Here is a 44,033-nt window from a genome sequence, read left to right on the forward strand (position 1 = left end):
GCGGCGGACCCGCCCCGGCCGGCGGGCCCTCCGACACGCGCCGCCCCTCGGGCGCGGGCCGCCCCGGCGGCGCGGCACCGGCGGTCGAGGACCCGGCGGACGCGGGGGAGAGCGAGCCCCCGGCCGAGACCCTCGCCGACCTGCTCGCCGAGCTCGACGAACTCGTAGGCCTGGAAGGCGTGAAGCGGGACGTCGGCGGCATGGCCAAGCTGATGCAGACCGTCCGGATGCGGCAGGACGCCGGACTGCCGGCCCCGCCGCTCAGCCGCCACCTCGTCTTCGCCGGCAACCCCGGCACCGGCAAGACGACCGTCGCGCGGCTCTACGGCCGCCTGCTCAAGGCCCTCGGGCTGCTGGAGCGCGGCCACCTCGTGGAGGTCGACCGCAGCGCGCTCGTCGGCGAGTACGTCGGCCACACCGGGCCCAAGACGACGGAGGCGTTCCGCCGGGCCCACGGCGGAGTCCTCTTCATCGACGAGGCGTACGCCCTGGTGCCCAGCGGCGTCGCCAGCGACTTCGGCCAGGAGGCCGTCGCCACGCTGGTGAAGCTGATGGAGGACCACCGCGACGAGGTTGTTGTCATCGCCGCGGGCTACCCCGAGGACATGGGGCGGTTCGTCGCCTCCAACCCCGGCCTCTCGTCCCGGTTCACCCGCACGCTCCACTTCGCCGACTACTCCACCCCGGAGGTCGTCAGCATCGTCGAGCACCACGCGCAGCAGCACCAGTACGAGCTGAGCCCGGCCGCCCGGCACGCGCTCGCCGCGCACGTCGCGGCCATCCCGCGCGACGCCGCGTTCGGCAACGGCCGTACCGCCCGCCAGATCTTCCAGGCGATGACGGAACGCCAGGCCGTCCGGATGTCCGAACTCGTCACTCCGCAGGCCGACCAACTCATGACACTTGACGCCCAGGACGTTCCCGTCGGACCCTGACCACCTGTACCCGCCACGCGAATCGTCGCCCCGCCCCGAAAGGACGCCGGTGGACACCACCCCGCCCGCCCCCGAGCACCGGGACCAGAAGTCGGGCTCCGGCGGCAGCTTCTCCGAGACGTTCGCGGGACGGCCCGCCCGCCCCCGCCGCGGCCTCGCACCGGCCCGACGGGTGTACAGCGCCCTCGCCTCCGCCGTGGCGGTCTCGGCGTGCGCCGCCGCCGCGTTCACCCTCGTCGGCCACATCCCCGGACTGGGCGACTCGCCCGCCGAGGCCGCCGCCCCCTCCACCGCCCCGGTCGGCGCCACCGGCGACAACCGCGACCCCGCCCCCGGCACCGCCGCCGAACCGCCGGAGGACGAGGCCGAGGAGGAGGACGAGGAGGAAGAGGACACCGAGGAGGAGGACGAGGAGGAGACCGAGGAGGAGGCCGCGCCGCCCCCGGTCGAGGAGGTCGCCGCCGACGACGCGGGCAGCAAGACCGAGGAAGAAGCCGCGGCGCCGCCGGAAGAGGACAAGGAACCCCCGCAGAAGGGCCCGGCACCGCCCCCGCCGGTCCAGGAACCCCCGGTCTCCGAAGAGCCGGCGCGGGAACGTTTCCCCACCGTCAAGGCACGGCTCGTCGGCCTCAACGGCACCTGCGCCCAGCCCCGCGACGGCGGCGTCGGCAGCGGCGTCATGATCACCGGCTGCAACGGCAGCGGCGCCCAGCAGTGGACCTTCCACAGCGACGGCACGCTCCGCAACGGCGGACGCTGCCTCTCCCTCTCCGGCGGCTCCACGGCCGACGGGACATCCGTCGTCATGGACACCTGCCAGGGCACCTCCGACCGGTTGCAGTGGCGCTACTCGCCCTCCTGGGACGTCGTCAACATCGCCTCCAACCAGTGCCTCGACGTCGCCAACGGCGACGCCTCCCACGGCACCCACCTCCAGATCGCCTGGTGCTCCGGCAACCCCGCCCAGAAATGGGACCGCAGCTGAGACCGACCTGCCGAACACCCCCGCCGGACGACCGCCCGGCGGGTAGCCTGAACCCGGATTTCAGCGACACGCCGAGGCTTCCGACACAACCGGAGGTCCGCTGAAAACCCCGCCCGCCCCACCCACCCCCGGCGCGCCCTGACCTGGCCCTTCACACTGGGGTCCTCATCGCCCCTACGAGGGGTAGCAACACGCGTTTGCCGCCAGCGCCGGGTCGGGGTGGGTGAGTCCTCATCGCCCCTACGAGGGGTAGCAACACTGCCCCGCGTCCAGCGCGGCCTGCCGGAGCTGGCCGTCCTCATCGCCCCTACGAGGGGTAGCAACGCGACCTCCGGGCGGCGGGCCTCCACCTCCTTCAGCTGTCCTCATCGCCCCTACGAGGGGTAGCAACGGGCCAGATCGGTCATCGGTTCCTCCTCGGTGGGGGGTCCTCATCGCCCCTACGAGGGGTAGCAACGTGCCGCCGTCCGAGAGCCGGACGGCAACCCACCGCAGTCCTCATCGCCCCTACGAGGGGCAGCAATTGGCTAGCAGGCCGTGGAAGGAAGCGGCGGAATGGTCTCGTCGCCTCTTCGTGGGAAACCCTCCCACTCGGGCCTTGGGTGGTGTCCACGCTTGCCGCCCGCGCTACGGCTACAGGTGGAGCGAAGGTCACCGCAGTTCGGCTTCGCCCGTACGATCGGCCCATGCCAGCCGATCCCGTGACGCGGTCCATGTGTCGTGTTCAGCCGATGTCGGAGCTTCCCCGGCGGATCTGGTCGGAGGAGGACTGGGGTCGCATTCAGCGCGGCTACCAGTCGCGGGACATGGACGAGAGGTGGGACGTCTTCACGGAGGGCGAGGTCGTCTTCCTTCACCGGAGTTGGACCGGGTTCGGTGTGTACGCGGCGACTTTCGCGCCGGTGGAGAACGGCGGACGGCGAATTGTCAGCGCGCTGGTGGAGCGTGATGGTGATCGCTACAAAGGGACGGACGACGGCTACGACTGCCTCATGTTGGAGCTTGTCATCACCGCCATCGTGCTCGGTGAACCGGCGTCGGAGCTCAGGTCGAGGCTGGTGGAGTTGACCCGCCGGGACTCGGGGTCCGCTGATGTGCCGGCCGGCCTGGTGCAGCACAGCGTGCTGGGTCTGCGCACCGACGGAGGCTGACCCGTCCAGGAGGAGATGTCCTGGGGCGACGCTCGCGCCGGTCCGCGGGGCCGGGGCTTCACGACCGGTCGAGCACGCGCCGGGTTGCCCGTGAGGCGGCCTCCCGTCGGGTCAGGGCCGGTCGCGGCGGAGGGAGGCGTCGAGGAGGCTCATGAGCCGGCCCGTGCGACTTCTGCCGGTGGGGGCGAGCGGGTAGCGGTTGAGGACGCCGATCACGGTAGGCGTCGCGCGCTGGCGGGCTTCCTCGATCAGAGCCAGGCCGACGGCCGGGTCGTCGCCCGCCCGCAGTTCGGCCACCCGCGCCGCGCTCGCGGTGGCGCGCAGGATGTGGCCGACCTGGGTGGCCTTGGCGATCGGATGGAGGTAGGCGGCGGAGGCGGCGTCGCCCGCCGCGCGTGCGGCCAGCCGAGCGGGCTCGGAGTCCGCCTCGCGGGCGGCGCGGTGCGCGTCGAGTGAGGTGACCCGCTGGAGCTTGGTCCGGCGCTCGCCGTCGACGAAGGCGCGGGCGGCTTCGACGGCCGCCCGTGGCCGGGCGTCGTCCACGTGCACTGCTTCGAAGACCGGCAGCACCTCCTCGGCGCTCTGCAGGGCGAAGCGCGCGACCGCACGCAGCTCGTCCATGGTCAGCTCGAAATCCCCGGAGACCGTCGTCACGCCTCGATTCTCACACTGACCTGACCTGACCTGACCTGACCTGACCAGGCTCGACCCGGCCCGCTCCGGTGTCACGGCGGCGGGCGCTGCTCGGGGCGCTGGATGGGGCGGGCCGAGAGGGAGTAGAGGACCTCGACGTCGGAAGCGCCGCAGATGCGGTCCATGCCGCGGGCGTTGGCGCTGACGCGGCGCCCGGCCGCGAGGGCCGCGCACTGCACCTCCCGGAAGGCGGCATCCCGGGTCCACTCGCGGAAGACGGTGGCGACCGGCGCGGCGTACTCGGCCTCGGCGCCGGCGGCCGGCTCCTCGACCGATTCGAGGACCGTGGCGAGGCGTTCTGCTTCGCGGTGCAGCCAGGCGACGGCCTCCTCCGGGGTGTCGGCCCAGGTGCCCGAGAGGTACCACTCACCTCCCGCGTCCGGCGACCGCACCACGGCCTCCGCCCAGTAGCCGTCCACGCCGTCCGCCCGGCCCGAGCCGGGCGCGCGCTTCACGATGGGGCCACGGTGGGGAGGACCGGCCACCGGGAACGCCCGGGCGTCACAGCTGACGGGCCGAGGTCACCCGGGCAAGCGTGGTCGAATCCGGGCCCGGCCGACGCGCGGGGAGTGCGGGCCTCACCGGTGTGCACCGGTGGAGTGCACCGTGCGACAGAACGGTGGCTGCTCATTGCCTGCCCAGCTCCTCGAAGTGGGTGTCGATGCTGCGCCGCAGGTCAACGGCCATGCGGCGCAGTGCTTTCAGCGTGGTGAGTGCTTCGGAGGCGGGCGAGCCGCAATCCTGGTCCGCCGGGTCGCCCGGTTCATCGGCCTGCTCGCTGCCGCTATGGTCGCGTTCGAGGCACACGCCCGCTCCTTTCGTGAAAGTGCAGCGGTCCGTTGTGCGAGATTCGCCTATCGCCGAGACGTCTTCAACGTTGCGGAACCGGAGGGCACGTTGGTAAATCGCAAGGAGCTGAATCCGGAGGCCGGTCCCGAGGCGGCATATGGGGCGCGGTTACGGCGCGTGCGGGAACTGCGGGGATGGAAGCAGGACGCCTTGGCTGCCGAGATTGGGTATTCGGGGCGGCACATCTCCGCGGTGGAAACTGCGCGGAAGCCGCCGACCCGTCAGTTCTCCACGGCAGTCGACGTCGCGCTGAAGCTCGACGGGACGACGGAGTCGTTCGTGCGGGAATGGGGGGAGATCCGGCACGGGGTCCTCCTCGAAGGCTTTCCGGAGTACCTGCACCAGGAGGCGCGGGCCACCGAGGTGCGGCTGTTCGAGGTCGGCGTGATTCCGGGAGTCCTCCAGACCAGGGAGTACGCCACCGCCATCGAGGCGAACAGCGTCCGATGCGGCTCGATCACGGCCGACCAGGCCGCCGACCGGGTCCAGTCGCTCGCGGAACGCCAGGCAGCGCTGGAGCGCCACAATCCGCCGGTCGTCATCGCCGTGCTGGACGAGAGTTGCATCCGACGGCCGATCGGCGGGGCGGCGGTGATGGAGGCCCAACTGGACCACCTGATCGCGTTCGCGGAACTGCCGCACACCGTCGTGCAGATCGCGCCGTACGCGATGGGGGAGCGACGTCCCTTCAATCGGCTGGTCAATCTGCTGACCTTGCCGGACCGGGCGGTCGTCTCCTACGTCGAGTCCGAGACGCAGGGCCACTTGGACCGGGAATTGGCTTCCGTGGTGCCCCTGGTGAGGGCATACCATCGGCTGCAAGCCGAAGCGCTGTCGCAGGCAGCGTCGGTGGAGATGATCCACCAAGCTCGAAAGGGAGCCCCATGACGACCGGTTCTGTCACCCCCAACTGGGTCACGTCCTCCTACAGCGGCAACGGCGGTTCCTGCGTGGAGTGGGCCCCGAACACCGCACGCGCCACCGGCAGTGTCCCGGTACGGGACTCCAAGAACACCTCCGGGCCGGTGATAGTGGTCCCGGCCGCCGCCTTCACCGCCTTCATCACCGGGCTCAAGAGCCACGAACTCAACCGCTGACGCATCAACTCCTGCTCGCTTACGTCCCGTGGCCCGTATGTGACGGTGCCACGGGACGTGCGGGTGAGCGTTCGGGCGCCCGGGGGCTGACGCTCTGAAACCGGGACGGCGTCGGGCGGAGAGCCGCGGGCCGACCGGGTGCGCGTCGCCGCGGCCCCTCGCGCGTCGGCGCCTCAGTGCCTGCGGGGCCGTGGCGGCATCACCGAGGGCGGTGCGACGAGGACTCGTCGGGCGGCCCCCCGTGAGACCAGGCGGCTTCCTGCTCGCGGGCGGCCGCTGCATCGGCCTGTGCGCGCAGCAGGTTGTAGCGGAACTCGTAGCTGTGCGTGTGACCGCTCGCGACCTGGCGATTGTAGAACTCGACGAACCCTCCCTCCTGCCCGAAGAGGTCGGCGGGGGTGCCCGACAGGCCGGCAGACGCCATGGCGGCCTTGTGCGTCATGCCGTTCTCCCACTCGATGCGTTCCACCTCCATGGCGAAGAACTTCTCGGGGTGGTCCCATCCCTTTGCTCGCGCGCGGGCAGCGACACCGCCGCCGGCGACCTCCGCCTCCAGAGCGGCGATTCTGTGCCTGGACGAAGCGTTGAGGATCTCGAAGACCGCCGTACCGGTGAGGTGGTCGGCGGAGGCAAGCCGCTGATCCAGCACGATGGTGCGGCTGTCCTGCCGCCACTCGCCCGGCGTGCCACCGCGAGTCCTGCCGAGCTGCACGGAGACCGAACCGGCGGCCGCGAGCTGCTGACCCATGTGCGGTGCCACCCGCCTGACGAGGGCGTGTACGCGTCTCATCAACGGTCCGTTGGTCTTGCTCGTGAACTGAACGCCGCCCACCACGCCGGTGAAGGATGTCTCCTGTTCCGGGGGCGGCGTCCCGTGGTCCGACCCGTAGGCCAGGCCGGAATCGTCGCTGTCGTCGTGCCGGCTCGCGCCCGCCCGCTGCACCGTCAGCGCCTGGGCCGTGGCCGCGTTGCCGGCTGACCGCTGGAGCGCGAGGACGTCGGCCATGTGCGGCGGAACGCCGGAGCGCTGGTCGCTGACACGCCCTGCCGACGGGCTCGCTGCCCGCCCCCGCTCGGTCTTGTGCGCGCCGCCGGTGCGTCCGAACTGTGATCGCATGTGGAGTCTCCCCTGACTCGGCCCTGGGCGGCGGATCACGGGCTCTCCGGCTCCACCGTGCCGCCCGGGGGCTGCGCCCCACCCTGCCGTACGTTCGCCCCAGGCACGCCAGGGGCGGCCTGCTTCCGGACGATTCGAGGGGCGATCACGCACGACGCCGCCGAGTCGCTGACCCGCTCCGGGGCCGGGGAGCGCGGCACTTGCCGAGCGCCGCGCTCCCCGGCCTGCCGAGGCTCAGCCGGCGGCGGCCGGCTGGACGTCCCCGCCGTACAGGGTCGCGGACGGCGGCACGCCGTAGGTGCCGCGGTAGAGGGCGGCGAAGCGGCCCGGGTGGGGGAACCCCCATTCGGCCGCGACGGAGGTGACGCTGGTGGCGCCCGGGCCGCCGGACCGCAGCGCGGCGTGGGCGCCGGCGAGGCGCACCTGCCGCAGGTACGCCAGCGGGGTGGTCCCCGCGTGCCGGCTGAAGGCGTACTGCGCCGCGCGGGGGGTGACGAAGGAGGCCGCCGCGATGTCCGCGAGGCCGATGTCGCGGTGCGCGTTCTCGTCGATGAAGGCCATCGCCCGCCGCAGCGTCTCACTGTTGGCGTCGCGGCTGTCGAGCCGGTGCGGCGTCTCGTCCGACAGGGTGGTGGGCAGCGACGCGAGCGTGACGGCGGCGAGGTGCCGCGCTGCTGTGGCGACCACCAGGCTGTCGTCCTCGGCGGTCGCGAGCACGTTGTCGCGCAGGTAGGCGAGGCCGGCGCCGAGCCGGCGGTTCGCCTCCGGGCTCACCGCCCGGTTCCCCGTGATGCGGACCGGGCCGCGCGAGCCGGCGCCGATGTCCGCGACCTGGGTCAGCAGAGCGGGGTCGAACATCGCGACGGTGTACCGGGCCGCCCGGACCTCGCCGGTGTAGGGCTCGTCGGGCTGGGTGATGAGGAAGGTCTCGCCGGGGCCGTACACCTCGTCACGGCCGCCGGTGGTGTCGACGACGCTGCCGGAGTGGATCGTCAGCAGCGTGACCCGGTTCAGCACACCCGCGTCGTACGCCATGGTGTAGCCCAGGGACAGCTCGTCGATGCTCATGCCGCCCGCTGCCGAGCGGACGACGGAGGCCCGGGTGTCGTGTGGGCTGCCCCCGATGCGCATGGGCGTGTACGCCCGCGACATGAACGCCTCGGTCGCCTCCAGGTCGTCGCTGTCGAAGCGCAGGGTCTCCACCACGATGTTCCTCCGTCTCTTCCTCGCACAGCGCGCCTGCCCGGAAGCGTGTGTCGTACGCGCGTCCGGCGACACTGGGCGGCCTCACGAACATACGCCCTGTTCGATCGCTGGGAATGGCGCAAAGCGCGCCGAAAATGGCGGAACGGGCGTGGAGGAACAGGGTGGATGCGGAGATTTCGAGCACTGCCCCAGCCTGCCGGGACCGGTGCCGTAGGTCCGGTCGTCGCCCAGGTGTGCGGCCGAGGCGCCGGTACGGCAGCCGCTCTCCGGCGGCACGAAAAGACCCCGCTCCGGCGCCTGCTGTGGGCGCGGGAGCGGGGTGCGGAGCGGTGCGTCGCCCGGTCAGGCGGCGTCCGTGGACCCGGTCTCGTCGATCTCGAACATCGGGAGGGTCCCGGTCAGTTCGAGCAGGCGGAAGAGCTGCTCCGGCAAGGGGCCGCGCAGCGTGAGAGGGCCGTCCTGTCGTAGTTGGAGGAGCAGGTTGACAGCGGTGGAATCAGCGAACGTGATGTGCCGCACATCAAGGACGAGGCAGGTCGCGCCGTTCGCCCTCAGCTCGGCGGCCCGCGCGCTGACGCCCGGAACGCTGTCCATGTCCAGTTCGCCGCTGAACGGCAGCCGGCCGACGTCAGTCGTCGATCCGGCGGATGCTGGTAGTGACACAGTGCCTCCTGTAATGCAAGACCAGTGGGCACGGGGCTCGCGACCCCCTGCACAGCGCCCGGTCCTGAGTCGAGGACCCGGCGCCCCGGTGTCCCGGCCGCTGAGGAGCGGCGGCAGGGCGGAAATGCCGGTGCGGCCTTGACCACCCAGCATCACCCGCTTCCGGCTGACTCGGCAGCACCTCAGACGAACAGGGGCGGGCCCCCGCTGTCCGGTAACCGAAACCGGCCCTTTCCCCCACGGCCTTCCTGCCGGGCCGTCGACCCGTGGCGCGTGGCGTAACGTCCCGGGCATGATCCGGTCCCTGCGCGCACGTCTCCGCCTGCGCCACGCGCTGCTCGCCCCCGCGGTCGCGTTGGTGCTCCTGCTGCTGTTCCTGGAGGCGGCGAACCCCCCGGCGTGGGCGGTGCGCGTCGGCTACCTGGCCGCCGGGGTCACGGTGCTCGCCGCGCTCCTCGTACCCCGGTACCGGTTCGCGCGCGCGGCCACCGCCGCGGTGCTCGTCTCCGGCGCGGTGACCCTGGTGGCGGGCGGGTTGCAGGACCGGGCGGAGAACACCTTCGGTGCGACGGAACTGCTCCTGCTGCTGTGCCTCGGGGTCCGCGTGGTGCGGCAGCTGCGCCCGGGCCGTGCGACCGCGCTGATGGCCGCGGTGGCCGCGACGGTCGTGCTCATGCCGCTGCGGCTCCAGGACTGGGGCGACGGCAGGATCGAGATCCTGCTGCTGGCCCTGGTCCTCCTCATGCCGCTGGTCGTGGTCCTCGGGCTGTGCCTGCGCCTCTACGACGCGCTCCGCGCCCGGCAGCGGGAAGCGGTCCTCCAGGCCCAGCGGATCGAGTACGCCCGGGATCTGCACGACTTCGTCGCCCACCACGTCACCGCGATCGTCGCGCGCACCCGCGCCGCGCGGTACACCGCGGAGTCGCAGTCGCCCGAGGCCATCGACCGGATGCTCGCCGAGATCGAGGAGGCCGGCTCCCAGGCGCTGGGGTCGATGCGTGCGATGGTCTCGCACCTGCGCGACTCCGCCACCCCGGCCGGGCCCGGCCCCGGTGAGCTGTCGGCGCTGCGGGAGCTGACGGACGAGTTCTCCGCCGGCGGGGTGCCGGCCACCCTGCACATCGGCGCCGGGCTCGGCCCCCGGGAGGTGTCGGCGGAAACGGCGGGCGTCGCGCACCGGGTCGTCCGCGAGGCGTTGACCAACGCCCGGAAGTACGCGACGGGGGCCCGGCACGTCGGGGTGGCGGTGGACCGCGCCGCCGACTCCCGGGACTGGCTGGTGGTGGAGGTCACGGACGACGGCGTCGCCGGGGACGCGCCGTCCGCCGGCAGCGGCGGCTTCGGGCTCATGGGGCTGACCGAACGGGTGGCAGGGGCCGGCGGCACGCTGACCTCCGGGCCGCGCGAGCGCGGCGGCTGGCGCGTCCGTGCGGAGCTGCCGCTCCGGTCCCGCGAGCGCTGAGCCCCGGCCCGTCGACACCCCGCGGGCGGCCGCGTCCCGACGCGGCCCCCCGCGGGGGAGGGGCCTCAGTCGTCGCCCGCCCGGCAGGCCGGTGCCGGGGACTCCGCGGCGGCCAGCAGCCGCAGCAGTTCCGCACGGGCCCGCGCCACTCGGGAGCGCACGGTTCCCACCGGGCAGTCGCAGACGGCCGCGGCCCGCTCGTAGGGCAGCCCCCACACCTGGGTGAGGACGAACGCCTCGCGGCGCTCGGCGGGGAGCCGCTCCAGGAGTTCCCGCAGCGCGACGCCCTCCTCGAACCCGGGCGGTGTTCCGGTGTCCTGCCGGCGCTCGGCGACCTGCCGCCAGTCCGGCACGTCGGTGAACCGGGGGCGGGCCGACGCCTGCCGCACGCTGTCGACCACCGTTCGCCGGGCGATCGACAGCAGCCATGTTCGGGCGGACGACCGCCCTTCGAACCGGGGCAGGCTCGCGATCGCGCGCAGCAGGGTCTCCTGGGTCAGGTCGTCGACGCCGTCGGTGTCCGGTCGCAGGAAGGTGATGTACCGGCGGACGTCCGGCTCGAAGGCGGTGACGAACCGGGCGACGTCCTCCGGGGCGCCGGAGCGGGCGGCCCGCCGTGCGATGTCGGTGCGGTCGGCCGGCTCCGTGCGGGCCGCCCGTGAGGCGGGGGCGCCGGCGCGACGGGCCCGGCGGGGGTGGGGGAGAGCGGGGGGAACCGGTGCGTGGGCAGGCTGGAGCGAAGTGGGGGTGCTCACAAGGTCCTCGTCACGGTCGGGGCGCCACGGCGTCGGGGCCGGGCACCGGGAACCGCCGGGCCGCGGACGCGGCCAGGCCCCCCGGCGCCGGGAAGCGCCGGGATGGTGCCGGCTGTCGTCAGGCGACAGCGCGTCCCCGCGGCGGGCCGCGCGAGATCAGCGAGTGCAGCAGCAACCGGGCCCGTGAGGGGGCGGCGTACGCCGCCGGGGCGCGGAGCCCGGGCAGCGCGGGCGGCGGCGCCGGGACCACGCGGCGGACGGTCAGGCGGGCGCCGGTCCGGGCGAGCAGTCGGAAGACCGCCCGCTCGCCCTGCGCCAGCCACCACCCGGAGACCAGAGCGGCGAGCAGGTGCACCGCCGCCATGGCGAGCGAGAGGCCCAGCGGGCCGCCGCCCGCCGCGTCATGCACCGCGGGGGAGTGGCCCGCGGCCAGGTGCGCGTGGGCCGCGTGCTCCCCGTGGGGTGCGGGGGAGTGCCCCGGGGCGCCGAGCGTGAAGAGGAGGTGCAGCGCCGCCTGGCTGCCCACGGCGGCGGCGGTCACCGCGACCGTGCCCCGCCGCCCACCGGCCGCCGTCCACGAGACGGCGGCGAGGACGAACAGCGCCGGGAGCGCGAGCGACAGCGGCGCCGGTTCGCCGGCGTGCGCGTGCCCGACCGCGGCGAGCAGCACGCAGACGGCGGCGAAGACCGCCGCCCTGATGCCGCGAAGTGCCCGTCCCGGTCGCATGATGCGGACATGCTCCCCACATCCCGCCGCCGACTCAACCTCTCGCGTGCCGAAAACTGTTCCGGAGCGCCCCGGAGAGCACGGGGTGCAACCCACCGGTCAGCTTGCTGTGAGCTGCATCACAGAACACCAGTCGCGGGAACGTACAAGCGTTCCGGCCCGACCACCACCGACGACGCGTCGAGCAGAACCAGTCGGCTCGCGCGGAGTGAAGGAGTCAGGCCGTGTCAGCAACCCCCCACCTGCGCGAGGCCGGTGAAGAGTCCCCGCCCGAGCGGACCGGGACCGGACGGCGCTCCCGCTCCGGCTTCCGGGCCCTGGTGCTCCGGCTCCACTTCTACGCCGGGCTCCTCATAGCCCCGTTCCTCGTCATCGCCGCCCTCACCGGCATGCTCTACGCCGCGGCCGTGCCGGCGGAGCGGATCATCTACTCCGACCACCTCCGCGTCCCGGTCGGCGAGCAGGTGCTCTCCGTCGACGAGCAGGTCGCGGCGGCCCGCGAGGAGTACCCGGACGGCACCATCAGCGGAGTGCGCCCCGGCGCCGAACCCGGCGACACCACCCGGGTGCTGCTCACCCTCCCCGACCTCGGGCCCTCGCACCGCCTCGGCGTCTTCGTCGACCCCTACACGGCGGACGTCATCGGCGCGCTGGAGGTCTACGGCAGCTCCGGTGCGCTGCCGGCACGCTGGTGGATCGACGAGATGCACCGCGGTCTCCACCTCGGGGACTTCGGCCGACTCTACAGCGAGCTGGCGGCCAGCTGGCTGGTCGTGGTGGCCGCCGGCGGCGTCGTGCTCTGGGTCGGCCGGCGCCGGGAGGCCAACCGGCTGCGCCGCACCCTGGTGCCCGAGCGCGGGCTCCGCGGCCGCCGGGCGACGCTCACCTGGCACGGCGTGATCGGGCTGTGGATCTCCGTCGGGCTGATGGCGCTCGCCGCCACCGGCCTGACCTGGTCGCAGTACGCCGGAGCCAACGTCACCGACCTCCGGGCATCGCTCAGCTGGCAGACGCCCACCGTGGCGACCACCCCCGACGGCGGCACCGCCCCGGGCGACCACGGGGACCACGCTGATCATGGCGACCACGGCGACCACGGCGACCACGGCGGCCACGGTGGCCACGGGGTGGAGGCCGGCGGCGACGCCCCCGACATCGGCCCCGAACTCGCCCGCCAGGCCGCCGAGGGCATGGGGTTGCGCGCCCCCGTCGAGATCGTCTACCCCGCCGAGCCGGGCGCCGCCTACGTCGTCAAGGAGATCAAGCAGAACTGGCCGATCCGCCACGACGCCGTCGCCGTCGACAGCGCCAGCGCCGTGGTCACCGACACCGTCCGGTTCGACGACTGGCCGCTCGCCGCCAAGCTGGCCCGGGTCGGTGTCGACGGCCACATGGGGCTGCTGTTCGGGCTGCCCAACCAGTTGGCGCTGATCGCGCTGACCGGCGCCCTGGTCGCGGTCGTCGTGATGGGCTACCGGATGTGGTGGCAGCGGCGTCCCACCCGCGAGCCGCGGGGCTGGGGCCGTCCGCCCGCGCGCGGCGCGTGGCGCCGGGTGCCGCTGGCCGTCCTGCTGCCGGGAGCCGCGCTCACCGTGCTGATCGGCTGGTTCGTCCCGCTGCTCGGCATCTCCCTGCTGGCCTTCCTTGCCGTGGACGCCCTGCTCGGCCTGCGGGCGCGGCGCCGCCGGGCCGCCGGCCCGCCGGCAGCCGCGGAGTGACCCCGCGCTGCCCGGGTGCCCCGCGCCCGGGCAGCGATGTCACCCGCTCGCGGTCACCCGGCGGCGCGGCCCGCTCAGGAGAGGCAGTCGCAGGGAACGCGCTCGCCGGCCGCGGGCGCGTCGTCCCCCGCCGCTCCGGCCTCCGCCGGCGCGGCGTCCCCCGCCTGAGCGGGCGGCGGGAGGAGGGCTGCGGGCAGCGAGCCGGGGCGCAGCGCGGCCATCACCGTGTCCAGCCGGGTCCCGACGTCGGCCGGGTCCGAGCCGCGGACGGCGTGCGAGATCGCGGTCTGCAGGCAGCACAGCGCGGAGCCGACCAGCGCGCAGAGCAGCATCTCCTCCGGCCCGGGCGGTACGCACTCCCCGCTGCGCCGGTGGCGCACCCCCACGGTCAGCCGCTGCTGCAACCGCTCCATCTGCTCCAGATACGCGGCGAGCAGCGTCGGGCTGTCCTGCACGATCCGTTGGAGGGCGGCGCCCCTGGCGCGGTCCCCGGGGTCCTCGAACTCGGTCACCACGAGGTCGAAGGTGCGGCGCAGCGCCTCCCAGTCGTCCTCGCCCGCCGGACGGGCGAGCAACCGTTCCGCGAACCGCTCGCCGAGCTGTTCGTAGCGGTGGAGGACCACGTCCTCCTTGCTGGCGAAGTAGCGGAAGAAGCTGCGCTTGGACATGCCGACGCGCTCGGCGATCGCCTCGACCGTCGTCGCCTCGAACCCCTCAGTGGCGAACATCTCCTCGGCCACCTCGGTGATGCGGGAACGCACGGTACGGCGCGTCAGTTCACGCAGACCGGTGGGCTGTCCTGGCATGCCGCGATGGTAGCAAGTGAATTGCCTGGCACCTGGTGACACGATTCGCGTAGGGTGTCATCCGTCCCCGAGTCGGTCCCACGGGGCCCCGGGAGAGCCACCGCGCCGCCGGCCGCCCGGCCGACGTCGACGCATCGCACGCACACCCGGAAAGGCCCCCGCATGTCCGCTGACAGCGGCACTCCCGTCGCCGGCCCCGACGCGCCGGAAACGAAGCCGCAGGACGACGCGATACCCCGCGAGATCAAGACGGTCATCGCCCTGCTGGTCGTCTCGGCCTTCGTCGTCATCCTGAACGAGACCATCATGTCCGTGGCGCTGCCGCGGCTCATGGAGGACCTCGACATCACCGCGGCCACCGCCCAGTGGCTCACCACCGGGTTCCTGCTGACCATGGCTGTCGTCATTCCGACCACGGGCCTGATCCTGCAGCGGTTCTCCACCCGGACGGTCTTCCTGACGGCCATGGGGCTCTTCAACAGCGGCACGATCATCGCCGCTGCCGCGCCCGGGTTCGAGGTGCTGCTCTTCGGCCGCATCGTCCAGGCCACCGGCACCGCCCTGATGATCCCGCTGCTGATGACCACCGTCCTCAACTTCGTCCCGGTCTCACGCCGCGGCCGGACCATGGGGCTCATCTCCATCGTCATCGCCGTGGCCCCGGCCATCGGGCCCACCTTCTCCGGGCTGATCCTCTCGGTGCTCTCCTGGCGCTGGCTGTTCCTGGTCGTCGTGCCCGTCGCGCTGCTGAGCCTCTGCCTCGGCGCGGTCCTCGTCCGCAACGTCACCACGCCGCGCGCGGTGCGGTTCGACGTCCTGTCGATCCTGCTCTCCGCCCTCGCCTTCGGCGGCCTGATCTACGGCCTCAGCAGCATCGGCAAGGCCGCCGACGGCGACGTGCCGGTGCCGCCGCTGCTCCCCGTGGGCATCGGCGTGGTCGCACTCGTCCTCTTCGTGCTCCGGCAGACCGTGCTCCAACGCGTCGACCGCGCCCTGCTGGATCTGCGGACCTTCACCCAGCGCAGCTTCGCGGTGGGCGTGCTGATGATGGTGCTCTGCATGGGCGCGCTCTTCGGCTCGCTCATCCTGCTGCCGATCTACCTCCAGAGCGTGCTGAACCTGACCACGCTGCAGACCGGGCTGATCCTGCTCCCCGGCGGTCTCACCATGGGGCTCATCGCGCCGCTCGTCGGCAGGCTGTTCGACCGGCACGGTCCCCGGCCGCTGGTGATCCCCGGAGCGTTCGGCATGACCACCGCCCTGGTCGCCATGACCACGCTGGGCACCGGCTCCTCGGCCGGGACGGTGGTGGCGATCCACGTCTTCCTCTGCGTCTCGCTGGGCTTCATGATGACGCCGCTGATGACCTCCGCGCTCGGCTCGCTGGAGCCGGCGCTGTACTCCCACGGCAGTGCCATCGTCAGCACCCTCCAGCAGCTCGCCGGCGCCGCCGGTACCGCGCTCTTCGTGACGATGATGACGCGCGGCACCACGGCCTCCGCCGACGAGGGCAACGGCCCGGTCGTCGCCCTCGCCGACGGCATCCACGGCGCCTTCCTCATCGGCGCCGCGCTCGCGGCGATCGGAGCGGCCGCCTCGTTCCTGGTCCGCAAGCCCCCGGTCCAGCCCACCCCGCCGCCCCTGGCGGAGAAGGCCGGCGCCCCCGGCGGCGAGCCCGCCACCGCTTCGGTCGGCACCGCCGACTGACCACCGGCACGCCGGCTCCGCGACGGCCGCCCGCACCCCGAAACGGGGCGCGGGCGGCCGTCGCCGTCACGGGCCCCGCCGAGCCGCCGAGTCCGCCCGCCGCGCCGTGGCTCCGCCGAACCGCGCACGCCCTACCCGCCGTTCGGGTGTTGTGCCGCGAGAGGAGGTTGCAGACCGCCTTCGTCACGGGAAGTGTTGCCTCCGTACCTTTCCGTACACCTTGGAGGTCATCTCCCATGCGTATTCGCTCCGCAGTCGTTGCCGGCACCTTCGCCGTCGCCGCGCTCGCCGGCTCCGCCGGTACCGCCTTCGCCGGTGACCACGGTCACCTCAAGGCCGGCTACGCCTACGAAACCGAGCTCGAGGGCTTCACCTACAAGAACATCGGTGGCCCCTGGGGCATCACCGAGATCACCGCGTTCGAGTACGAGAACGAGGGCGCGGGCTTCATCAACTGGAAGCGCTGACCCCACGCGCAAGGCCCGGCCGCACGGCAACGCCCGCCGTGCGGCCGGGCCTTCGCCGTGCCCGGACGGAACCGACCGCCGGGGACGCGCGTCCTGCCGGACGTCGGCGGTTCACCTCGTCCGCCGCGTGAGGAGGACGGATGCCGGGCCACCGACCACGACGCCGGTTGCGACGACTGCGGGTACTGCTCCTGTGCACCGGCCTGCTCGCCCTCGGCGGGTGCGTGCTGGTGGTCGTCGGCGCCGGCGGCCTCTTCGCGTCGGTGCCCGCAGTGGCGGCCACCCTCGTCGGGGCGCACCTCGCGGTCCTCCTCGCCGCGCCGCTGTTCCGGCGGGACGGCATCGACGTTTGGCTCACCGCCGCCGAGGACGCCACCGCGACCGCCGGTGCCGACGACCCGGACGGCCCGGGCCTCACTGGCTGACACCGTCGCCCCGCGCCTGCCCGAAAGCCCTCGCCGCCGCCCCGGGGCGCGGCTCACAGCTGCCGGAGCAGTACGTGCAGCGCCGGGTTGTCGTTGGCGGCGCGCCACACCAGCGCCAGTTCGACCGGCTCCGGCTCCGGCAGCTCCAGCGGCAGGAACCGCACCCCGGCGAACCGCATCCGGCGCGCCGACTCCGGTACCAGCGCCACCCCCCAGCCCGCGTCCACCAGCGCGAGGATGCTGTGCACCTGGCTCAGGTACTGGGTGAAGACGGGGGCGACCCGCGCCGCCCGGAAGAGACTGATCAGCAGCTCGTGGAAGTAACGCGCCTCGACCGGCGAGTACATCAGGAACTCCTGGCCGTGGAAGTCGGACGGCGTCAGCGGCGCCTCGCTCCCGGCCAGCGGGTGCGTCAGCGGCACAGCCGCCAGCAGCGCCTCCCGGCTCGCGGGCCGGCTGCGCAGGTCCGGGCCGATCGCGGTGGGGCGCACCATGCCCAGGTCGAGCGAGCCCTCCGCCAGCGCCTCCAGCTGGTCCCGGGTCACCAGCTCGCGCAGCACCACCTCCGCGTCAGGGATCGCCTCGCGCGCCGCCCCGAGCAGGTCGCCGAGGCCGGCGTGGGCGGCGGCGGCGGTGAAACCGACCGCGACCCGGCCGCCCCGGCCGGTGGCGACCTGCCGCACGGCGACCGTGGCGTGCTCCGCCTGGCGCAGCAGGCGGCGGGCCTCGCTCAGGAACGCCCGGCCCGCCGGGGTCAGCCGCACCGAACGGTTGGTGCGCTCCAGCAGGCTCACCCCCAGGCTCTGCTCCAGTTGCTGGATCTGGCGGCTGAGCGGCGGCTGCGTCATGCGCAGCCGCTCTGCGGCGCGCGTGAAGTGCAGCTCCTCCGCGACGGCGACGAACCCCGTCAGCTGTGCGAGCGTGAACACAACCACCTCCTGCGAGCGGCTCGGCCCTGCCGGGCGACGCCCTGCGCTGTGCCGGAAGGTCCTGCGATGCCGTTCGGGTATCGCAGCATGCAAAAACAATGTTGGACGTGGATCATCGCCCGGGCCTAGGTTCGAGGACAAGCCCCGCGGCGAGCCCCTTCCGCGGTCGGCCCCGAACCCCGCGGCGCAGCCGCCCGGCCGGGACGCCGCCGCTCCCGGGCCCGCACGCCACCGCACGGACCGAAGTGGTGACCATGACGCTCACGCCCACCAACGCCGCCCAGGTTGCCGGGGAGGCGACCCTCGACCGCATCGCCTGGATCAAGCTCTCCTCGGTCCAGCTGCCGCTGGCCACCCCGATCAGCGACGCCAAGGTCTTCACCGGCCGCCAGAAGCCCATGACCGAGGTCGCCTTCCTCTTCGTGGAGCTCGGCACCGAGCAGGGCCACGAGGGCATCGGCTTCAGCTACTCCAAGCGCGCCGGCGGCCCCGGGCAGTTCGCCCACGCCCGGGAGATCGCCCCGGTGCTGGTGGGGGAGGACCCCAGCGACATCGGGAAGCTCTGGACCAAGCTGGTGTGGGCGGGTGCCTCGGTGGGCCGCAGCGGCCTCGCCACCCAGGCGGTCGCCGCCTTCGACATCGCGCTGTGGGATCTCAAGGCCAAGCGCGCCGGACTGCCGCTGGCCAAGCTGCTCGGCGCCCACCGGGACTCGGTCCGCTGCTACAACACCTCCGGCGGCTTCCTCCACACCCCCATCGAGGAGGTGCTGGACAACGCCACCGCCACCCTGGAGAACGGGATCGGCGGCATCAAGATCAAGGTCGGCCACCCGGAGGCCGGCGTCGACCTCGCCCGGGTGAGCGCTGTCCGCGAGCGCATCGGGGACACCGCCCCCCTCATGGTCGACGCCAACCAGCAGTGGGACCGGCCCACCGCCCAGCGCATGGGCCGCGCGCTGGAGGAGTTCGGCCTCGTCTGGATCGAGGAGCCCCTCGACGCCTACGACGCCAAGGGCCACGCCGCGCTCGCCGCCTCCCTGGACACCCCGATCGCCACCGGCGAGATGCTGGCCAGCGTCGCGGAGCACTACGAACTCATCCGGCACGACGCGGCCGACATCATCCAGCCCGACGCACCCCGCATCGGCGGGATCACCCAGTTCCTCAAGCTCGCCACCCTCGCCGAGCACCACAACCTGCAGCTGGCGCCGCACTTCGCCATGGAGATCCACCTCCACCTGGCAGCCGCCTACTCCAGCGAGCCGTGGGTCGAGCACTTCGACTGGCTCGAGCCGCTGTTCAACGAGCGGCTGGAGACCCGCGACGGCCGCATGTGGGTCCCCTCCCGCCCCGGTCTCGGCGTCACCCTCACCGACCAGGCGCGCGCCTGGACGACCGAGACCCACGAGGTCGGCGTCCGCTGACCGGCGGCACCCGCCGCACCGGCGCCCGCCACCGCGCGGCGCCCCCCGCTTCGCACCCGCCCCCTGTTCCGACCTCCGACTCCCGAGGAGCACCCCGCCATGACCCTGGCCCCCGACGAGCTCGCCCGCCGCATCGGCTCCGGCCTGCTGTCCTTCCCCGTCACCCACTTCCGTGAGGACCTGAGCTTCGACGAGGCCGCCTACCGGGAGCACGTCGCCCACCTCGGCCAGTACGAGGTCGGCGGGCTGTTCGCCGCCGGCGGCACCGGCGAGTTCTTCTCCCTCACCCCCGCCGAGGTGGAGCAGGTCACCGCCGCCGCCGTCGACGCGGCGCCCGCCGGCACCCCGATCCTGGCGCCGGCCGGCTACGGCACCCGCACCGCGATCGAGCTGGCGCAGTCCGCCGAGCGCGCCGGCGCCGACGGCATCCTGCTGTTCCCGCCCTACCTCACCGAGGCCGGCCAGAACGGCCTGGCGGACCACGTCGAGGCCGTCTGCAAGGCGACGGACCTGGGCGTCGTCGTCTACTCCCGCGCCAACGCGGTCTACGCGCCGGACACCCTGGAGCGGCTGGCGGAGAGCTGCCCCAACCTCGTCGGGTACAAGGACGGCCGCGGCGACATCGAGGCGATGACCCGCATCTACGCCCGCCTCGGCGAGCGCTTCACCTACATCGGCGGTCTGCCCACCGCGGAGCTGTTCGCCCTGCCCTACCTGGAGCTGGGCGTCACCACCTACTCCTCGGCGATCTTCAACTTCCTGCCGGAGTTCGCGCTCGACTTCTACACCGCCGTCCGCGAGCGCCGTCACGACACCGTCCTGAGCCACCTGCGGGAGTTCGTGCTGCCCTACACGGAGATCCGCAACCGCGAGGCGGGCTACGCCGTCAGCATCGTCAAGGCCGGCCTGACGGCCGTCGGCCGCACCGCCGGCCCGGTCCGCCCGCCGCTCACCGACCTCACCGAGGCCGAGCTGGCCGAGCTGACCGCCCTCGTCGGCAAGCTCCCCAAGGCGGCCTGACCCGCCGTCCCGCCCCCGGCGCGAACGCCCGTGGCCCGGACCCGCTTCAGCGGGTCCGGGCCACGGGCGTTCCGGGCGGCGGCGCCCGTCCGGGCGCAGCCGCCGTCGCGGTTCAGTGACCGTCGCGGCTCAGCGGCCGTTGTGGCTCAGTGGCCGGCGCGGTTCAGTGGCCGGCGACCACGCCGGTCAGCTCGTTGGGCGCCGAGGGCAGCGTCACCGAGGCGGTGATCTCACCCGAGGCGAGGTCCACCGCGTGCAGCTCGTCGGTGGCCGGCGCCGAGACGTAGGCCGTCCCGCCGCGCACGAACAGCGCCGGACGGGGCTGCTGCCAGTCCAGCGGCTCCTCCCAGGAGTCGATGACGGCGATCGAGTCGGTGACCTCGCCGGCCTCCGGGTCGATGACGTGCAGCGCACCGTCGGTGCCCAGCACCAGCGCCTCACCGGCCGGGCCGCGGCCCAGCGAGCGGAAGGTGTAGCTGGTGCCCAGGTCGACCAGGTTCAGCTCGCCGGTGGCGGTGTCCACCAGGGCGACGCGCTCCGGGCGCTCCAGCTCGGCGTCGGGGTCGCTCTTGTAGTCACCCAGCACCACCGGGGAGTTGTCGCTGCCGGCCTGGTTGCCGATGCGGCCGTAGTCGTCCGGGCTGTCGATCTTGGTGAAGGCGCCGTCCTGGTAGATCAGCAGGCCGTCCTGGCAGCCGACCACCAGCGTCTCGTCCTGCGCCGCCGCCTCACCGTGGACGCCGGGGCAGTCCTCGTTGCGGGCGATCTCCTCGCCGTCCGCGTCCAGCACCATGGCGCCGATGCGGGACTCGGGGTCGCCGAGAGTGGTGAGCAGCTCGCCGTTGGAGAGTTCCACCGCGACGCCGTGGTGCGCGTGCTCGGCGGTCCAGGTGCGGCTCGGCTCGGGGTCGCCGTCGGCCAGCTCGGTCGGGTCGAAGACGATGACCTCGCCGGTGCCGTCGAAGAACAGCACGGTCTTGTCCGCGTGCCGCACGACGTGGCCGGGGGTGTCGCCGGGGAACTCGGTGCCGCTGAACTCGCCGGTGGTGGCGTCCAGCACGCGGAAGCCCGCCGAGGTGGAGACCATGACGTGCCGGTCGTCACCGGCGGGGTTGAGGCGGTTGAAGCCGTCGAGCTCGATCTCGGCGGCGACGTCGAGGGTCTCGCCGTCCAGGACGAGCAGGCCGCCGTCGAAGGTGGCGACCAGCGGGTCGTTGACCGGGTCGGTGACCGGTGCGGCGGACTCCTCGGTGGCGGCGTCGTCGGCCGCCGACGTGGTGTCGTCCTCGCCGCTGCCGCAGGCCGACAGCACCAGGGCGGTCAGGGCGGTCAGGGCGACGGCCGGTACGGCGCGACGGCGAGCCGTGGTGATCCGCGGGGTGGTGTTCACGGTGGGGTGTTTCCTCTCGGACAGCCGCGGGGGTTCCGCGGCACGTGGGTGGGGCGCGTCGGCGCAGGGGAGGCCGCCGGCCGCCGCCTGGGGCGGCGTCGGGGACGCGCGGGGGACCGGGACGGTCCGGGGGAGTGGGGAGTGAGTGGGCAGCGGGGAGTGGCCGGGTCGCGGCACGGGCCGGCCCGCGGGTCAGCCGGTGCCGGTGAGCCCTTCGCTGATCGCCGCGGTGTTGGCGCGCATCATCTCCAGGTAGGTTCCGGCGCCCTCGCCGGGTTCGGTGAGGGACTCGGTGAACAGCGGGATGACCTCGACCGTGCCGCCCATCTCCTCCCGCAGCACCTGGGCCAGCCGGTCGGGCTGCGAGGAGTCGGCGAAGACCGCCCGCACCCCGGCCTCCCGCATGGCGTCGGTGAGCGAGGCGAGATCGGAGGAACTGGGCGAGGCGAGCGTGGTCCCGCCCGGCACGATGGCGCCGATCACCTCGAAGTCGAACCGCTCGGCGAGGTAGCCGAAGACGTGGTGGTTGGTCACCAGCTTGCGGTCCTCCGCGGGGATGGCGCCGAACGCGTCGGCCATCTCGTCGGTGAGCGCCGCCAGCTCGGTGTCGTACCGCTCGGCGTTGGCGCGGATCGCGGCGTCGTCGATGTCCGGCACGTGCTCCAGCACCTGCTCGGTGATGACGGCGGTCGCGGTCCGCATCCGGTCGGGGTCGGTCCAGAAGTGCGGATCGGGGGCGCCCGCGCCGTCCTCGCCGCGGTAGGGCAGCGGATCGGCGGCCTCGCCGACGGCGACGACGGGGACACCCGACCCGGCGGCGGCCTCCACGTGGCGGATGACGTTCTCCTCCAGCCCCATGCCGTTGTGCACGACCAGATCGGCCTCCTCCAGCATCGCCGCCTCCACGGCGGAGAGGCCGAAGGAGTGCGGGTCGGCACCGGCGCGCATCAGCACCGTGACCTCCGCCTCGTCGCCGATCACCTCGCGGGCGACGTCCCCCAGGATGTTGGTGGTGACCACCACGTGGGGCCGGTCCTCCCCGGCCGCACCGCAGCCGGCGGCGGTGGCGGACAGCAGGGTCGCGAGCAGCGTCGCGGGCAGCAGGCGGCGGCGCGGGGGCCGCGGGCTCCGGCGGGTCATCGTCCCGCCTCCACCATCAGGGCCGGCACCGGACCGGCATCGAACGAGCGGGCCACCCGCAGGTCGTCGGCGTGGTCGATCTCGAGCACCGTCCCGGAGGCGGCGTCGTTGACGTACGCGCGGGAGGTGGTGATCTCGATGACGGGCGCGGGCAGGTCCCCGTCCGCCGGCACCGGACCGGTCAGCGGATCGGCGGTGGACGCCAGCGGCGAGCCGTCCGTGACGTCGTAGGAGGTCAGGGTGCCGTCGTCGGAGAGCGCCAGCAGCGGGCCCTCCTCCCCGGCCGTGGTGGTGGCGACCACCGGGCCGGTCTCGACCCGCCGCCACTCGCGTTCGGTGACGTCCAGGAACCAGACGGCCTCCCGGCCGGCGAGCGCTGCCAGCGCGTTCGACCCCGAACGGTGGTGGAACGATTCGGCACGGTCGGCCGGGTCGGTCCCCTCCGGGTAGGGGATCTCCTCGACGGCGAACTCCCCGTCGGCCTCGGTGACCAGCAGCGCCTTGTCGGCGCAGCCGAGCACCACGCCGCGGCGGGTGACCGCGTCGCCCAGCGGCTCCTCGCAGGTGGTCTCCCACCGGTCGTGCTCACCGCCCTCCCGCGTCAGGACCGTCACAGTGGGATCGGCGCCCGCGGCGTCCAGCGCCACCAGATGCTCGCGGAACGGCACCACCGGTGCGGCGAACCGACCGTCCAGCGGCTCTGCCTCCGGCAGCTCCGTGGCGTCGTGCTCCTCCAGCGGGCGGCGCGGCAGCACCGAGGCGCCGCCGTCCTCCGCCGTGGCGACCAGAACGCCGGCGTCGGCGCGGACCGCGACCGGTCCGCCGGGCAGTGCGCCGAACTCGCGCACCGCGGCCCGGTAGTGGTGGACGTGGTCGCCGTGGTCGGTGGTCCACGCCCCGGTGTCCACCAGGGTGGTGCCCTCCGCGGTGCGGAGGTGGGCGAACCGGCCGTCGCCGGTCAGGGCGGTGAGAGCGGTGACGTCGTCCGTGTCCGTGAGCGGGTGGAACTCCTCGGATATCAGGTCCAGTACCCCCGCCTCGCCCGTGGCGGGGTCGGCGAGCAGCAGCCGGGTCTGCTGCTCCGCGGTCTCCTCGGCGCCCTCGACGTAGCCGTGCGGCACGTCCTCGGCGGCGGAGGCGGTGGTCTCCTCGGCGGGTTCGGTCGTGGTGTCCCCGCCGGCGCAGCCGGCGGGGAGCAGCGCGGTCAGCGCGGCGGCGGCCGCGGCGCCCCGGCGTCGGGGGGAGCGGATGGTGCGTGTCATGCGGGTTGCCTCACAGCGGCGGGTCGGGGGGTGGGGGCGTCGGTCCCGGTCGCGGCCGCCGGGCGGACCAGGCGGTCGCGGGCCGCGGAGACGGCGACGGAGACGAAGAACTGGGCGACGGCGACCGCCGCCACGGTGGCGCCGGCGGCGGTGCCGAGGTGCCAGGAGAGGAGCAGGCCGAGGAAGGTGGCGCTGACACCGAGCGCTGCGGCCCCGGCCATCACCGCGCCGACCCCGCGCGCCCAGGGCAGCGCCGCCGCGGGCGGCGCGATCAGCAGACCCAGCACCAGCAGGGTGCCGACGATGTGGAACGAGGCGACGATCGCCAGCGTCAGCAGCCCCAGCAGGGCGGCGTGGGCGAGCCGTGGCCGCAGCCCTAGGGTGTGGGCGGTCCGCTCGTCGAAGGCGAGGGCGAGGAAGGCGCGATGGCCGGCGGCGGCCGCGGCCGCGGCGACGGCCAGCGCCACCGCCAGGTGCACCAGGTCCCTCTCGCGCACGGCGAGGACATCGCCGAAGAGGAACCCGGTCAGGTCCACGGCGAACGACTGGGACCGCGAGACGATGATCACGCCCAGCGCGAGCATGCCGACGAAGAGCAGGCCGATGCCGGTGTCCCGCGACAGTCGCCGCACCCGGGCGAGCCCGGTGACGCCGGCCGCCATCACGGCGGCGCTGGCGGCGGCCCCGACCAGCGGGTTCCCGCCCAGCAGCGCGGCGATCGCGACACCGGGCAGCAGCCCGTGCGCCATCGCGTCACCGAGGAACGCCATGCCGCGCAGCACCACCCAGGTGCCGGCCAGCGCGCAGATCAGCGAGACCAGCACGCCGCCGAGCAGGGCGCGTTGTACGAAGGCCACCTCGAAGGGGGCGGTCAACCACTCCATGGCACGCACAATACAATGAAAACGATTATCGGTTACAAGAGGGGGCTACCCGCATGGCCACGACACCCGCGTCCGCCACCACCGCACCGGCGGCGCGCCCCGCCCGTGTCGAGATCACCGGACTCCACGCCGGGTACGCCCGCCGCTCCGTACTGCACGACGTCACCGCCACCGTCCCCACCGGCGCCACCACCGCGCTGGTCGGGCCCAACGGATCGGGGAAGTCGACGCTGCTCTCCGTGCTGGCCGGCGTGCTGCGCCCCACCGCCGGCACCGTCCGTCAACCGGAGGGCACCCGCCCGGCGTTCGTGCCGCAGCGCGGCACCGCCGCCGAGGCGCTGCCGCTGACGGTGCGCCGCACCGTCGCCATGGGCCGCTGGGCGGAACGCGGCCCCTGGCGGCGGCTGACCCGCACGGACCACGCCGCCGTCGAGGCCGCCATGGACCGGCTCGACATCGGCGATCTGGCCGACCGCCAGCTCGCCGAGCTCTCCGGCGGCCAGCACCGCCGCGCGCTCATCGCGCAGGCGCTGGCGCAACGCTCGGACCTACTGCTGCTCGACGAACCCGGCACCGGGCTCGACGCCGACGCCCGCGCGGGGATCGACGACCTCCTCCGCGACCTCGCGGCCGAGGGCGTCACCGTCGTGCAGGCCACCCACGACCTCGCCGCCGCCCGCCGCGCCGACCACGTCCTGCTGCTGCGCGGCGGACGCCTCCACGCCGCCGGCCCGCCGCGGACCGCGCTCACCGCCGACACCCTCACCGCGCTCTGGCTCACCGACTGACCCGCCGCGCGCTCCGGACGCCCGACCGCAGTGGCGCCCGCACCACCCGTGCCCCTGGCGTCGCTGCCGTCCGGACACCGGGGGTCCCGGCCCCGGCGGCGAGCAGCGCTTCCCGGCCGCCCACCAGCCGGAAGTGGCCCTCCTCACGCCCGCACGGGCCTGTCGCCCCCCGGGGACCTGGAAGAGTGGATGGCATGTCCAGGAGAACGGAAACGCCCGCCGTCCCCCCGCCCCGCACCGGCCCCGACCGCCGTCCCGGCCGCGGCCTCCCGGACACCGCACCGCGGCGCACCCGGTGAGGGCCGGGTACGCCGTCTGGCTCGCCGCGCTCCTGGCCTACGTCATGGCGGTGTTCCACCGCACCTCGCTCGGCGTCGCCGGTCTGGAGGCCGCCGACCAGCTCGGGGTCGGCGCCGGCGCGCTCTCCGCCTTCGTCCTGCTCCAGGTCGTCGTCTACGCCGCCGGCCAGGTCCCCGCGGGGATGGCCGTGGACCGCTGGGGGGCGCGGGCCGCCCTCACCACCAGCGGCCTGCTGCTCTTCCTCGGGCAGGGCACGCTCGCCCTCTCCGACTCGTTCGCGCTCGCAGCGATCGCCCGGGTCCTGGTCGGCATGGGCGACGCGCTCGTCTTCGTCTCCGTGCTCGGGCTCATACCCCAGTGGTTCCCCGCCGCGCGGGTGCCAGTGCTGACGCAGGTCACCACCTTCCTCGGGCAGACCGGGCAGGCGCTCTCCGCCGTTCCGTTCCTTGCCCTGCTGCACGGCATCGGCTGGACCCGTGCCTTCGCCGTCGCCGCCGTGGCGAGCCTTCTCACCGGCGTCTTCGCCTGCGCGGTGGTGCGCCGCGGCCCCTACGCCGCCGTGCGCGCCGAGCGGACGGCCCGCCCTGCGCCGGAGCCCGAGCCCGCAGGCGGGCGTCGCCGCCGTCCGGGCCGCCGCCCGCGACCCGCCCGCGAGGTCGCGCTGTGGCGGGTGCCCGGCATCCGGCTCGCCTTCTTCGGGCACATGGGCACGCAGTTCTCGATGATGGTCTTCTCCCTGCTGTGGGGCGTGCCCTACCTGGTCGGCGTCCACGAACGCTCCGCGACCACCGGCGCCCTGCTGATCACCCTGATCGTCGTCACCGCGCTCTGCCTCGGTCCCCTCGTCGGCATGCTCGCCGCCCGCTTCCCCGCCCGCCGCGACCGGATCTTCCTCGTCGTCATCGCCGTCACCGCCGCCACCTGGACCGTGGTCCTCGCCTGGCCCGGGGCGGCACCGATGTGGCTGCTGGTGGTGCTCGTCGTGGTGCTCGGCATCGGCGGCCCGGCCTCGGTGGTCGCCTTCGACGTCGCCCGCGCCAGCCTGCCCCCGCACCGCTGGGGCGTCGCCCAGGGGGTCGCCAACCTCGGCGGCTACAGCGCCACCCCGGCCGCGCTCGCGGTCATGGGTGTCGCGATGACGCTCCTCGGCGGGCTGGACAACCCGGCCGCGCTGCGCTGGGCGTGGCTCGCCCAGTACCCGCTCTGGGCGCTCGCCGTCGTGGGCATCCTGCTCGCTGCCCGCGACATGCGGCGCGAGACTGCTGCGGGCGCCGCCCCCGGCGTCCCGCCCGTCGCGGCCGGCGCGCGCCGTACCGCGTCCGCTCCTCGGAGCGAGGGCCGCTCGGACGTTCGAACGACGTCGGACAGCGCACCCCCGCTTCGGTCGGAATGACGCCGTTCCGCTGACGCGCCGCCACCGGCTGTGCACACAATGCGCGGATGACCAGCGACGAAGAGACGTGCACCCCGCCCCTCGTCATGCGCGTGGAGCAGTCCGACCATCCCGTAGCCGCGGCCATGGAGGCGGACGCCGCCCTCGCCGCCCGGCGGTACCGGCACTACACCGTCCGCGGTCCGCTCTTCGGCGTCGCCGCGCAGTGCCCCGACAACCCGGACCGCTGGGAGGTGGTCTGCCCCGTCACCGATGCCTCGGGCCAGCAGGCGAGGGACCGGCTCCAGTCGGCCTTGTTCTTCCGGGCCAAGGACGACATCGACGACCCGGCGCAGCGCCGCCGGCTGGTCGCCGGGGTCGCCGTCCTGGAGAAGGAGCCCGTCGACGAACTGGTCGTCGACGGCCGCCGCTACCGGGTGGTGCGCGCCGACGAGTTCCTCTACCTCGACGACGACGGGCCGGAGACCGCCCGGCCGACCGACCCCCAGCCGGCCCGCCCCGAGTGGGACCCGCGCATCCGCGAGCCCGAGCCGGACGAGGGCCACGTCATCGACCACACCGCCGCCTCCGGTCTCATGGCCGGCGCGGAGCGGCTCGCCCTGCGCGACCTCGCCTACCGCGCATCGAGCTACCCCGAGCAGGTCCGCCGGGATTCGGAACGCGCCCTGGAGACCCATCCGGGGGTGGTGCTGCTGCCGGCGTCCTTCCGCGTCGTGGAACGCTGTCCGGGCGGCTGGGAGATGACCGCCGGTCCCTTCGCGACCGCCCACCACGCGCGGACCTTCCTCTACGCCGCGCTCAAGCTCACCTTCCCGATGCTGCTCGACCTCGACGAGGAGGAGAAGGCCGAGTACGCCCGCATCGCCGAGGAGTGGCGGAGCCGCGGCGAGGGCAACCGGCTGCAGGTGGGGGAGAAGGAGTACTCGATCGCGCGCATCGGCCGGCTCGTGCGGATCGGCCCCGACGGGCCGGAGGGGCCCCGCCCCTCCGACATCGACCCCCACGGCCCGATGCGGATGCACCCGCGCATGGACGACGACGGCACGCTCCACGACGACGACGAGGAGTACGACCTCCTCGACGCCGCACGCGACGCCTGACGCCGGGCCCCGTGACCGGAAGTGCACCCTGCCGCCCACCGCTCGTTTGCGGCTCGGCCGGCCGGGCACAAGATCGCTCACTCGACCGGCCGACCGGAAGGCAGACGGATGACGACCCCGCACGACGGTGACCGCGACCGCCAGGACCCGGTGCCCGGTTTCAGCCCGCCCTCGGAGGGATGGAGCCCGCCCCCGGAGGAGAAGCACGCGCCCGGCCCAGGAGGAGGGAGCAACGGCCTCGCCGTCGCCGCGCTGGTCACGGGCATCGCGGCGGTGCTCCTCTTCTGGACGGCGATCGGCGGCGTCCTCCTCGGGATCGCCGCGCTGATCACCGGCATCCTCGGTGTCCGCCGTGCTCGGCGCGCCGCCGCCGGCAGGAGCACGATGTCGCTGATCGGCGCGGTGCTCGGCGGGCTCGGCCTGATCGGCGGCGTGCTGGTGCTGATGCTCGGCGTCGCGATCTGGAACTCCGAGGAGTTCGGCAACCTGCGCGAGTGCGTGGACGCCGCCGACACCCAGGAGGAGCTGGACCAGTGCGACCGGGACTTCCAGGACGAGGTCGAGAACTGACCTCCGCGCCACCCCGGCGCACCCACCGCTGACACCGCCGTGGCCCGGGCCGGCGCACCGAACGGCGCGCCGACCCGGGCCACGGCGCCGTCAGTTCCGGCGCACCCGGTACCGGAGGTCGGTCGAGTAGGGGCCGCGGTCCACCGAGAGCGGTTCGAGCGCGACCGGCCCGGCGTCCGGGGCGTCGAACAACCGGACACCACCACCGAGCAGCACGGGGACCACGCAGGTCAGCACCTCGTCCAGCACCCCGGCCGCCAGGCACTGCCGCGCCACGTCGGCGCCCAGCACGTTCACCGTCAGCCCGCCGGCCGCCTCCCGGGCGGCCCGTACCGCGGTGTCGAGGTCGCCGACGAAGGTCACCCCGGGGACGGGGTGGGGCGGCGGACGGTGCGTCAGCACGAACTGCGGTCCGCTCCACCCGCCGCCGAACGCCTCGCCCTCGCCCTCCGTGTCCCGGTAGGGGTCGTCGCCGCCGAAGGTGCGCCGCCCGATCAGCAGCGCCCCGACCTCCGCCGCGAGCGGGGCCGGCTCACCGCCCGGCGGCGGGAGCAGTGGCGCCAGCCAGGACATGTCCCCCTCGGGGCCGGCGATGAAGCCGTCCAGCGACATGGAGACGGAGTACAGCAGTCCGGCCACGGCCGGCCTCCTCGGGGCTCGGGGACGCGCGGGCGGCGGCGGGAGCGCCGCCGCGCCGGGGCGTCGTCAGGTGGGTCGGTCGGAGCGACGGGCGGTCGGTCGGAGCGACGGACGGGGTGCACTCGGGGTGCGCTCAGGGCAGCGGTGTGCCGATCCGCACCCGGTTGCCGTCCGGGTCGCGGAGCTCCGCCTCGCGGGCCCACGGCATCGCGGCCACCGCGGCGCCGAACTCGGCCGCGGCGGCGTCGACGTCCCGGACCCGCAGGTAGATCAGGCCGTCCGGCGGCGCGTCCCCGGCGTGCTCCGAGAGGAAGAGCGTCACCGCGCCTCGCCGCAGTTCCAGGAAGAGCGGCAGCCCCGGGGCGAACCGGTGCTCCCAGGTCACCGCGAAACCGAGCCGCGCGTACCAGTCGGCGGCGCGCCGCGCGTCGCTCACCCGCAGCACCGGGACCGCTTCCTCCACGGGCGCCCGCTCGTGCGGATGCGCGGCGGTGCCCTCGTCGTCCGTCATCCTCGCATCGTGGCAGAGCCGACTGACAGAACCGGCCGACGGCGCGCGGGGCCCGGCCCGACGGGCGCCGGCCGGGGCGGTGCGCCGAACGGTACCGGGCGTGAGGCGTTCCGGGCGTGAGGCGTTCCGGGCGTGAGGCGCGGGCGTCGCCCCGGCGTGGGGCGTGAGGCGCGGGCGTCACCCCGGCGTGGGGCGTGAGGCGCGGGCGTCACCCCGGCGTGGGGCGTGGGGCGGCCGTCCGCGCGCTGTCCTGTCGGGCGCCGAGGCCGTACAGGGCAGCGCACGGCCCGGCCGTGCGCCCCGGGGGTCAGCCGCGGACGGAGCAGAAGGCGAGTAGGCAGAAGTTCATGCCCTGCACGCCCTGCGCACCGCCGCCGCCCGCGTGAGTCTCACAGGAGGCCAGCAGGCAGAACTGCCAGCCCTGCACCAGCGAGCCGCCGCCCGAGCCGGCGTTCGACTGGCCCGCCGGTGCCACCGTCCCGGTGTGCGTGACCTTCTGCGGGGTCGCCGCCTGGGCCCCCGTCGCGGTCAGCGCCACCAGTGCCGCCGCCGCGCCCATCGCCGTTGCCAGGCGCCGACCGTGGGTGTTCCTCATCGTGAAGTCTCCGCTCGTGTGAACGACTGTCGTCCGTGTGTGTTCGTCACGACCCCCCGAACGGACTGGTGTGATCACCGGATTGCGGTGAGTTATGGGGATGAGGTCACCTCCTGTGACGCCAGTCACATCACCAATCTCTCTGTGCCATCGGTGCCGAACGCAGGGTCAAAGTACGATCTGGCCCGTGGGGGAACGCACCGTGACAAAGCACCACACGTCGCGCTGATCCGCGTTCACCACTCCATGCCCCGGGGTGCGTCGGCCCACCGTCGACCACGCCCCGGGTGCGCCGGCACGACCGGCGCACGGCCGAGCTGCCGCCGACTCCTCTGTGCTAGGTGTGATCACGAGTGTCCGACCTGTCCGCCGCCCGCCTGCCCCTGACCGCCGGCCAGCTCGGTCTCTGGTTCGCCCAGAAGATCGACCCCACCAGCCCCGCCTACAACATCGCCGAGTACGCGGACATCCGCGGACCCCTCGACCCCGCACTGCTCCGCCGGGCCGTGCGGCGGGTCACCGGCGAGGCGGACGCGCTGCGGGTGACCTTCGGCGAGGCCGACGAGGTCCCGTACCAGCGCGTGGCGGACCACCTGGACATACCCGTGGCCGAGGTCGACCTGCGCGCCGAGGCGGACCCCGCCGCGCGGGCGCACCGGCTGATGGCCGAGGCGCTGGAGACCACCGCCGACACCGGCACCGGCCCGCTGGTCTCGCTGATGCTGCTGCGCCTGGCGGACGAGCACTGGTACTTCCACCAGCAGGTCCACCACCTGGCGATCGACGGCTACGGGGCCGCGCTGGCCCTCGGCCGCATCGCCGACGTCTACACCCGGCTCGCCAGCGACCCCGGCGGGGAGATCCCGCCGTTCCACGCCCCGCTCGACGCGCTGCTGCGGGAGGAGGCCGACTACCGCGGGTCCGAGGAGTTCGCCACCGACCGGGCCTTCTGGAACGACTACCTGCGCGGCATGCCCGAACCCGTCGGCCTGCGGGACGCGGCCGCCCCGCCCGCCCGCACCGCGCTCCGCACCGGCCGCGCGTTCGACCCCGACTGGCTCGCACGGCTCCGCGACGCGGCCCGCGCGGCCGGCGCCGGCTGGCCGACGCTCTTCATCGCCGCCACCGCCGCCTACCTGCACCGGGCACGCGGCCAGTCCGAGGTCGTCCTGGGGCTGCCCGTCACCACCCGCCGCACCGACACCGCGCGCCTCACCCCGGCGATGGTCTCCAACGTGCTGCCGCTGCGGTTGGAGGTCTCCCCGGCCGACACCGTGCAGGACCTGCTGCGCCGCACCTCCCGCACGGTGCGCACCGTCCTGCGCCACCAGCGGTTCCCCTCCGAGGAGCTGCGGCGCGAGCGCGGCCTGCTGGGACGCCGCGACCGGCTCACCGGGCCCGTCGTCAACGTGATGGCCTTCGACGACAGCCTCGCCTTCGGCCCCGGGCGCGCCACCCTCCACAACCTGTCCATCGGGCCCGTCGAGGACATGGCGCTGGCCGCCCACGCCTCCTTCGCCGACGGCGGACTCCGTCTCGACCTGCTCGGCAACCCCGACCTCCACGCCGCCGACGACCTCGCCGTCCACCACGCGCGGATCACCCGACTGCTGGAGTCGTTCGTCGCCGCGCCCACCGCCCCGCTCGGCGCGGTCGGCCTCCTCGGCGAGGACGAGCGGCGCCGCGTCGTGGCAGCCGGTACCGGACCGCTGCCGGCCCCGCGCGACCCGGCCCTCGGGGCCGACGCCCCGCGGCCCGCCGCGGACCCCGGGACCCTCACCGCGCGGTTCGCCGCCCAGGCCGCCCGCACCCCCGGCGCCACCGCCGTCGTCGCACCCGACGGCTCGCTCACCTTCGCCGAACTCGTCGCGCGCGTCGAGGAACTCGCCGGCCGGCTCGCCGCCCGCGGCGCCCGCCCCGGCACCCGGGTCGCCGTCGCCGCGGCCCGCTCGCGCGACCTGGTCGTCGCCCTGCTCGCCGCGATGCGCTGCGGCGCGGCCTACGTGCCCGTCGACCCGTCCTACCCGGCCGAGCGCACCGCCCACCTCCTCGGCGACGCCGACCCCGTCGCCCTGGTCGCCGACCCCGCCACCGCCGCCGCGGTCGACCCCGCCGGCCGGCGCACCCTCGTCGCGCCCGACCCGGCGGACGACCCCGGCGCGCCCACCGCCGTGCCCCGGGCTCCGGCCCGCGCCGACGCCGCGTACGTCATCTACACCTCCGGCTCCACCGGGCGCCCCAAGGGCGTCGAGGTCGAACACCGCTCGCTGACCAACCTGCTGGAGCACCACCGGCTGGAGTCGCACGCCGCCGCCGAGGACGCGCTCGGCCGCCCGCTGCGCGTGGCGCTGACCGCCGCCACCTCCTTCGACGCCTCGCTCGACCCGGTGCTGTGGATGGTCGCCGGCCACGCGCTGCACATCGTCCCCGACGAGGTGCGCCGCGACCCGCAGGCGCTCGTCGCCCACCTCCACGCCCACGGCATCGACGCCATCGAGACCACCCCCACCTACCTCCAGCAGCTCCTCGGCCACGGCCTGTTCGAGGACGACCGCCGCCCGACCGTCGTCGCCCTCGGCGGCGAGGCCGTCAACGACGCCCTCTGGCAGGAGCTGTCGGCCCACCCGGGGCTGTCCGTCTTCAACTTCTACGGGCCCACCGAGACCACCGTCAACGCCGTCACCACCCGGCTCTCCGGGGGCAGCCCCGTCATCGGCCGGCCCGTCGCCGGCGCCCGCGCCTACGTCCTCGACGCCGGGCTCCACCCGCTGCCCACCGGGATGGCGGGAGAGCTCTACCTCGCCGGCGCGGGCGTCGCCCGCGGCTACGCCGGCCGCGCCGGGCTGACCGCCGACCGGTTCCTCGCGGACCCGTTCGGCGCGCCGGGCAGCCGCATGTACCGCACCGGCGACCTCGCGCGCTGGCGTGCCGACGGGACCCTGGAGTTCCTGGGCCGCACCGACCGGCAGATCAAGGTGCGGGGCCACCGCGTGGACCCCGGCGAGATCGAGGCCGCGCTCACCGCGCTCCCGGGCGTCACCGAGGCCGCCGTCCTCACCCGCCCCGGCGCGGGCGGCGAGCTGCTCGCCGCCTACGTGGCCGTGACCGACCCGCAGGCGGGCGACCCCGCCGGCCTGCGGGCCCGCCTCACCGCCGCGCTGCCCGGCCACCTGGTGCCCGCTCTCTACGCCACCGTCGAGCGGCTGCCGCTCACGCCCAACGGCAAGCTCGACACCGACGCGCTCCCCGAGCCGAGCGCCCCCGCCGCAACCGACGACGAGCCGCCCCGCAACGACACCGAGGCGGCGGTCTGCGCCGTCTATGCCGACGTCCTCGGCGTCGACCGCGTCGGCCGGGACAGCGACTTCTTCGACCTCGGGGGGCACTCCCTGCTCGCCGCCCGGGTGGTGGCCGGCCTGCGCGCCGCACTCGGCACCGAGCCCCCCATCCGGTTCCTGTTCGAGTCGCCCACCCCCGCCGCCCTCGCCGCCCGCCTCGACGAGGCGCCCGGCTCCGCCCGTCCCGCGCTCACCGCCGCCGAGCGCCCCGCGCGGCTGCCGCTCTCCCCGGCCCAGCAGCGGCTGTGGCTGCTGGAGCGCATGGGCGAGGGCGGCGCGACGTACACCATCCCGGTCGCGCTGCGGCTGACCGGCACCCTCGACCGCGCCGCGCTCCACGCCGCGCTCCACGACCTCGTCGCCCGGCACGAGAGCCTGCGCACCCTCTTCCCCGAGGACGCCGAGGGCCCGTACCAGCGGGTGCTGCCCGCCGACGCGACGGACGTCCCGCTGGACGAGGCGCCCTTCGGGGAACGGCCCGGGCCGCACACCCCGCGCGCCTTCGACCTCACCCGGGAGATCCCGCTCCGGGCCGCACTCCACACCCTCTCCGACCACAGCCATGTGCTGGTGGTGACGTTGCACCACATCGCGGCGGACGGGTGGTCGATGGGGCCGTTGTCGCGTGATCTGTCGGCGGCGTATGCGGCGCGGTTGTCGGGTCGGGCGCCGGGGTGGGAGCCGTTGGCGGTGCAGTACGGGGATTACGCGGTGTGGCAGCGTGAGGTGTTGGGCTCGGTCGAGGATGTGTCGTCGCGGGCCGCTGAGGAGTCGGCGTTCTGGCGGGAGGCGTTGGCCGGGTTGCCGGAGGAGTTGCCGCTGCCGGTGGACCGGCCCCGCGGCACCGCGCCCGCCGCCGGCGGCGGCAGCGTGCCCCTCACGCTGGACGCCACCGCCCACGCCCGGCTGCGGGACCTGGCCCGGGCGTCGGGTGCGAGTCCGTTCATGGTGCTGCACGCGGCGCTGGCGGTGCTGCTCTCCCGGATCTCCGGTACCTCGGACGTCGCGGTGGGCACACCGGTGGCCGGTCGTACCGACCAGGCGTTGGCGCCGCTCATCGGGTTCTTCGTCAACACGCTGGTGCTGCGGGCGGACACCTCCGGTGACCCGACGTTCCGGGAGCTGCTGGCGCGGGTGAAGGAGACCGACCTCGCCGCCTACGCCCACCAGGAGCTGCCGTTCGAGCAGTTGGTGGAGGAGATCAGCCCCGCCCGGTCGCTGGACCGCCACCCCCTCTTCCAGGTGATGCTCAGCCTCAACAACAACGAACCGCCGCGGCTCTCCCTGCCCGGCCTCGCCGTCGACCGCGAGGAGTCCGTCGGCCGGATCGGTGCCAAGTTCGACCTCACCGTCGACCTCGCCGAACACCACGACACCGACGGCCGGCCGCTCGGCATCGCCGGGGAACTGGAGTACAGCCGCGAGCTGTTCGACGAGTCCACCGCGCTGCGCATCGCGGCCCACCTCACGCGGCTCGTCGACGCCGCCCTCACCGACCCCGACACCCCCGTCACCGACCTGGAGTTCCTCGACGACGCCGAGCGCGCCGCCGCCCTGGACCGCGCCGAACCGGGCCGCAGCACCCCGCCCGCGCCCGGCCGGACCATCGTCGACGTCCTCACCACCCAGGCGCTGGTGACCCCCGAGCGCGTCGCCGTGGCCGACGCCGACGGCCCGCTGGCCTTCGGCGACCTGATCGACGCGGCCGAGGAACTGGCCCGCCGCCTCCACCACGCCGGCGTCCGCCCCGGCGACCGCGTCGCCGCCGCCCTGCCCCGCACCCGCCTCCAGATCATCGCGCTGGTCGCCGTGCTCCGCCTCGGCGCCGTCCACGTCCCGCTCGACCCCACCCACCCCGCCGAACGCAACCGGCTCGTCCTGGAGACGGCCCGCCCGGCCCGCGTCCTGACCACCACCGCCCTCGCCGTCGGCCTGCCCGCGGGCCGGTGGCCGCTGCTCAACCTCGACGAGACCACCGCCGTGCCCACGGGCGCCCGCGCCCCGCTGCCCGACGGGCCCGCCCCGCGCGACGCCGCCTACGTGCTGTACACCTCCGGCTCCACCGGCACCCCCAAGGGCGTCGTCGTCGAGCACCACTCGCTGGTCAACCTGCTCGCCGGCCACCGCGACCAGCTGATCGGCCCCGCCGAGGCCGCCGCCGGGGGCCGGCCGCTGCGCGTCGCCCTCACCGCCGCCGCCACCTTCGACGCCTCCTGGGACCCGGTGCTCTGGATGGTCGCCGGCCACGAACTGCACCTCGCCGACGACGACGCCCGCCGCGACCCCGAGGCGCTCACCGCCTTCCTGCGGCAGCACGCCGTGGACGTCCTGGAGACCACCCCCTCCTTCCTCGCCGAACTGCGCACCGCCGGCCTGCTGGCGGAGGGGACCCACCGGCCGTCGGTCGTCGCCCTCGGCGGCGAGGCGGTCGGCGCCGACCTCTGGCACGAGCTGGCCGACCTCCCGGACGTCGCCGGCTGGAACCTCTACGGCCCCACCGAGACCACCGTCGACAGCGTCGTCGCCCCCGTCACCGCCGACACCCCGCCGCGGATCGGCCACGCGGTCCCCGGCAACCGCGCCTACGTCCTCGACGGCCGCCTGCGGCCCGTGGCCCCCGGCGTCACCGGGGAGCTCTACGTCGCGGGCGCCGGCGTCGCCCGCGGCTACGACCGCCGACCGGGGCTGACCGCCGACCGGTTCCTCGCCGACCCCTACGGCGGCCCCGGCGCGCGGATGTACCGCACCGGCGACCTCGTCCGCCGCCACGACGACGGTTCCCTGGAGTACGCCGGCCGCGCCGACGGGCAGGTCAAGATCCGCGGCCACCGCGTGGAGACCGGCGAGGTGGAGGCCGCGCTGCTGCGCCACCCCGCCGTCGCCCGCGCCGCCGTCGCCGTCCGCCCGGACGCCTCGGGCGCCGCCGCGCTCGTCGCCTGGGCCCTCCCCGTCCGCGACGCCGAGGACGCACCGACCGCCTCCGACCTGCGCGACTTCCTCCGCGGCAGCCTCCCCGGCTACATGGTCCCCGCCGCCGTCGGGGTGGTGGACACCTTGCCGCTCGGCGTCCATGGCAAGACCGACACCACCACCCTGCCCTGGCCGGCCGACGGGAGCCCCGACGAGGTGGCGCCGCCCCGCACCCCCCGGGAGCGCGAGCTGTGCGCACTCTTCGCCGACATCCTCGGCCGGGCCGCGATCGGCCGCGACGAGAACTTCTTCGACCTGGGCGGCCACTCCCTGCTGGCCACCCGCCTCGTCGCCCGCATCCGCACCGCCTTCGGGGTCGAACTCCCTGTGCGCGCGCTGTTCGAGGCGCCCACCGCGGCCGCGCTCGCCCCCCGCATCGACACCGCCGAAGCGGCACGCCCCGCCCTGCGCCCGGCCGCGCTCACCGGCCCCGCCCCGATGTCCCCGGCGCAGCGCCGGCTGTGGTTCCTCCACCGGCTCGACCCCGACGACCCCGCCTACCACCTGCCGCTCGCCGTCCGCCTGACCGGCACCGTCGACCGGGAGGCGCTGCGCGCCGCGCTCGGTGACCTCACCGACCGGCACGAGGTGCTGCGCACCGTGCTGGCCGTCCCCGGCGACGGCCGCCGCGCAGGCGACGGCGACGGGCACGGCGGGGACGGCGACGAGGCCGTGCAGCGGGTGCTGCCGGCTGCGGAAGGCCGCCCCGAACTGGGCGAGCGGACCGTCACCCCCGAGGCGCTGCCCGACGCGCTGCGCGAGGAGTCGGGCCGCCCCTTCGACCTGGCACGCCGCACCCCGCTGCGCGCCACCCTGCTCTCCACCTCCCCCGAGAGCCATGTGCTGGTGGTGACGTTGCACCACATCGCGGCGGACGGGTGGTCGATGGGGCCGTTGTCGCGTGATCTGTCGGCGGCGTATGCGGCGCGGTTCTCGGGTCGGGCGCCGGGGTGGGAGCCGTTGGCGGTGCAGTACGGGGATTACGCGGTGTGGCAGCGTGAGGTGTTGGGCTCGGTCGAGGATGTGTCGTCGCGGGCTGCTGAGGAGTCGGTGTTCTGGCGGGAGGCGTTGGCCGGGTTGCCGGAGGAGTTGCCGCTGCCGGTGGACCGGCCCCGCGGCACCGCGCCCGCCGCCGGCGGCGCCGTGCCGCTGCCGCTGACCGGGACGACCGGCGAGAACGTCGAACGTCTTGCCCGGAGTTCGGGTGCGAGTCCGTTCATGGTGCTGCACGCGGCGCTGGCGGTGCTGCTCTCGCGGATCTCCGGTACCTCGGACGTCGCGGTGGGCACACCGGTGGCCGGTCGTACCGACCAGGCGTTGGCGTCGCTCATCGGGTTCTTCGTCAACACGCTGGTGCTGCGGGCGGACACCTCCGGTGACCCGACGTTCCGGGAGCTGCTGGCGCGGGTGAAGGAGACCGACCTCGCCGCCTACGCCCACCAGGAGCTGCCGTTCGAGCAGTTGGTGGAGGAGATCAGCCCCGCCCGCTCGCTGGACCGCCACCCCCTCTTCCAGGTGATGCTCAGCCTCAACAACAACGAGTCGCCCACCCTTGCGCTGCCCGGTCTGCGCGCGGAGCCCGCGCGCGTCGAGACCGGAGGCGCCAAGTTCGACCTCTCCTTCAGCCTCGGGGAGACCACCACGGCGGCCGACCCGGCGGCCGGCGCCCTCGGCGGCACGTTGGAGTACCGCTCCGACCTGTTCGACGAGGCGACCGCCCGCCGCCTGGCGACCTGGTTCGCCCGCCTGCTGACCGCCGCCACCGCCGCGCCCGACGCCCGCCTGTCGGAACTGCCGCTGCTCTCCGGGGAGGAGACCTCGCAGCTGCTCGCCCTCGGCGACGGCGGGCCCGCGCCGGAGGCCCCCACCACCCTGGTCGAGCGCTTCCACGCCGCGGTGGCGGCCGCTTCGGAGGGGGCGCACGCCCTCGTCGCCCGGGACGGCCGCCTCGACTTCCCCGAGCTGCTGGCCCGCGCCACCCGGCTCGCCCGCGAACTGCGGGAAGCGGGCGTGGCCCCCGGGGACCCGGTGGCCACCGTGCTGCCGCGCACCACCCACGCCGTCGTCGGCATGCTCGCCGGCTGGACCGCCGGCGCCGTGCACACCCCGCTGGACGCGGCCCTCCCCGAAGGCCGCATCCGGACCGTGCTCGCGGAGGCCCGCCCGGCGCTGACGCTCGTCACCGCCGACACCGCCCACCTGCTGCCCCCGGAGGCGCCCCGACTCGTCCTCGACGAGCCCGGCACCGCCGCCCGGATCGCCTCCCGCACCGCCCAGCCCCTCCCCGACACCCCGCGGCCCCAGGACCCCGCCTACCTGATCCACACCTCCGGCTCCACCGGCCGCCCCAAGGGCGTACTGGTCGAACACCGCGCCATCGCCCGGCTGCTGGAGCACCACCGGCGCACCCTCTACCGCCCCGCCGCCCGGGAGGCGGGCGACCGCACGCTGCGCGTCGCGCTCACCGCGTCGCTCTCCTTCGACGCCTCGCTCGACCCGGTGCTGTGGATGCTGGCCGGCCACGAACTGCACCTCGCCGACGAGGATGTCCGCCGCGACCCGGAGGCGCTGGTCGCCTGGGCCCACGAGCACCGCGTCGACGTGCTGGAGACCACCCCCTCCCACCTGGAGCAGCTGCTGGACGCCGGGCTCCTCGACGACGGCCCCGACCGGCCGGGTGCCCACCGCCCCCGGGTCCTCGCCCTCGGCGGCGAAGCCGTCCCCACCGGACTGTGGCGCACCCTGGCCGCCGCCCCCGGGGTGCGCGCGGTCAACCTCTACGGGCCGACCGAGGCGACCGTCGACACCCTGACCGCGCCCGTCGGCGCCACCGCGACCCCCGTGCTGGGCCGCGCCGTCGCCGGCACCCGGGCCTACGTCCTCGACGCGGCGCTGCGTCCCACCCCGCCCGGCGTCACCGGCGAGCTGTACCTCGCCGGCGACTCCCTGGCACGCGGCTACCCGCAGCGCCCGGGTGAGACCGCGCAGCGCTTCCTGGCCGACCCGCACGGCCCGGCGGGCAGCCGGATGTACCGCACCGGCGACCTGGTGCGCCGCACCCCCGACGGCGAACTCGCCTACGTGGGCCGGGCCGACGACCAGGTCAAGGTACGCGGTTTCCGCGTCGAGCCCGACGAGATCGCCGCGGTCCTCGCCGAAGCGCCCGGTGTCTCGCGCGCCGCGGTGGTGCTGGACACCGGCGCCGGTGCCCCGGCCGGCGGACGGCTGGTGGCTTACCTCGTCCCCGCGGCCGACGGCGGCACCGGCGCCGAGGCGGGCGAGACGCGTGAGTCGGGCGAGTCGGGCGAGTCGGGAGGGGGAGCGGCGACGCTGACGGCCGCCGTCCGCGAGCACGCCGCCCGCACCCTCCCCGGCCACATGGTCCCCGCCGCCTGGGCCGTCCTGGAGCGGCTGCCGCTCACCCCGAACGGCAAGCTCGACCGGGCCGCGCTGCCCGCGCCCGCCCAGGGCGGCGCCCCCGCCGGACGCGGCCCGCGCACCCCCCGCGAGGACGTGCTCTGCGCGCTGTTCGCCGAGGTCCTCGGCGTGGAGCAGGTCGGCGCCGAGGAGGACTTCTTCGCCCTCGGCGGGCACTCGCTGCTCGCCGCCCGGCTCATCGGCCGCGTCCGGGAGTCCCTCGGGGTGGAGCTCGGCATCCGCGTGCTGTTCGAGGCGCCGACCGTCGCCCGGCTCGCCGAACGCCTCGCCGACGGCGCCACCGACGACTCGCTGTCCGTGCTGCTGCCGCTGCGTCCCGCCGGGGACCGGCCGCCGCTGTTCTGCGTCCACCCCGCCGGCGGTCTCGCCTGGGTGTACGCCGGACTGCTCCAGTACCTGGAAGCCGGGCAGCCCGTGCACGGGTTGCAGATGCCCAACCTCGCGGGGACCGAGCCGTTCCCCGAGTCCATCACGGCGATGGCCGACCGCTACGTGCGGGAGCTGCGCGCCGTCCAGCCGCACGGCCCCTACCGGCTGCTCGGCTGGTCCTTCGGCGGCAACGTCGCCCAGGAGGTGGCAGCGCGGCTGGAACAGGCCGGCGAGGAGGTGGCGCTGCTGGCCCTGCTGGACGCCTTCCCGCTCCCGCCGCTGGACGACCTGGACAGCGCCGACCGCGACACCGTCTTCCGCGCGCTGCTGCTCAACGTGGGCGTCGAGTCCGCCGTCCTGGAGGGCGACGCACCGCTGGACGCCACCACGGTGCGCGACGCGTTCCGCGAGTCCGGCAGCCCGCTGGGAGCGCTGGAACCGGCGACCATCGACCACATGGTCGACAACTTCGCCGGCCAGTCCCAGCTGATGCGGCAGCACACCCCGAGCGTCTTCAGCGGCGAGACGTTGTTCTTCACCGCCACGGTCGGCCTCCCCGAACAGCTGACGCTCGACCTCTGGACGCCGTACCTCACCGGTCGGCTCCGCAACACCGACGTGGCGTGCACCCACGCCCAGATGATGCAGCCGGAGCCCCGGCAGCACATCGGGTCCGTGCTCTCCGCGGCGCTCCGCGACCTTCCCGACACACCGCGGCGGTAATCCCGCCCCCGTACCGGCCGTCCGCGGCGCCCGCCCTTGCCCGGGGCGGCGCCGCGGCGGACGGTGACGCGCCCGGCCTACGCGGGGCAAGCCCCGCCGGCCCCGCCCGTCCCGAGAACATCAGCAGACCCACCAATCCGATCGTTCACACCATCCGAACTACCTATGAGCGCCGACACCGTGGCCGACCGCCACGCGACCGGCCCAGCCGTCACCACGCCGGAGGAGCCACCATGACGAACCCGTTCGACGACCCCGCCGTCCAGCACCGCGTCCTCGTCAACGACGAGGGCCAGCACTCGCTGTGGCCCGAGTTCGCCGCCATCCCCGACGGGTGGGACGAGGTCCTCGCCCCCGCCGAGCGCGCCACCTGCCTGGAGTACGTCGACCGCAACTGGACCGACCTCACCCCCCGCAGCGCGATGGCCGCCGCCGAGTGACCGGCGGGGCCACGGCGGGACGCCGTGGCGCCGCCCGCTCCCACCCCACACCGACCCAGGCGGAAAGGACGCACCCCGGTGCCGGACCAGTCACACGCGATCACGGCCGAGGGCCTGACCCGATCCTTCGGCGACCGCCGCGCACTGGACGGCGTCGACCTCGCCGTCCCGACCGGCACCGTACTGGGGCTGCTCGGCCCCAACGGCGCGGGCAAGACCACCACCGTCCGCGTCCTGGCCACGCTGCTGCTGCCCGACGGCGGCACCGCCCGGGTCGCCGGCCACGACGTGGTCCGCGAACCCGACGCCGTGCGGCGCCGGATCGGGCTCTCCGGCCAGTACGCCGCCGTGGACGAGAAGCTCACCGGCCGCGAGAACCTCTACCTGGTCGCGCGGCTCTACGGGATGCGCCGCGCGGCGGCCCGCCGCCGCGCCGACGAACTGCTCGCCCGCTTCCGGCTGGAGGAGTTCGCCGACCGCCCCAGCGGCTCCTTCTCCGGCGGCACCCGCCGGCGGCTGGACCTCGCCGGTGCCCTGGTCGCCAGGCCACCGGTGGTGGTCCTCGACGAGCCCACCACCGGCCTCGACCCCCGCGGCCGCGCCGACACCTGGGAGTCGGTCCGCGAACTCGTCGCGGAGGGCACCACCGTGCTGCTCACCACGCAGTACCTGGAGGAGGCCGACCAACTCGCCGACGCCGTCTGCGTCATCGACCGCGGCCGGGTCGTCGCCCGCGGCACCGCGGCGGCGCTGAAGGCACGCGTCGGCGGCGAACGGCTCTCCGTCGTCGTGCCCGACCCCGACCACCGCGTCACCGCCCACGCCGTCCTGGCGGCGACCGGCCCCCACACCCCCGAGGCCGGGGAACGCGGGCTGATCAGCGTCGCCACCGACGACGGCCCGGCCGCGCTGGAACACGCCCTGCCCCGGCTGCGCGCCGCCGGGGTGACGCTCGGCGAGGTCACCCTGGCCCCGCCCACCCTGGACGACGCCTTCCTCGCCCTCACCGGCCGGGCGGGTTCCCCACCCGCGGCCACCGGCCCGCAGCCCCCCGACGTCGACGGCACCGGCAGCACCGGCAGGCCGTGCGCGCCGCGCGCGCTGCTGATGACGGCGGCGAGGAAGCCGCCCGCGCGCGGCGAGGCACGCTCGGTGAGCCAGTCGTCGGTGATCTCGCAGACGCTGACGCCCGAGTCGGTGCCGCGCAGCACCAGCGGCAGCGTGTGGACCACGGTGGACGGGAAGCTCAGCACCCGGCGGCCGATGGGCCCGGTGCGGGCGACCAGCTCCAGTGGCAGGTCGGGGCGGACGATCTCCAGCCCGGCGAGGGCGGCGACGCGCTTCAGCTTCTCCGGTCCCTCCTTGCGGTGGGCGAGGTAGCGGGTCACGCCGTACTCCGCGGCGAGCGAGGCGACGGCACCGAGGTAGCGGTCCTCGTGTATCACCCCGGTCTCCACCAGCGAGGTGCCGACCAGGTCGGAGCCGCCGGTGATCTGCGGCGGCCCGAACCGGCCGCGGGTCCAGGCCAGGTCGTTGCGACGGACGGTGACGCCCGGCGGGTGCTCGACCGGCATGGCGGTGAAGACCTCGACCTCGCGGCCCTCCACCGGGCTGAGCCCCCGCAGCGCCCGGCGGGCGACGGGGGCGAACAGCGCGGCGCGGGCGCCGCGGGGCGCCGCCGCGCGGTGCCAGCGCACCAGCGGCTCGCCGCGGGACAGCTGGGCGGTGAACTCCATGGTCGCGGTGCCGTCGTCCACGACGACGACCCGGCGGGTGTCGGAACCGGCCAGCAGCAGCTGCGCCCAGCGAGAGAACGGGTCGCCGATGACCAGCCGGTCGGCGGCGCGCAGCCGCCGGGCCAGGGCGGGCCAGGCGCCGGGGCCGGCCGGTCCGCGGACCTCGCGCCACAGCAGCTGGTGGCCCTCGTCGCGGGCGAGGCCGGACATCCGCAGCAGCTGGCCCCGGGTGGTGGCGTTGCGGGGCGGGAGCACGACGACGGTCAGCTCGCCGGGGGCGAGCGGCGCGTCGGCGGCGCCCGGTGCCGCGG

The 44,033-nt window shown here is 74.9% G+C and carries 35 protein-coding genes, 2 pseudogenes and 1 CRISPR repeat array; of the genes and pseudogenes, 20 read left to right on the forward strand and 17 right to left on the reverse strand.

What is annotated here, in order from left to right:
- The 3 genes from HCN56_RS04015 to HCN56_RS04025 form a co-directional block, all read left to right on the forward strand.
- A partial coding sequence (locus HCN56_RS04015) for an AAA family ATPase (protein WP_167968069.1) occupies positions 1 to 935 on the forward strand: 935 nt, incomplete at its 5' end.
- Between the two features lie 49 nt (positions 936 to 984).
- A complete protein-coding gene (locus HCN56_RS26905) occupies positions 985 to 1,920 on the forward strand; it encodes a ricin-type beta-trefoil lectin domain protein (protein WP_167968070.1) in 936 nt (311 codons plus the stop codon).
- 161 nt (positions 1,921 to 2,081) lie between these two features.
- A CRISPR array of direct repeats spans positions 2,082 to 2,445; the repeat unit is 31 nt; unit sequence GTCCTCATCGCCCCTACGAGGGGTAGCAACG.
- Between the two features lie 206 nt (positions 2,446 to 2,651).
- Positions 2,652 to 3,071: a hypothetical protein gene (locus tag HCN56_RS04025; protein WP_167968098.1), complete on the forward strand. Its 420-nt coding sequence runs from the start codon at positions 2,652 to 2,654 to the stop codon at positions 3,069 to 3,071.
- A gap of 111 nt (positions 3,072 to 3,182) precedes the next feature.
- On the opposite strand, the gene HCN56_RS04030 is transcribed toward HCN56_RS04025, so the two are convergent.
- From HCN56_RS04030 to HCN56_RS04040, 3 genes are all read right to left on the reverse strand, one after another.
- Positions 3,183 to 3,725 carry a putative immunity protein gene (locus HCN56_RS04030; RefSeq protein ID WP_167968071.1) on the reverse strand — a complete coding sequence of 181 codons (543 nt, stop codon included), beginning with the start codon at positions 3,723 to 3,725 and terminating at the stop codon, positions 3,183 to 3,185.
- A 71-nt stretch (positions 3,726 to 3,796) separates the two neighbouring features.
- Positions 3,797 to 4,219, reverse strand: a complete 423-nt coding sequence (locus HCN56_RS04035; RefSeq protein WP_167968072.1) for a hypothetical protein — start codon at positions 4,217 to 4,219, stop codon at positions 3,797 to 3,799.
- Between the two features lie 172 nt (positions 4,220 to 4,391).
- Positions 4,392 to 4,571, reverse strand: a complete 180-nt coding sequence (locus HCN56_RS04040) for a hypothetical protein (protein ID WP_167968073.1) — start codon at positions 4,569 to 4,571, stop codon at positions 4,392 to 4,394.
- Between the two features lie 90 nt (positions 4,572 to 4,661).
- Between HCN56_RS04040 and HCN56_RS04045 the strand changes: the two genes are divergently transcribed.
- Both HCN56_RS04045 and HCN56_RS04050 read left to right on the forward strand, forming a co-directional pair.
- Positions 4,662 to 5,501 carry a helix-turn-helix domain-containing protein gene (locus HCN56_RS04045; protein WP_245245895.1) on the forward strand — a complete coding sequence of 280 codons (840 nt, stop codon included), beginning with the start codon at positions 4,662 to 4,664 and terminating at the stop codon, positions 5,499 to 5,501.
- Positions 5,498 to 5,710, forward strand: coding sequence for a DUF397 domain-containing protein (locus tag HCN56_RS04050; protein ID WP_167968075.1), 213 nt, complete (start codon positions 5,498 to 5,500; stop codon positions 5,708 to 5,710). The genes HCN56_RS04045 and HCN56_RS04050 overlap by 4 nt, the downstream gene beginning before the upstream one ends.
- Before the next feature lie 199 nt (positions 5,711 to 5,909).
- Here the strand turns inward: HCN56_RS04050 and HCN56_RS04055 are convergent, their stop codons facing one another.
- The 3 genes from HCN56_RS04055 to HCN56_RS26910 form a co-directional block, all read right to left on the reverse strand.
- Positions 5,910 to 6,827, reverse strand: coding sequence for a hypothetical protein (locus HCN56_RS04055; protein WP_167968076.1), 918 nt, complete (start codon positions 6,825 to 6,827; stop codon positions 5,910 to 5,912).
- Positions 6,828 to 7,061: 234 nt separating this feature from the next.
- Complete coding sequence (locus tag HCN56_RS04060) at positions 7,062 to 8,033, reverse strand: helix-turn-helix transcriptional regulator (protein ID WP_312871036.1); 972 nt, start codon at positions 8,031 to 8,033, stop codon at positions 7,062 to 7,064.
- Positions 8,034 to 8,375: 342 nt separating this feature from the next.
- Positions 8,376 to 8,696, reverse strand: coding sequence for an STAS domain-containing protein (locus HCN56_RS26910; RefSeq protein WP_167968077.1), 321 nt, complete (start codon positions 8,694 to 8,696; stop codon positions 8,376 to 8,378).
- Positions 8,697 to 8,988: 292 nt separating this feature from the next.
- Between HCN56_RS26910 and HCN56_RS04070 the strand changes: the two genes are divergently transcribed.
- On the forward strand, positions 8,989 to 10,158 hold the full coding sequence (locus HCN56_RS04070) for a sensor histidine kinase (RefSeq protein ID WP_167968078.1): 1,170 nt from the start codon (positions 8,989 to 8,991) through the stop codon (positions 10,156 to 10,158).
- 65 nt (positions 10,159 to 10,223) lie between these two features.
- On the opposite strand, the gene HCN56_RS04075 is transcribed toward HCN56_RS04070, so the two are convergent.
- The gene (locus HCN56_RS04075; protein WP_312871037.1) at positions 10,224 to 10,913 is read right to left on the reverse strand and encodes a sigma-70 family RNA polymerase sigma factor; all 690 of its coding nucleotides are present in this window, start codon (positions 10,911 to 10,913) and stop codon (positions 10,224 to 10,226) included.
- A gap of 118 nt (positions 10,914 to 11,031) precedes the next feature.
- Positions 11,032 to 11,640: a hypothetical protein gene (locus HCN56_RS04080; protein ID WP_167968079.1), complete on the reverse strand. Its 609-nt coding sequence runs from the start codon at positions 11,638 to 11,640 to the stop codon at positions 11,032 to 11,034.
- Between the two features lie 224 nt (positions 11,641 to 11,864).
- Here HCN56_RS04080 and HCN56_RS04085 point away from each other — a divergent pair, with 224 nt between their 5' ends.
- Positions 11,865 to 13,358 (forward strand): PepSY-associated TM helix domain-containing protein, encoded by a 1,494-nt coding sequence (locus HCN56_RS04085; RefSeq protein WP_167968080.1) that lies wholly within the window; start codon positions 11,865 to 11,867, stop codon positions 13,356 to 13,358.
- A gap of 74 nt (positions 13,359 to 13,432) precedes the next feature.
- On the opposite strand, the gene HCN56_RS04090 is transcribed toward HCN56_RS04085, so the two are convergent.
- Positions 13,433 to 14,164: a TetR/AcrR family transcriptional regulator gene (locus HCN56_RS04090; RefSeq protein WP_167968081.1), complete on the reverse strand. Its 732-nt coding sequence runs from the start codon at positions 14,162 to 14,164 to the stop codon at positions 13,433 to 13,435.
- Between the two features lie 162 nt (positions 14,165 to 14,326).
- Between HCN56_RS04090 and HCN56_RS04095 the strand changes: the two genes are divergently transcribed.
- From HCN56_RS04095 to HCN56_RS04105, 3 genes are all read left to right on the forward strand, one after another.
- Positions 14,327 to 15,871 (forward strand): MDR family MFS transporter, encoded by a 1,545-nt coding sequence (locus HCN56_RS04095; RefSeq protein ID WP_167968082.1) that lies wholly within the window; start codon positions 14,327 to 14,329, stop codon positions 15,869 to 15,871.
- Positions 15,872 to 16,107: 236 nt separating this feature from the next.
- The gene (locus HCN56_RS04100) at positions 16,108 to 16,338 is read left to right on the forward strand and encodes a hypothetical protein (RefSeq protein ID WP_167968083.1); all 231 of its coding nucleotides are present in this window, start codon (positions 16,108 to 16,110) and stop codon (positions 16,336 to 16,338) included.
- Between the two features lie 140 nt (positions 16,339 to 16,478).
- The gene (locus HCN56_RS04105) at positions 16,479 to 16,763 is read left to right on the forward strand and encodes a hypothetical protein (RefSeq protein ID WP_167968084.1); all 285 of its coding nucleotides are present in this window, start codon (positions 16,479 to 16,481) and stop codon (positions 16,761 to 16,763) included.
- A gap of 53 nt (positions 16,764 to 16,816) precedes the next feature.
- On the opposite strand, the gene HCN56_RS04110 is transcribed toward HCN56_RS04105, so the two are convergent.
- Positions 16,817 to 17,692 (reverse strand): LysR substrate-binding domain-containing protein, encoded by an 876-nt coding sequence (locus tag HCN56_RS04110; protein WP_167968085.1) that lies wholly within the window; start codon positions 17,690 to 17,692, stop codon positions 16,817 to 16,819.
- A gap of 254 nt (positions 17,693 to 17,946) precedes the next feature.
- On the opposite strand from HCN56_RS04110, the gene HCN56_RS04115 reads away from it, so the two are divergent.
- Both HCN56_RS04115 and kdgD read left to right on the forward strand, forming a co-directional pair.
- Positions 17,947 to 19,116 carry an L-talarate/galactarate dehydratase gene (locus tag HCN56_RS04115; RefSeq protein ID WP_167968086.1) on the forward strand — a complete coding sequence of 390 codons (1,170 nt, stop codon included), beginning with the start codon at positions 17,947 to 17,949 and terminating at the stop codon, positions 19,114 to 19,116.
- Positions 19,117 to 19,215: 99 nt separating this feature from the next.
- Complete coding sequence (kdgD, locus tag HCN56_RS04120; RefSeq protein ID WP_167968087.1) at positions 19,216 to 20,136, forward strand: 5-dehydro-4-deoxyglucarate dehydratase; 921 nt, start codon at positions 19,216 to 19,218, stop codon at positions 20,134 to 20,136.
- A 163-nt stretch (positions 20,137 to 20,299) separates the two neighbouring features.
- On the opposite strand, the gene aztD is transcribed toward kdgD, so the two are convergent.
- The 4 genes from aztD to aztB form a co-directional block, all read right to left on the reverse strand.
- Entirely contained in the window at positions 20,300 to 21,526 is a 1,227-nt protein-coding gene (gene aztD / locus HCN56_RS04125; protein WP_376770841.1) for a zinc metallochaperone AztD, read from the reverse strand.
- A gap of 192 nt (positions 21,527 to 21,718) precedes the next feature.
- Positions 21,719 to 22,666 (reverse strand): zinc ABC transporter substrate-binding protein AztC, encoded by a 948-nt coding sequence (aztC, locus tag HCN56_RS04130; protein WP_167968088.1) that lies wholly within the window; start codon positions 22,664 to 22,666, stop codon positions 21,719 to 21,721.
- The gene (locus HCN56_RS04135; protein WP_167968089.1) at positions 22,663 to 23,928 is read right to left on the reverse strand and encodes a hypothetical protein; all 1,266 of its coding nucleotides are present in this window, start codon (positions 23,926 to 23,928) and stop codon (positions 22,663 to 22,665) included. Before HCN56_RS04135 ends, aztC begins: the two co-directional genes overlap by 4 nt.
- Positions 23,925 to 24,812: a zinc ABC transporter permease AztB gene (gene aztB / locus HCN56_RS04140; protein WP_167968090.1), complete on the reverse strand. Its 888-nt coding sequence runs from the start codon at positions 24,810 to 24,812 to the stop codon at positions 23,925 to 23,927. The genes HCN56_RS04135 and aztB overlap by 4 nt, the downstream gene beginning before the upstream one ends.
- A gap of 53 nt (positions 24,813 to 24,865) precedes the next feature.
- Between aztB and aztA the strand changes: the two genes are divergently transcribed.
- The 4 genes from aztA to HCN56_RS04160 all read left to right on the forward strand — a co-directional run bounded on the left by aztA (position 24,866) and on the right by HCN56_RS04160 (position 28,963).
- Complete coding sequence (aztA, locus tag HCN56_RS04145) at positions 24,866 to 25,600, forward strand: zinc ABC transporter ATP-binding protein AztA (RefSeq protein ID WP_167968091.1); 735 nt, start codon at positions 24,866 to 24,868, stop codon at positions 25,598 to 25,600.
- 295 nt (positions 25,601 to 25,895) lie between these two features.
- Positions 25,896 to 27,293, forward strand: coding sequence for an MFS transporter (locus HCN56_RS04150; protein WP_167968092.1), 1,398 nt, complete (start codon positions 25,896 to 25,898; stop codon positions 27,291 to 27,293).
- Between the two features lie 47 nt (positions 27,294 to 27,340).
- Positions 27,341 to 28,393, forward strand: coding sequence for a DUF5954 family protein (locus tag HCN56_RS04155; RefSeq protein WP_167968093.1), 1,053 nt, complete (start codon positions 27,341 to 27,343; stop codon positions 28,391 to 28,393).
- Positions 28,394 to 28,501: 108 nt separating this feature from the next.
- A complete protein-coding gene (locus tag HCN56_RS04160; protein WP_209312333.1) occupies positions 28,502 to 28,963 on the forward strand; it encodes a DUF4190 domain-containing protein in 462 nt (153 codons plus the stop codon).
- Positions 28,964 to 29,053: 90 nt separating this feature from the next.
- On the opposite strand, the gene HCN56_RS04165 is transcribed toward HCN56_RS04160, so the two are convergent.
- The 3 genes from HCN56_RS04165 to HCN56_RS04175 all read right to left on the reverse strand — a co-directional run bounded on the left by HCN56_RS04165 (position 29,054) and on the right by HCN56_RS04175 (position 30,708).
- On the reverse strand, positions 29,054 to 29,602 hold the full coding sequence (locus tag HCN56_RS04165) for a dihydrofolate reductase family protein (protein ID WP_167968094.1): 549 nt from the start codon (positions 29,600 to 29,602) through the stop codon (positions 29,054 to 29,056).
- Positions 29,603 to 29,735: 133 nt separating this feature from the next.
- Positions 29,736 to 30,113 (reverse strand): glyoxalase superfamily protein, encoded by a 378-nt coding sequence (locus HCN56_RS04170; RefSeq protein ID WP_167968095.1) that lies wholly within the window; start codon positions 30,111 to 30,113, stop codon positions 29,736 to 29,738.
- 307 nt (positions 30,114 to 30,420) lie between these two features.
- Positions 30,421 to 30,708 (reverse strand): hypothetical protein, encoded by a 288-nt coding sequence (locus tag HCN56_RS04175; RefSeq protein ID WP_167968096.1) that lies wholly within the window; start codon positions 30,706 to 30,708, stop codon positions 30,421 to 30,423.
- Positions 30,709 to 31,061: 353 nt separating this feature from the next.
- Between HCN56_RS04175 and HCN56_RS04180 the strand changes: the two genes are divergently transcribed.
- From HCN56_RS04180 to HCN56_RS27175, 4 genes and pseudogenes are all read left to right on the forward strand, one after another.
- Positions 31,062 to 41,546, forward strand: a complete 10,485-nt coding sequence (locus tag HCN56_RS04180; RefSeq protein ID WP_312871040.1) for a non-ribosomal peptide synthetase — start codon at positions 31,062 to 31,064, stop codon at positions 41,544 to 41,546.
- A gap of 233 nt (positions 41,547 to 41,779) precedes the next feature.
- Positions 41,780 to 41,986: an MbtH family protein gene (locus HCN56_RS04185; RefSeq protein ID WP_167968097.1), complete on the forward strand. Its 207-nt coding sequence runs from the start codon at positions 41,780 to 41,782 to the stop codon at positions 41,984 to 41,986.
- Positions 41,987 to 42,064: 78 nt separating this feature from the next.
- Positions 42,065 to 43,036 (forward strand): annotated as a pseudogene (locus HCN56_RS04190) (ATP-binding cassette domain-containing protein); the annotation flags it as partial.
- Between the two features lie 509 nt (positions 43,037 to 43,545).
- A pseudogene (locus HCN56_RS27175) lies at positions 43,546 to 44,033 on the forward strand (hypothetical protein); the annotation flags it as partial.

Source organism: Streptomyces lonarensis (assembly GCF_012033735.1).
GTDB classification, from domain to species: domain Bacteria; phylum Actinomycetota; class Actinomycetes; order Streptomycetales; family Streptomycetaceae; genus Streptomyces; species Streptomyces lonarensis.

What these genes read in the sequence shown, in the direction of transcription:
- HCN56_RS04070 (WP_167968078.1), top strand. Translation starts at nt 8,989, where the DNA reads ATGATCCGGTCCCTGCGCGCACGTCTCCGCCTGCGCCACGCGCTGCTC.
- HCN56_RS04050 (WP_167968075.1), top strand. Translation starts at nt 5,498, where the DNA reads ATGACGACCGGTTCTGTCACCCCCAACTGGGTCACGTCCTCCTACAGC.
- HCN56_RS04095 (WP_167968082.1), top strand. Translation starts at nt 14,327, where the DNA reads ATGTCCGCTGACAGCGGCACTCCCGTCGCCGGCCCCGACGCGCCGGAA.
- aztB (WP_167968090.1), bottom strand. Translation starts at nt 24,812, where the DNA reads ATGGAGTGGTTGACCGCCCCCTTCGAGGTGGCCTTCGTACAACGCGCC.
- HCN56_RS04080 (WP_167968079.1), bottom strand. Translation starts at nt 11,640, where the DNA reads ATGCGACCGGGACGGGCACTTCGCGGCATCAGGGCGGCGGTCTTCGCC.
- aztA (WP_167968091.1), top strand. Translation starts at nt 24,866, where the DNA reads ATGGCCACGACACCCGCGTCCGCCACCACCGCACCGGCGGCGCGCCCC.
- HCN56_RS04090 (WP_167968081.1), bottom strand. Translation starts at nt 14,164, where the DNA reads ATGCCAGGACAGCCCACCGGTCTGCGTGAACTGACGCGCCGTACCGTG.
- HCN56_RS04025 (WP_167968098.1), top strand. Translation starts at nt 2,652, where the DNA reads ATGTCGGAGCTTCCCCGGCGGATCTGGTCGGAGGAGGACTGGGGTCGC.
- HCN56_RS04055 (WP_167968076.1), bottom strand. Translation starts at nt 6,827, where the DNA reads ATGCGATCACAGTTCGGACGCACCGGCGGCGCGCACAAGACCGAGCGG.
- HCN56_RS04185 (WP_167968097.1), top strand. Translation starts at nt 41,780, where the DNA reads ATGACGAACCCGTTCGACGACCCCGCCGTCCAGCACCGCGTCCTCGTC.
- HCN56_RS04100 (WP_167968083.1), top strand. Translation starts at nt 16,108, where the DNA reads ATGCGTATTCGCTCCGCAGTCGTTGCCGGCACCTTCGCCGTCGCCGCG.
- HCN56_RS04115 (WP_167968086.1), top strand. Translation starts at nt 17,947, where the DNA reads ATGACGCTCACGCCCACCAACGCCGCCCAGGTTGCCGGGGAGGCGACC.
- HCN56_RS04160 (WP_209312333.1), top strand. Translation starts at nt 28,502, where the DNA reads ATGACGACCCCGCACGACGGTGACCGCGACCGCCAGGACCCGGTGCCC.
- HCN56_RS04170 (WP_167968095.1), bottom strand. Translation starts at nt 30,113, where the DNA reads ATGACGGACGACGAGGGCACCGCCGCGCATCCGCACGAGCGGGCGCCC.
- HCN56_RS04135 (WP_167968089.1), bottom strand. Translation starts at nt 23,928, where the DNA reads ATGACACGCACCATCCGCTCCCCCCGACGCCGGGGCGCCGCGGCCGCC.
- kdgD (WP_167968087.1), top strand. Translation starts at nt 19,216, where the DNA reads ATGACCCTGGCCCCCGACGAGCTCGCCCGCCGCATCGGCTCCGGCCTG.
- HCN56_RS04155 (WP_167968093.1), top strand. Translation starts at nt 27,341, where the DNA reads ATGACCAGCGACGAAGAGACGTGCACCCCGCCCCTCGTCATGCGCGTG.
- HCN56_RS04105 (WP_167968084.1), top strand. Translation starts at nt 16,479, where the DNA reads ATGCCGGGCCACCGACCACGACGCCGGTTGCGACGACTGCGGGTACTG.
- aztC (WP_167968088.1), bottom strand. Translation starts at nt 22,666, where the DNA reads ATGACCCGCCGGAGCCCGCGGCCCCCGCGCCGCCGCCTGCTGCCCGCG.
- HCN56_RS04175 (WP_167968096.1), bottom strand. Translation starts at nt 30,708, where the DNA reads ATGAGGAACACCCACGGTCGGCGCCTGGCAACGGCGATGGGCGCGGCG.